Source organism: Lentzea sp. NPDC051208 (genome assembly GCF_040682435.1).
In the GTDB taxonomy this organism is placed as follows: Bacteria; Actinomycetota; Actinomycetes; order Mycobacteriales; family Pseudonocardiaceae; genus Lentzea; species Lentzea kristufekii.
This window is the reverse complement of sequence record NZ_JBFBAW010000030.1, coordinates 1-57,671: the sequence shown is the minus strand read 5'-3', so window position 1 is coordinate 57,671 and position 57,671 is coordinate 1. Positions and strand designations below refer to the sequence as shown.

Annotated in this window: 39 protein-coding genes (1 of these 39 running past the window's edge); 17 read left to right on the top strand and 22 right to left on the bottom strand. The window is 68.6% G+C overall.

What is annotated here, in order from left to right:
- Positions 1 to 66: the 5' portion of a TetR family transcriptional regulator gene (locus AB0M48_RS42195; RefSeq protein ID WP_363853924.1), read on the bottom strand. 459 nt of this gene lie to the left of the window's left edge; 66 of the gene's 525 nt are visible here — the first part of the coding sequence; the start codon lies at positions 64 to 66; its stop codon lies beyond the left edge, outside the window.
- Positions 67 to 202: 136 nt separating this feature from the next.
- On the opposite strand from AB0M48_RS42195, the gene AB0M48_RS42190 reads away from it, so the two are divergent.
- The 3 genes from AB0M48_RS42190 (at position 203) to AB0M48_RS42180 (ending at position 3,916) form a co-directional block, all read left to right on the top strand.
- Positions 203 to 1,018, top strand: coding sequence for an oxidoreductase (locus AB0M48_RS42190; protein WP_363853921.1), 816 nt, complete (start codon positions 203 to 205; stop codon positions 1,016 to 1,018).
- Between the two features lie 58 nt (positions 1,019 to 1,076).
- Entirely contained in the window at positions 1,077 to 1,967 is an 891-nt protein-coding gene (locus AB0M48_RS42185) for a helix-turn-helix domain-containing protein (RefSeq protein WP_363853918.1), read from the top strand.
- A 176-nt stretch (positions 1,968 to 2,143) separates the two neighbouring features.
- On the top strand, positions 2,144 to 3,916 hold the full coding sequence (locus tag AB0M48_RS42180) for an alpha/beta hydrolase (protein ID WP_363853915.1): 1,773 nt from the start codon (positions 2,144 to 2,146) through the stop codon (positions 3,914 to 3,916).
- Positions 3,917 to 4,006: 90 nt separating this feature from the next.
- On the opposite strand, the gene AB0M48_RS42175 is transcribed toward AB0M48_RS42180, so the two are convergent.
- Positions 4,007 to 4,702, bottom strand: a complete 696-nt coding sequence (locus AB0M48_RS42175) for a protein phosphatase 2C domain-containing protein (protein ID WP_363853912.1) — start codon at positions 4,700 to 4,702, stop codon at positions 4,007 to 4,009.
- Positions 4,703 to 4,754: 52 nt separating this feature from the next.
- On the opposite strand from AB0M48_RS42175, the gene AB0M48_RS42170 reads away from it, so the two are divergent.
- Positions 4,755 to 6,137 (top strand): N-6 DNA methylase, encoded by a 1,383-nt coding sequence (locus AB0M48_RS42170; RefSeq protein WP_363853909.1) that lies wholly within the window; start codon positions 4,755 to 4,757, stop codon positions 6,135 to 6,137.
- Between the two features lie 107 nt (positions 6,138 to 6,244).
- Entirely contained in the window at positions 6,245 to 7,192 is a 948-nt protein-coding gene (locus AB0M48_RS42165) for a serine/threonine-protein kinase (RefSeq protein WP_363853907.1), read from the top strand.
- Here AB0M48_RS42165 and AB0M48_RS42160 read toward each other — a convergent pair.
- Positions 7,098 to 7,958, bottom strand: coding sequence for an AlkA N-terminal domain-containing protein (locus AB0M48_RS42160; RefSeq protein ID WP_363853905.1), 861 nt, complete (start codon positions 7,956 to 7,958; stop codon positions 7,098 to 7,100). The two genes, AB0M48_RS42165 and AB0M48_RS42160, sit on opposite strands and share 95 nt — an antisense overlap.
- 142 nt (positions 7,959 to 8,100) lie before the next feature.
- The gene (locus AB0M48_RS42155) at positions 8,101 to 8,814 is read right to left on the bottom strand and encodes a response regulator transcription factor (RefSeq protein WP_319988517.1); all 714 of its coding nucleotides are present in this window, start codon (positions 8,812 to 8,814) and stop codon (positions 8,101 to 8,103) included.
- 204 nt (positions 8,815 to 9,018) lie between these two features.
- Here AB0M48_RS42155 and AB0M48_RS42150 point away from each other — a divergent pair, with 204 nt between their 5' ends.
- On the top strand, positions 9,019 to 11,427 hold the full coding sequence (locus tag AB0M48_RS42150) for a tetratricopeptide repeat protein (protein ID WP_363853902.1): 2,409 nt from the start codon (positions 9,019 to 9,021) through the stop codon (positions 11,425 to 11,427).
- Here the strand turns inward: AB0M48_RS42150 and AB0M48_RS42145 are convergent.
- Genes AB0M48_RS42145 through AB0M48_RS42135 form a run of 3 tightly spaced genes read right to left on the bottom strand, consistent with a single transcriptional unit; the run spans position 11,417 to position 13,153 of the window.
- On the bottom strand, positions 11,417 to 12,082 hold the full coding sequence (locus AB0M48_RS42145; protein ID WP_363853900.1) for an HAD family phosphatase: 666 nt from the start codon (positions 12,080 to 12,082) through the stop codon (positions 11,417 to 11,419). The two genes, AB0M48_RS42150 and AB0M48_RS42145, sit on opposite strands and share 11 nt — an antisense overlap.
- 43 nt (positions 12,083 to 12,125) lie before the next feature.
- Positions 12,126 to 12,305 carry a DUF397 domain-containing protein gene (locus AB0M48_RS42140; RefSeq protein WP_363853970.1) on the bottom strand — a complete coding sequence of 60 codons (180 nt, stop codon included), beginning with the start codon at positions 12,303 to 12,305 and terminating at the stop codon, positions 12,126 to 12,128.
- A gap of 17 nt (positions 12,306 to 12,322) precedes the next feature.
- A complete protein-coding gene (locus AB0M48_RS42135) occupies positions 12,323 to 13,153 on the bottom strand; it encodes a helix-turn-helix transcriptional regulator (protein ID WP_363853897.1) in 831 nt (276 codons plus the stop codon).
- Between the two features lie 236 nt (positions 13,154 to 13,389).
- Here AB0M48_RS42135 and AB0M48_RS42130 point away from each other — a divergent pair, with 236 nt between their 5' ends.
- Positions 13,390 to 14,997, top strand: a complete 1,608-nt coding sequence (locus AB0M48_RS42130; RefSeq protein WP_363853894.1) for a glycosyl hydrolase family 18 protein — start codon at positions 13,390 to 13,392, stop codon at positions 14,995 to 14,997.
- 62 nt (positions 14,998 to 15,059) lie between these two features.
- Here the strand turns inward: AB0M48_RS42130 and AB0M48_RS42125 are convergent, their stop codons facing one another.
- The 6 genes from AB0M48_RS42125 to AB0M48_RS42100 all read right to left on the bottom strand — a co-directional run bounded on the left by AB0M48_RS42125 (position 15,060) and on the right by AB0M48_RS42100 (position 23,290).
- Positions 15,060 to 16,124 carry a serine hydrolase domain-containing protein gene (locus AB0M48_RS42125; protein ID WP_363853891.1) on the bottom strand — a complete coding sequence of 355 codons (1,065 nt, stop codon included), beginning with the start codon at positions 16,122 to 16,124 and terminating at the stop codon, positions 15,060 to 15,062.
- A 2-nt stretch (positions 16,125 to 16,126) separates the two neighbouring features.
- Positions 16,127 to 17,218 (bottom strand): serine hydrolase domain-containing protein, encoded by a 1,092-nt coding sequence (locus AB0M48_RS42120; protein ID WP_363853888.1) that lies wholly within the window; start codon positions 17,216 to 17,218, stop codon positions 16,127 to 16,129.
- A gap of 81 nt (positions 17,219 to 17,299) precedes the next feature.
- On the bottom strand, positions 17,300 to 18,373 hold the full coding sequence (locus tag AB0M48_RS42115; RefSeq protein ID WP_363853885.1) for a serine hydrolase domain-containing protein: 1,074 nt from the start codon (positions 18,371 to 18,373) through the stop codon (positions 17,300 to 17,302).
- 80 nt (positions 18,374 to 18,453) lie between these two features.
- On the bottom strand, positions 18,454 to 19,536 hold the full coding sequence (locus AB0M48_RS42110) for a serine hydrolase domain-containing protein (protein WP_363853882.1): 1,083 nt from the start codon (positions 19,534 to 19,536) through the stop codon (positions 18,454 to 18,456).
- A gap of 14 nt (positions 19,537 to 19,550) precedes the next feature.
- Positions 19,551 to 20,828: a M14 family zinc carboxypeptidase gene (locus tag AB0M48_RS42105; RefSeq protein WP_363853879.1), complete on the bottom strand. Its 1,278-nt coding sequence runs from the start codon at positions 20,826 to 20,828 to the stop codon at positions 19,551 to 19,553.
- A gap of 290 nt (positions 20,829 to 21,118) precedes the next feature.
- Positions 21,119 to 23,290 (bottom strand): ATP-dependent RecD-like DNA helicase, encoded by a 2,172-nt coding sequence (locus AB0M48_RS42100; protein ID WP_363853876.1) that lies wholly within the window; start codon positions 23,288 to 23,290, stop codon positions 21,119 to 21,121.
- 83 nt (positions 23,291 to 23,373) lie between these two features.
- On the opposite strand from AB0M48_RS42100, the gene AB0M48_RS42095 reads away from it, so the two are divergent.
- The 5 genes from AB0M48_RS42095 (at position 23,374) to AB0M48_RS42075 (ending at position 31,956) form a co-directional block, all read left to right on the top strand.
- Positions 23,374 to 24,063, top strand: coding sequence for a response regulator transcription factor (locus AB0M48_RS42095; protein ID WP_363853874.1), 690 nt, complete (start codon positions 23,374 to 23,376; stop codon positions 24,061 to 24,063).
- Between the two features lie 23 nt (positions 24,064 to 24,086).
- A complete protein-coding gene (locus AB0M48_RS42090) occupies positions 24,087 to 25,058 on the top strand; it encodes a HAMP domain-containing sensor histidine kinase (RefSeq protein ID WP_363853968.1) in 972 nt (323 codons plus the stop codon).
- 79 nt (positions 25,059 to 25,137) lie between these two features.
- Entirely contained in the window at positions 25,138 to 26,922 is a 1,785-nt protein-coding gene (locus AB0M48_RS42085; protein ID WP_363853872.1) for a DUF4153 domain-containing protein, read from the top strand.
- Positions 26,923 to 27,022: 100 nt separating this feature from the next.
- On the top strand, positions 27,023 to 30,760 hold the full coding sequence (locus AB0M48_RS42080) for a Pls/PosA family non-ribosomal peptide synthetase (protein ID WP_363853869.1): 3,738 nt from the start codon (positions 27,023 to 27,025) through the stop codon (positions 30,758 to 30,760).
- Positions 30,757 to 31,956, top strand: coding sequence for a M1 family metallopeptidase (locus AB0M48_RS42075; RefSeq protein ID WP_363853866.1), 1,200 nt, complete (start codon positions 30,757 to 30,759; stop codon positions 31,954 to 31,956). Before AB0M48_RS42080 ends, AB0M48_RS42075 begins: the two co-directional genes overlap by 4 nt.
- Here the strand turns inward: AB0M48_RS42075 and AB0M48_RS42070 are convergent.
- From AB0M48_RS42070 to AB0M48_RS42045, 6 genes are all read right to left on the bottom strand, one after another.
- Positions 31,931 to 32,575, bottom strand: a complete 645-nt coding sequence (locus tag AB0M48_RS42070; RefSeq protein WP_363853863.1) for an NUDIX hydrolase — start codon at positions 32,573 to 32,575, stop codon at positions 31,931 to 31,933. The genes AB0M48_RS42075 and AB0M48_RS42070 overlap by 26 nt on opposite strands.
- Positions 32,526 to 33,743 carry an adenylosuccinate synthetase gene (locus AB0M48_RS42065; RefSeq protein ID WP_363853860.1) on the bottom strand — a complete coding sequence of 406 codons (1,218 nt, stop codon included), beginning with the start codon at positions 33,741 to 33,743 and terminating at the stop codon, positions 32,526 to 32,528. The genes AB0M48_RS42070 and AB0M48_RS42065 overlap by 50 nt, the downstream gene beginning before the upstream one ends.
- Positions 33,743 to 34,723, bottom strand: a complete 981-nt coding sequence (locus AB0M48_RS42060) for a hypothetical protein (RefSeq protein WP_363853857.1) — start codon at positions 34,721 to 34,723, stop codon at positions 33,743 to 33,745. Before AB0M48_RS42060 ends, AB0M48_RS42065 begins: the two co-directional genes overlap by 1 nt.
- A gap of 2 nt (positions 34,724 to 34,725) precedes the next feature.
- Complete coding sequence (locus AB0M48_RS42055; protein WP_363853854.1) at positions 34,726 to 35,730, bottom strand: adenylate cyclase; 1,005 nt, start codon at positions 35,728 to 35,730, stop codon at positions 34,726 to 34,728.
- Positions 35,731 to 35,858: 128 nt separating this feature from the next.
- Entirely contained in the window at positions 35,859 to 36,194 is a 336-nt protein-coding gene (locus AB0M48_RS42050) for a hypothetical protein (RefSeq protein ID WP_363853851.1), read from the bottom strand.
- Positions 36,195 to 36,201: 7 nt separating this feature from the next.
- Complete coding sequence (locus AB0M48_RS42045; RefSeq protein WP_363853848.1) at positions 36,202 to 42,813, bottom strand: RHS repeat-associated core domain-containing protein; 6,612 nt, start codon at positions 42,811 to 42,813, stop codon at positions 36,202 to 36,204.
- A 293-nt stretch (positions 42,814 to 43,106) separates the two neighbouring features.
- On the opposite strand from AB0M48_RS42045, the gene AB0M48_RS42040 reads away from it, so the two are divergent.
- From AB0M48_RS42040 to AB0M48_RS42030, 3 genes are all read left to right on the top strand, one after another.
- Positions 43,107 to 48,530, top strand: a complete 5,424-nt coding sequence (locus AB0M48_RS42040; protein ID WP_363853845.1) for a LamG-like jellyroll fold domain-containing protein — start codon at positions 43,107 to 43,109, stop codon at positions 48,528 to 48,530.
- A 115-nt stretch (positions 48,531 to 48,645) separates the two neighbouring features.
- Positions 48,646 to 49,728 carry a mechanosensitive ion channel domain-containing protein gene (locus AB0M48_RS42035; protein WP_363853843.1) on the top strand — a complete coding sequence of 361 codons (1,083 nt, stop codon included), beginning with the start codon at positions 48,646 to 48,648 and terminating at the stop codon, positions 49,726 to 49,728.
- Positions 49,729 to 49,878: 150 nt separating this feature from the next.
- Complete coding sequence (locus AB0M48_RS42030; RefSeq protein ID WP_363853840.1) at positions 49,879 to 50,154, top strand: hypothetical protein; 276 nt, start codon at positions 49,879 to 49,881, stop codon at positions 50,152 to 50,154.
- Between the two features lie 51 nt (positions 50,155 to 50,205).
- Here AB0M48_RS42030 and AB0M48_RS42025 read toward each other — a convergent pair whose 3' ends face one another.
- Positions 50,206 to 53,436 (bottom strand): S8 family serine peptidase, encoded by a 3,231-nt coding sequence (locus tag AB0M48_RS42025; RefSeq protein WP_363853838.1) that lies wholly within the window; start codon positions 53,434 to 53,436, stop codon positions 50,206 to 50,208.
- 254 nt (positions 53,437 to 53,690) lie between these two features.
- Positions 53,691 to 54,230, bottom strand: coding sequence for a hypothetical protein (locus tag AB0M48_RS42020; protein WP_363853835.1), 540 nt, complete (start codon positions 54,228 to 54,230; stop codon positions 53,691 to 53,693).
- A 217-nt stretch (positions 54,231 to 54,447) separates the two neighbouring features.
- On the opposite strand from AB0M48_RS42020, the gene AB0M48_RS42015 reads away from it, so the two are divergent.
- Both AB0M48_RS42015 and AB0M48_RS42010 read left to right on the top strand, forming a co-directional pair.
- Positions 54,448 to 56,154: a tetratricopeptide repeat protein gene (locus AB0M48_RS42015; protein ID WP_363853832.1), complete on the top strand. Its 1,707-nt coding sequence runs from the start codon at positions 54,448 to 54,450 to the stop codon at positions 56,152 to 56,154.
- A gap of 27 nt (positions 56,155 to 56,181) precedes the next feature.
- Positions 56,182 to 56,868: a hypothetical protein gene (locus AB0M48_RS42010; RefSeq protein ID WP_363853829.1), complete on the top strand. Its 687-nt coding sequence runs from the start codon at positions 56,182 to 56,184 to the stop codon at positions 56,866 to 56,868.
- Here the strand turns inward: AB0M48_RS42010 and AB0M48_RS42005 are convergent.
- On the bottom strand, positions 56,852 to 57,295 hold the full coding sequence (locus AB0M48_RS42005; protein WP_363853826.1) for a DUF6098 family protein: 444 nt from the start codon (positions 57,293 to 57,295) through the stop codon (positions 56,852 to 56,854). The genes AB0M48_RS42010 and AB0M48_RS42005 overlap by 17 nt on opposite strands.
- Positions 57,296 to 57,671: the final 376 nt, after the last annotated feature.

Below are 57,671 nucleotides of genomic sequence, written 5' to 3'. Positions count from 1 at the left end.
GTACTGCGCGAACTCGTCCATCGCCGCTTCGAGGAGCTTGGCCTTGGTCGCTTCCTTGTCCCTCACCACACCCCCCATCTTAACCAACCGGTTGGTTCTGGCAACTAACCGGTTGGTTGACAGAGTTGCGCCGGTCTGGTTGCCTAGATCTAGCAACCAAACAGTTGGTTAGTTCAACCAACCGGTCAGTCAGGAGAGCGCCATGAAGGTCGCACTGGTCACGGGTGCCTCGTCGGGGATCGGCGAGTCCACGGCGGTCGAGCTGCACAAAGCCGGCTACACGGTGTACGCGGCGGCGCGGCGGGTGCAGCGGATGGAAGGGCTCGCCGCGCAGGGCATCCGGGTGCTGGAGATGGACGTGACGCGGGACGAGTCGATGGTCGAGGGCGTCAAGAAGGTCATCGCGGAGACCGGGCGGATCGACGTGCTCGTCAACAACGCCGGGTACGGGTCGTACGGCGCGGTCGAGGACGTGCCGCTGGGCGAGGCGCGGTACCAGTTCGAGGTGAACGTGTTCGGGCTGGCGCGACTGGTCCAGCTGGTGTTGCCGCACATGCGCGAGGCCGGGCGCGGCCGGATCGTCAACGTCTCGTCGATCGGCGGACGGATCTACGAGCCGCTCGGGGCCTGGTACCACTCGACGAAGTTCGCGGTCGAAGGGCTCAGCGACTCGCTGCGGCTGGAACTGAAGCCGTTCGGGATCGACGTCGTCGTCATCCAGCCCGGCGGCATCAAGACCGAGTGGGGCGGGATCGCGGTCGAGAACCTCGAGAAGACCTCCGGTGGCGGCGCCTACGCGGCGCAGGTCAAGCAGTTGTCCGGGTTCTTCGCGCAGATGGATCGCGCGAGTGAGCCGAAGGTGATTGCGGACGTCATCGTGAAGGCGGCCCAGGCGCGGCGGCCGCGGACCAGGTACGCGGCGGGGTTCGGGGCGCGGCCCATCCTGTTCGCGCGCAGGGTGCTGTCCGACCGGGCGTTCGACGCGCTGTTCCTCGGGGCGCTGCGCCGGTTCGCCTAAGGCCTGTTGCACCCATCTGGCCAGGTACCTTCGGTTCAGAACCACCGAGGGGAGTCGTGTGCACGAGGGGCTGTCGCCGGAGGCCGAGAAGCTCTACCTGGCGATGCTGCGCGGAGACGTCACCGAGCCCGGCCCGGCGCACGAGGAGCTCGAACGACTCGGGCTGATCAGGAACAACGACGTGCGCCCGCCTCGTTCGGCACTGGCCGCGATCGCGTCGGGGCACGAGGCCGCGGCCGTGCGGGCCAGGGAGACCGCCGAACTCCTGGCCGCCGCCTATGCCGAGCGCGGCGCGAAAGAGGTCGACTTCGTCGAGGTCCTCAAGGACGCGGACGAGGTGATCAGCGCGTTCGAGGAGATGCAGAGCCAGGCCAAGTCGGAGATCCGGGCGCTCGATCCCGGTTCGTACCTGAGCCCGCAGCCCGAGGCGAGTCCCGCACAACCCCCGGCGCTCGCCCGCGGTGTCGCCTATCGGGTCGTGTACGAGTCGGCGTTGTTGCAGAGCGAGCGCGGGTTCGCGTCCGTGCAGGAGAGCATCGCGGTGGGCGAGCAGGCGCGGACGTTCCCCGGCGTGCCGCTGAAACTCGTGATCGCCGACTCGGACCGGGCGTTGATCGCGGTGCCGACCGTGACGGGCGGGAACGTGGTCGCGCTTCTCATTCACCCGTCCGTGCTACTGAGCGCGTTGAGCGAGCTGTTCGAGGCGTTCTGGCGAATGGCGGTGTCGATCACCCCCAGCGGCCAGGAGGACAGCCAGCAGGAGCCGACCACGGCCACCCGGAGGCTGATGGCACTGCTCAGCGCCGGCCTGACGGACGAGTCGATCGCGCGCGAGCTCGGCGTCAGCGAACGCACGGTGCACCGCAGGGTGAGCCGGTTGCAGCAGTTGCTGGGGGCGCAGACCCGGTTCCAGCTCGGCGTCCAGGCGTCACGGCGAGGTTGGCTCTAGTCACCTAAAGTCACAGCGCTGACGATCTTCATCACTCTGCGAACACGATCGGTGACGGTTTCCAGACATGGCGACTTTCTGCCATCACCCAAGAGTGTTAAACGCAGTTTTTTCCCTTCTCCTCTGTTGCAAGCGCGGTCTTACCCAGGCCGTGCGGGGGCAGGAAGGGATCTACCGTGAGGAAGTACTTCAGAGGCGGCATCGCCGCGGTCACAGGGGCGCTGATCGCGACGAGCATCGTGCTCGCGCCGACGGCGAGCGCGGCCGCCGAGCAGGACCCGGACACCCAGGCACTCGCGGGTGCCCTCGCCACGCAGGAGGTGACCTGGGAGGAGTGCACCTTCCCCGGCGTGGCAGAGGAGACCGTCAAGAGGTTCAAGACCGTCAAGGGTCTCGCCTGCGCGACCATCCAGGTCCCGCGCGACTGGCACAACCCGGCCGACGGCAACACGATCGGCATCCGCGTCTCCAAGACCGAGACCGCGTACAAGGGCACCAGCCGCCAGGGCATCGCGCTGGTCAACCCCGGTGGCCCCGGCGGCTCCGGCCTGCCGTGGGGCGCGGCGATGGCGCTGCGCGCCCCGGTTCTCGCCGGCCAGTACGACTTCATCGGCTTCGACCCGCGCGGTGTCGGCCTCTCCTCGCCGCTCACCTGCAGCTACACCGTCCCGAACAGCACTGACATCAACGTGCTGAACAAGGCGAAGGTCGACGGCTGCCTCGAGAACCCGCTGACCAAGTTCATCACCACCGAGCAGACCGCATACGACATGGACTTCATCCGCGTCGTGCTCGGCGAGAAGAAGATGAGCTACATCGGCTACTCCTACGGCACGTGGCTCGGCACCTGGTACGCCGCCACGTTCCCGAGCAAGGCGCACCGCTTCCTGCTCGACTCGGCCGTCGACGCCTCGCAGACGACGCTCGAGAACACCTGGGACCTGCAGCCGCGCACCCGCGACCGCCAGTTCCAGGAGGCGCTGCTGCCGTACATGGCGCGCAACGACGCCGAGTACGCCCAGGGCACCGACCCGATGGAGATCCGCCGCAACTGGGAGAAGGCCGGCGGCACCCGTGAGTTCCTGGGCCAGCTGTTCGTCGCGTGGTTCGTGATCCCGGCCATGTACGACACGAGCCAGTACCCGACCGCCGCCGCCGCGGTGTCCGCGGTGATCGGCACCCCGGCCGCCACCGGCACCGACGCGGAGAAGGTCGAGCAGCTCGTCTCGAAGATGCTGGCCACCAAGGGCCTCACCGACGAGAACAAGGCGTTCATCGCGAAGGCCAAGGCCAACGCGCTCGCCGCCATCGCCAAGAAGGAACGCGTCGCGGTGAAGTCCACGACGGCCGCCGCCGAGGTCGAGACCTGGGACGCGACGTTCGAGGCGATCCGCTGCCAGGACGGTCAGTGGAACCAGAACCTGCACTACTGGAACTACTGGCTCGCCGACCTGACCGTGAACGCGCCGTTCATCGCGCCGTTCATGAGCACGCCGCTGTGCGCGTACTGGCCGACCAAGAACGCGATGCCGAAGCCGGACAAGAAGACGTTCCCGCGTCTGCTGGTCGCGCAGTCCGAGCTCGACGCCGCCACCGCCTACGAGGGCGGCCTCGCCACGGCGAAGGCGCTGCCGAACGCCAAGCTGATCAGCGTCGACAACGAGGGCTCGCACGGCCTGTTCCCGTACAACACGGACTGCGTCGACGACCCGATCGTCTTCTTCTTCCAGACCGGCGCCACCCCGCGCAAGCAGTTCACCGGCTGCCAGGCGCTCCCGCTGCCCGGTGAGGACAAGACGTTCGAGGTCGGCGGCAAGCTCACCAACGGCAAGGTGAAGATCAAGATGATCACGCCCGCGGTGAAGGAAGCCAACAAGATCGTCAAGGACCTGCTGAGCGGTTCCTCGACGGCCAGTGCCGACGAGTCGGGCATGCCGGCCAACCTGTAACACCCCCTGCAGGACTGCGGTCCCCGGCACGCTGTGCCGGGGACCGTTCCCATCTGCGGGCAGCCGCGGCCAGGACCGCAGCGGGTTTTGCTAGCGCTGCCACCACTTCTTGCGCACCACGTCGATGACGACGCAGGTGATGTTGTCCGGGCCGCCGTTGCCGTTCGCCAGCGCGATCAGCTGCCAGGCCGCTTCTGTCCCGTCCTCTGTGGACAGAAGGACGTCGTGGACGTCGCCGAGGTCGGTGTAGTCGGTCAGGCCGTCGCTGCACAGCAGGTAGCGGTCCTCGACCTTGGCCTGGTGCCACGTGAGGTCCGGGTCGTGCGAGTTGCCGGACTGCAGAGCGCGCAGCACGTAGGCGCGGCGCGGGTGGACCAGTGCCTCCGCGGGCGTCATGCGGCCGGCGTCCACCAGAGCCTGGACCATGGTGTGGTCGTGGGAGATCTGGCGGAGTTCGCCCTCCCTCAGCAGGTACGCGCGGGAGTCGCCGATGTGCGCCAGCTGGAAGGCGAGGCCCTCCCAGCGAATCGCGGTCAGCGTGGTGCCGGCGCCCTGGGGCGTCTCGGCGTCGAGTCTGCGCGCGATCTCGGCCACGGCGGGCCCCAGGTCGCCCTCCCAGCTCGCGAGGACGTTCACCGCGAGCGCGCTGGCCACTTCACCGTGCTCGTGGCCGCCCATGCCGTCCGCCACGGCCTGCAGGTCCTCGCGGACGTAGACCGAATCCTCGTTGTGCTCGCGAACGAGCCCAGGATCGGTCGCCACGGCGATGCGCAGCTCGTGTGTCATGTCTCCAGTAGATCAGTTGTGAAGTGAGTTCACAAGCAATACGGTTGTGAACATGGATGAGACGGTCAACGCCGGTGACATAGCGCGCCTCGCCGATGTGGGGCGGGCGGCCGTGTCGAACTGGCGGCGGCGGTTCGAGGACTTCCCCTCGCCGGTCGGTGGGACGGCCTCCAGTCCGTTGTACCTGTTGCGCGACGTGGAGTCATGGCTTCGGCGCAACGGCAAGCCGTTCCGCGTCTCGCCGGCCGAGCGGTTGTGGACGCAGCTGCGGACCGCCGACGACCTGAAGCTCGGCGAGGCGCTGGCCGCGGTCGAGGCCGACGCGGAGACGTTCGAGTTCCTGCACGAGCGGTACCTGGAGGCCCACTCGCGGCTGTTGAACCCCACTCCGCCCGAGGTCGTCGAGGTCGTCCTGGCCACCACGGACGGGGACACGGTGATCGATCCGGCGTGCGGCACGGGGAGTCTGCTGAAGGCGTCAAAGGCGCGGAACAAGATCGGGCAGGAGCTCGATCCCGTGTCCGCGGTCATCGCGCGGCGCCGGATGCCGGCCGCGCAGATCTTCACCGGCGACTCGTTGCGGCACAACGGGGTCCAGGTGAAGGCCGACGCGGTGGTGTGCGATCCGCCGTGGCACGACCGGGCGTGGGGGCACGAGGAACTGGTCGGCGACGCCCGGTGGACCTACGGCCTGCCGCCCCGCGGCGAACCGGAGCTGGCCTGGTTGCAGCACTCGCTGTCGCTCGCGAAACCCGGCGGGCTGGTGGCGGTGCTGCTGCCGTCCGCGGCGGCGTCGAGGAGGCCGGGCAAGCGGATCCGCGGCAACCTGCTGCGCGCCGGGGCGCTGCGCGCGGTGATGACCGTGCAGCCTGGGCGCGATCTGTGGCTGCTGCGCAACCCGATCGGCCGCGCGCCCGAACACATCGCCCTCCTGGAGGCACCGGGCCCGCTCGACCCCAACACGAGGGTCATCGACCTGCTCGACGACGACGTCGACCTCAGTCCGTCCCGCCGCAGCGGCACCGACGCGTCCGCCTACCTGGCGGCACAGCCGACGTTCGGCCTGCCGCCGTTGCCCGAGTTGCGGCACCAGGACGCTCCCCCGATGACCACCATCGGCGAGCTGGTCCGCGCGGCCCCCGGCAAGCACGTCGTCACGTCCCCCACTGGCGCGACCTACGAGATCGATCCGCGCAAGGTCGACCCGGACTTCCTCGAAGGCGTGCTGCGCGCCGCGTTCGCCAGGACGCCGACCGGCTCGACCCGCCTCGACGTGCGCCGGACCCAGGTGCCGTCGCTGCCGCTGGCGGGACAACAGCGGTACGGACAGGCATTCGCGCAGCTCAAGGCACTGGAAGCAGGCCTGGACGAGGCCGCCGCGCTGGTTCGTTTGGGCTACACTGGACTTCTGAGCGGACAGGTCGCGCCGGCGTGATTCCGGCGGATTCACCCGATCGGGATGTCCTGAAACGCTGTTACGGTCGCCTCGCGTACGAGGAAGCGCGGGGTCGGCGAACAGGTGAAGGCAGTTAGGCTCCCGGGGTGCTGATCGCCGACCGCTATGAGATCGACGACCTGCCGCTGGGGCGGGGTGGCATGGGCGCCGTGCACAAGGGCCGGGACCTGCGCCTGGATCGGCGCGTCGCGGTCAAGCTGCTGCGGCTGCCCGGCAGCGACGACGAGGTGGCGCAGCGGTTCGCGCGCGAAGCGAGGATCGTCGCCCGGCTGGAGCACCCCGGAGTGCCCGTCCTGTACGACTTCGGGACGTTCGAGCAGCGCCTCTTCCAGGTCATGCAGTTCGTCGACGGCGTGACGGTCGCGGACCTGGTCGGCGAGTTCGGCCCGCTGCCCGAAGCTTGGGCCGCGAACATCGCCGCGCAGACCGCCGCGGTCCTGGCCGCGGCGCACGAACGCGGCATCTGCCACCGCGATCTCAAGCCCACCAACCTGATGCTGTGCCCGGACGGGGCGGTGAAGGTCCTGGACTTCGGCCTGGCGCTGCTGCGGGAGAGCGACGTCGCCCCGTTCAGCCGGGCCGGGCAGATCCTCGGCGCGCCCTCGTACATGGCGCCGGAGCAGATCCAGCGCGGCACCGCCGAGCCCCGCAGCGACCTGTACGCGCTGGGGTGCGTGCTGCACGAGATGCTGACGGGCGAACAGCTCTTCACCGGGCCGACGGCCTACGCGGTGTTCGACAAGCACGTCAAGGAGGCGCCGCGGCCCGTCCAGGGCGCGCTCGACCCGTTGGTGCAACGGTTGCTGGCCAAGGAGCCCGACGGGCGGCCGGAAACGGCGCTGGAGGTTTTCGAGGACCTGCAAGGGTTTGCGCAGGACCCGCCGGCGTTGCCCGGTTTCGTGCGGGACGGCTCGACGGCGATGTACTCGAGCGTGCAGGTCAGGCCGGGATTCGGTTCACCTCGTGATCACCGGTCGCCCACAGGTGCTGCACCGCGTACGCCCGCCACGGTCGCCACGCCTCCGAACGCCTGAGCAGCGCCGCGGGCGTCGTCGGCAGGCCCAGGGCCTCCGCGGCCAGGCGGATGCCGAGGTCGGTCGGCAGGAACGCGTCGGGATCGCCCAAAGAGCGCATCAGGATCGACTCGACGGTCCACGGGCCGAAGCCCGGCAGCGACGAAAGCCATTCGCGCGCAACGGCTCGGTCCGCGCCGGGAGACAGGTCCAAACCGGACTCCAGCGCGCCCAGCAACGCGGCCATCGTGCGGCGGCGGGACTCGGGCATCGCCAGCGCCGCAGGGTCGAACGACAGCGGGAACAGGAACAGGTCGCCCACCGGCGTGCCGAAAGCCGCCACGAGGCGTGCGGCGTGCGTGCGCGCGGCCTTCGTCGACACCTGCTGACCCAGCACGGCACGAATAGCGAACTCCGCGCCGTCGACCGTGCGCGGCACACGACGACCAGGGGCAGCCGAAACCAACGGCGCCAAAAGGGGATCCGCGGACAAAGCCGCATCGACCACTAATGGATCGGCGTCGAGGTCAAGTAGAAATCGGCACAGGTCTAGAGCACTAGCCGAATCGCGAGAATCCGACAGTTCCAGCGTGCACTCGACGTGATCCGGGAACGGTCGCAAAGCCGCGATGCCGAAACCGCAAGGAAGCCGCAAGGTGCGCCGGTAGACACCGTTCCGCCACTCCTCCACGCCGGGCACGGCGGTGGCGATGAGGTGGCCGAACAGGTTGTCAGGACACAGAGGTGCTTGAAAGTGCAACTTTTCCGAGAACGTGACCGGCGGCATACCCGCCAGCATGACGCCATTCCAACCGAGACGCTGGCGGGAAAGCGACATCATTCCGGACGGGGCCAACCGGGTGACCTGCTTCGCGGCGCGAAAATCCGTGGCTAGGCTGACCGTCGCGCCGTGGCAAGAGTTGTCGGTTTCAGCATGGAAGGGCGGCGTCGCGTGCGATGAGAGCGGCTTGGACGCGGTTGTCGCACCGAAGTTTCGTCAGCAGTCGGCTGACGTGGGCTTTGATAGCCCCTTCTGAGAGGTACATGAGCCGTGCGATCCGTGCATTCGCCATGCCCTGCGCCAGGTACACCAACACTTCCTGCTCGCGTCGGGTGAGCAGGCTGATGCGGCTGCGTGCGGCGTCACGGCGTTCCGAGTCGGCGCCGGTGAAGTGGTCGATCAACGCACGCGTCGCGGACGGCGAGAGGATCGCCTCTCCGGCGGCGACGGCGCGCACGGCGTTCACCAACGCGTCGGGTTCGCCGTTCTTGAACAGGAATCCCGCCGCGCCGGCGCGCAACGCGGGGAAGAGCATCTCCTCGGTGTGCGGCGTGCACAGCATGATCACCTGCGTGCCCGGCACGTGCCTGCGCACCATCCGCACCGCCGCGAGGCCTTCCATGCCGGGCATGGAAGCGTCCATCAGCAACACCTGCGGGCGTTGGCGCCGCGCGAGTTCGAGCGCTCCACCACCGTCACCGGCCTCGCCGACCACCACGACGTTGCCGGCGCGTTCCAGCACACCGCGGACTCCCGTGCGGATCAGAACCTCGTCGTCGGCGATGCCGACGGTGATCGTGCGCGGTTTGTCCACCAGTTGCAGACCTGCGCTCGCCCACGAGGTGCTCGTCGTCAACGTCATGCGCACTCCCTGTCAGACCGGACCAGTCACCAGTTTGTTCCCGAACGAGGCGTACGGGAAGGCAGGCATAACGAAGAGGTTGCGAACCGTCTCACGCACACGGAGGCGTAACGGGGTGCACATGACGGGTCACCGCACACGACCTGCGAGGACGCCGGACCGAGACAGGAACTTCCTGCCGTTACGGCTTGAGGAGAGGGACCTATGACCAGCAACGGGCGTTGCGCACTATGCGACGGCACGATGCCTCCCGCCACCTCCGAACAACGCAGGTCCTACTGCTCCAACGCATGCCGACAACGGGCGTATCGCCGGCGGGTCACCGTTTCCACGGCGACGCCCGTCACCAGGCAGAACGTGCGCGTGCTCTCGAACCTGCCCGCCGCTCGCGACACGTTCGTCGGCCGCCAGCAGGAGCTGTCGAAGCTCGACCAGCTGTTGCGCAGGCATCGTCTCGTTACGCTCGTCGGCAGTGCGGGTGCGGGCAAGACGAGGCTCGCGCTGGAGGCCGCGGGAAGGTTGCGACGCGGACGAACGGACCGGGTCCTCCTGGTCGCGCTGGGCGAGATCACCGCTTCCCGAGACGTCATGCCCGCCCTCGCTGACGCGCTCGGGGTCACCGTCCAGTCCGACGAACCGTTGCGCGACACCGTGGTCGAGACGCTCGTGAACATGAAAGTGCTCGTGGTCCTCGACAACTGCGAGCACCTCCTCGACACGTGCGCCGAACTCACCGACATGCTGCTCAACCGCTGCCCCGGCGTCCGGGTGCTCGCGACGTCACGCGAAGCCCTGTGGATCACCGGCGAGGTGAGCTTCCACGTCGAGGGTCTGCCCGTCCCCTCCACGGATCGGGACCTGGTCACGACGGCGGCGCCGCGCTCGGAGGCCGTGAAGCTGTTCGTGGACAGGGCTCGTGAGCGCAAGCCCGACTTCCGGCTGAGCCTCGACGACACGGCCGCGGTCGCGCTGTTGTGCGCACGGCTGGAAGGCATGCCGCTCGCGATCGAATTGGCCGCGCGCTGGGTGCAGTTGTTGCCGGTCGCGGCGATCTGCGACCGCATGGACGAGCCGCTGGAGCTGCTGACGCTGGGCTGCCGCAAGTCGCCGTCGCGCCAGAGTTCGCTGCGCGAGGCCATCGACTGGAGCTACCAGCTGCTGCAGCCGGACGAGCAGTTCGCGCTGCGGCGGCTGTCCGTCTTCGACGGCGGCTTCGACCTGGCCGCGGCCAACGAGGTCTGCTCGTCGGAACGCTCCGCGGAGCCCGTCCTGGACGTGCTGTCACGACTGCAGGCCAAGTCGTTGCTGGCGGCCATCCCCGGCACGACGAGGTTCCGCCAGCTGGAGACGATCCGGTTGCACGCCAGGGAGAAGCTGCTGGCCGCCGGTGAGCTGGACATCGCCTACGAGGCGCTGGCCCGCTGGTTCACGGACCTCTCCGACGTGCTGATCACTGCGCCGCTGTCGATGCCCGCGGACGTGCAGCACAAGCTGGACAACCACGTCGACAGCCTGCTCGGCACCGTCGAGTGGGCGGCCGATCGCGCCGACGAACGGTTGCTGCTGCTCACCGCGGCCCTGGCGGACTGCACCGCGCGACGCGGGCTGCTCGGCCAGGCGCGCGTGATGCTGCGGGACGCGCTGCGCCGGCCGTCCACTCGGGACGACTACCGCTGCGTGGCGCTGAACCACGCCGCCCGGTTCGCGGCCGAGCAGGGCGACCACGACGAGGCCGCCGAACTCTCCGCCGAGGCGTCGCGGCTGGTCAGGGACATCGGGCAGCCCGCGCTGGTGATGAGCAGCCGCAGCACGCTGGCGGCGGTCCAGCAGTCGTCCGGCGAGTGGGAGGCCTCGGTCGAGAACAACACCGAGTGCCTGCGCGTCGCGGAGTTGCTCGGCGAGCCCCTCGCGCGTGCGACGGCGTTGGTCGATCTGGCGCGCACGGCGTTGTCGCTGGGCAAGCACGAACGTGCCGAGAAGAGCGTCATGTCCGCGTTGCCCATCTCGCGCGCGTCGGGCGTTCCCGCGCGCATCGCCTCCGCTCTCAACACACGCGGCGCCGTCGCGTTGGTGCAGGGCGATCTGGACGAAGCCACACACGCCTTCCAGGAGGCGTTGCGAATGGACGGTCTCAACCCGTTGACCGCTCCCGACGCCCTGGAAGGTCTCGCCGTGGTCGCCTTGACGCGCGGTCAGGCCGAGCGCGCGCTACGGCTCGAAGCGACCGGACGGGCCATGCGCCGGTCTGTCGGTGTGGTGCCGAATCCGTTCTGGGCGGAGAAGGTCGCTGGGGCCATGCGCACCGCACGGCTGATGCTGCCCGCCGCGCGCGCGGAGGCCGCGGCGACTCCGTTGACCGCCGCCGACACCGAGGCGTTCATCCAGGACGAGGTGTGGCTGGACCGCACCGAGGCGGCGTTCGGCTCGCTCGACGACCACGAGCGGCGGGTGGTCGCGTTGCTGGCGAGCGGGCTCACGAACCAGCAGATCGCGAACCGGCTCAACGTGTCCGTGCGGACCGTGGCCTCCCGGCTGCAGCGGCTGCGGGACAAGCTGGGGCTGCAGAGCCGGGAGGACATCGCGGCCTGGGGTGCGGAGCGCGCTATCGGCTGAGCGCGTAGACCTTCACCCACAGCTGACACATCGCCTTCGTCGCCAGCCTGGCGTCGGCGGCCTGGCCGGCGGCGAGCCTGAGCGCCTCGAAGTCGGTGGTCGTGCCGGGAATGGCGAGGACCGTCATCCCGGCCGCGTGCGCCGAGCGGATGCCCGGCCCGGAGTCCTCGACCGCGAGGCACTGCGCGGGCTCCAGCCCCAGCTTCCGCGCGGCCACCAGGTACGGGTCCGGCGAAGGTTTGCCGTTCGCGACCTCCTCGCCGCTCACGATCACCTGCACGTGCCGCAGGAGCCCGGACGCCGACGCGGCAGCCCGCACGTACCGTCGCGGTGCCGCCGACACCAGCCCGACGGCACCGAGTTCCGCCGCGAGGGCGACGAGTTCAGCGGCGCCCGGCTGAAGCCCGAACGTCCCGCGCGCGATCGCGTCGACCATGCCGTCCACGCACTCCGACATGGCGCGTTCCGGCGTGAGACCGTCGCACCGGTCGGCGAGGTAGGCACCCCAGCTCGTCCTGCCCTGGATCGCGGCCCAGTCGGCGCGGGTCCAGGAGAGGTCGTGGCGGGCCGCGACAGCGCCGATGACCTGGTTCCAGGTCGTCGCGCTGTCCACGAGGGTGTCGTCGAGGTTGAAGACGGTCGCGAGAAGCGTCACGTCGATCATGGTTGGGGCAGGACGCGCCGGGACGCTCGGCGGACTAGCCGGTTTGACCCGATGGTGCGAACTTGCCGCCCTTCACGGAGAGCAGGAACGCGGACCACGAGCCGGGCGCCACAGCAAGGTGGGTGATGGGCGCCTTGGTGTCGCGGATGCCGACGCCAGTCGCTACTTCAACGCAACTCTGCCCCTGTGCGCTGTAGGTGCTCTTACGCCACATGGTCAACGCGACTCCTTCTAGCCCGCTAGCTCTTCGATCCTCCTTCGCGATTCTTCCGCATCCAACGCGATGCGATCGAGCGACTTCAGCACGGTGTCGTGCCCACCAACGGCCTTCACGCCCTCGACGATGAGAGTGGAGTTCTCAGTGTCAAGGAAGACCATGGACTCGTACCTGTCGAACGTCATCAGATCGAACGCACCGCCGAACCCAGGGTGCGCCCCGACCGAGATCGGGACGATCCGAATGGTGATGTAGGGCCGAACCCACATCCTCAACAGGTGGTGAAGCTGCTCCTTGAGCACGTCCGTGCCTCCCACCGGCAGCAACAGTGCCTGCTCATGGACGTAGAAGGTGCAGTCGAGGCGCTGTCTGAACACGTCCTGCATCGCCATTCGAGCGGCAACACGCTGCTCGACTTCCTCACTGGGAACGTTCGCGCTGGCGAGGATCACCGCCCGGATGTAATCCGACACCTGCAAGAGACCGTGAACCAGCAGGGGGTTCCAGCTGATGAACTTCTTGGCCTTCTTCAAGTGCTCGAACCAGGTGCGCGGGAGGATCGGCTGGTGGTCACCGTGGTGCTGCCACCAGTCCTTCGTGTCCGTCTGGCGGTAGATCCGGAGCAGGTGCTCACGTTCTTCCGGCGGTGTGCGGCAGAAGCCGAGAAGGACGGCCAGGTCCACCTCTGAGCAGCCGCCCTTGCCGTTGACGAGGTCGGACAACTTCCCTGGGTCCCAGTCGATCTTCTCGCAGATCTCGCGCGCGGTCATGCCCGTGGCGGACAGCGCGGCTCGTACCGCGTCGCCGAACTCGCGCCCGCGCGCCGTGGAGAAACGCTTTGGCATGGAACGAAGTTAGGGCCGACCGTCCTCTTTGTGCAGTGGCCCAGGCGAAACTCGACCCGAAGGGAGTTCGTCTCGGAACCCCTCCAATGGTTAACCAACTAGACCGGAACTGGACGTCGGATCCCTACTAAACCGTTTTCGAACTGCTCCATTCGAGTGACGGCAGAGGTCTAGACCTTGACCTTCGAGTGGTCTGGACCACATCGTTCTGGCACCCCCTGCGACTGAGGAGACCGATGTCCAAGTCCCGATGGCATCTAGCTGCTCTCTTCGCGGCTGTCGCCGCGATGGTCCTCGGAATCGTCGTCGTCCCCGCTGCTAGCGGTGCCGGTGGCGTTTCCGCCACGTTCTCCAAGGGTTCTGACTGGGGAACGGGCTTCGAGGGCAAGTACACGATCAAGAACAACAGCGCGGCGGCCCTGACCGCGTGGACCGTCGAGTTCACGCTGCCCGCCAACCACAAGGTCACCTCGCTCTGGGACGGCTCGTACACGACGAGCGGCCAGACGGTCACGGTCAAGAACACCTGGAACGGCAGCATCGGTGTCGGCGGGTCGGTGAGCTTCGGCTTCAACGGCTCCTACTCCGGCACGTTCGGTGCGCCGACCAACTGCAAGCTCAACGGTGCCTCGTGCGACGCCGGCGGGGTCGACCCGACGACGACCACCACGACCACGACCACCACCACGACGACCACGACGACGACGACCGGCCCGCCCCCGCCTCCGGGGAAGATCAACCTGGGCTACTTCGCGGAGTGGGGCGTGTACCCGGCGCGCAACTACCAGGTGAAGAACATCGACACCTCGGGTTCGGCATCGAAGCTCACGCACATCAACTACGCGTTCGGCAACGTGACCGGCGGCAAGTGCACCATCGGTGAGGCCTACCCCGCCATCGAGAAGTCGATGACGGCGGCGGAGAGCGTCGACGGCGTCGCTGACACCTGGGACGCGCCGGTGCGCGGCAACTTCAACCAGCTGATGAAGCTCAAGAAGAAGTACCCGCACCTCAAGGTGCTCTACTCGTTCGGTGGCTGGACCTGGTCCGGTGGTTTCGGTGAGGCGTCGAGGAACCTGCAGACGTTCGTCGACTCCTGCTACAACCTGCTCGAGGACCCGCGCTGGGCGAGCCTGTTCGATGGCATCGACATCGACTGGGAGTACCCGAACGCGTGTGGTCTGTCGTGCGACACCAGTGGCTTCGCGGCATACAAGAACATGATGCAGAAGCTGCGCGAGCGGTTCGGCCCGAACTACCTCGTCACCTCGGCGATCACCGCTGACGGCTCCGACGGCGGCAAGATCGACGCGGCTGACTACGGTGGCGCGGCGCCGTTCCAGGACTGGTTCAACGTCATGACGTACGACTACTTCGGTGCGTGGGCGGCCAAGGGCCCGACGGCTCCGCACTCCCCGCTGACGTCGTACACCGGCATCCCGACCGCCGGCTTCAACTCCGAGGCCGCGATCTCGAAGCTGCGCTCCAAGGGCATTCCGGCCAGCAAGCTCCTGCTCGGCATCGGCTTCTACGGCCGCGGCTGGACCGGTGTGACGCAGGCTGCCCCCGGTGGCACGGCGACGGGTCCGGCTCCGGGCACCTTCGAGGCGGGCATCGAGGACTACAAGGTCCTGAAGACCAAGTGCCCCGCCACCGGCACCATCGCCGGCACGGCCTACGCGTTCTGCAACGGCGAGTGGTGGAGCTACGACACCCCGCAGACGATCACCAGCAAGATCCAGTGGGCACGCGGCCAGGGTCTCGGCGGCGCGTTCTTCTGGGAGCTCAACGGTGACACCGCGAACGGTGAGTTGATCACAGCGATGAAGAACGCCCTCGGGTAGTCCTTCTAAACGCCGGGAGGGGAGCTGGGTCAACCCAGCTCCCCTTTTGTTTTGCCCGAAAATCAGCAGAACACCTGGTCCAGCAGCCTGCGGTAGCCGTCGCCAGGGGTACCGCCGTCGGCGGCCTCGGTGAGCGACAGTTCGAGACGTTCGCCGTCCGGCGTGCCGACCATCATCGTCCCGTAGCCGTGGATCTGGCCGTCGTGGCCGTAGACCTTCGTGCCGCAGGGCAACGACGCAACCGCGAGGCCCAGACCGTAACCGGGGCTCACCGCCGACGTCTTCGTCAATTCCTGCTGCTGCGCGGGTTTGAGCAGCTTTCCGGCCAGCAGGGCCGTCAGGAACGTGTCCAGGTCGCGGGTCGTCGAGATCATCTCCCCCGCCGCCCAGCCCCACGACGGGCTGAGCCGCGTGACGTCCACGGGCTTGCCGGAGGCATCGGGGAAGTAACCGTGCGCGTGCGGGCCGGGCACCTCCACCGAGTTCCTGGGCAGCACGGTGTCCTTGAGCCGCAACGGCTTGATGATCCGCTGCTCGACCGCCTGCTGGTACGGCCTGCCGGTGACCTTCTCGATCAGCAGACCCGCCACGACGTAGTTCGCGTTGGAGTAGCTCCACTTCGTGCCGGGCTCGAAGTCCAGCGGCTTGCTCGTGGAGATCGCGAGCAGCTCCTGCGGCGTCCAGGTCTTGAAGCGGATCGCCGGGAACCCGGCCGGGTCGAGCGGCATCGAGTCCGTGTAGTTGTGGAGGCCGCTGGTGTGCTGCAACACCTGCCGGACGGTGATGCGGTCGTCGACCAGGCCGGGCAGGTGACGCGACACCGGCGCGTCCAGGCCGAGCTTCCCCTCCCCCGCGAGCTGCAGCACCACGGTCGACACGAACGGCTTGGTGACGCTGCCGGCGCGGAAGGTTCCGTTGTGCGGCACGGGTTTGCGCGAGCCCAGCTCGGCGACACCGGAGCGGACGGTGTCGCGCCCGTTGATCCGCGCCTGGATGCCCAGTGCGCCACCGGACGTCGTGAGCTGGTCGATGATCTCCTGCACGGCACCCTGCCGGGCCGGTGCCGCCGAAGCGACACCGGCCGTGGCGAGCAGGGTGGCCGCGGTGAGTGCGGCTACGAGTTTCATGATCAGCAGAACACCTCGGTCAGGAGCTTGGTGAAGGCGTCACCGGGGTCGCCCTGGGTGGGACCGCTGGTGGCGTTGAGCTCGAAGCGCTTCTTGCTGTCGGGCGTGGTCATCATCTCCGACGAGTAGCCGGGGATGCCGCCACCGTGACCCCACACCTTGGTGCCGCACGGCAGCGTCTGCACCTGCAGGCCGAGTCCGTACTCGGGGCTCACGGCCGTCGTCCTGCTGATCTCCTGCTGCTGCGCGGGCTTGAGCAGTTTGCCGCTCGACAACGCCGTGACGAACGTGTCCAGGTCGCGCGTCGTGGAGATCATCTCACCGGCCGCCCAGGCGACCGACGGGTTGATGCGGGTGATGTCGGACGGCTTGCCCGCGACGGTCCAGTAGGCGCGGGCGTGCGGGCCGCTGATGCCGGCCTTGTCGCCGGGCACCTCGGTGTCGTTGAGGCGCAACGGCTTCAGGATCCGCTGCTCGACGGCCTTCTCGTACGGCCTGCCGGTGATCTTCTCGATCAGCAGACCGGCGACGACGTAGTTGGTGTTGGAGTAGCTCCACTTCGTGCCGGGCTCGAAGTCGAGCGGCTTGGACGTCGAGAGCGCGAGGAGTTCCTGCGGTGACCAGCTCTTGTAGCGGATCTGCTCGAACTCCTCCGGGCTCAGCGGCAACGCGCCGGTGTAGTTGAAGAGCCCGCTCGTGTGCTGCAGGACCTGGCGGACGGTGATGCGGCCGTCGATCAGGCCGGGCAGGTAGCGGACGACCGGGGCGTCCAGGTCGATCTTGCCCTCGCCGGCGAGTTGCAGCGTCACCGTGGACACGAACGTCTTGGTGATGCTGCCGACGCGGAACCGGCCGTTCTGCGGCACCGGCCTGTCGCTGTTCAGTTCGGCCTTGCCGGAGCCGGCGGTGAAGCGCTGCCGCCCGTCCGTGACTCTGGCCTGCACGCCCAGGGCCGCCCCGCTCCGCGTGATCTGGTCCAGGGCCTGCTGGACGACCGCGCGGTCCACGCTCGACGTGTCCGCCGACGCGACTCCCGCGGTGGTCAGAGTCAGCAGGCTCGCTGCGGTGACTGTGGCTACCAATCGATTCCCCATACCCACACCCTGTCGATGCGGGGCATCAACCCGCATCCACCTTCAGTCGTACGAAGGCCCTAGGGGTTTGGCTGAGAAACATCAACAAAAGACGGCGTTCATGATCTTGTCGAAGCCCTCGCCGGGGTTGCCTTGGTCAGGTCCGGTGGTCGCGCTCATCGTCATGCGCTTGCGCGTGTCCGTGCTGGTGGCCATGGACGACAGGTAGCCGGGCGTGCCGCCGTTGTGGCCCACGACGGTGGTCCCGCAGCCCAGGGTCTCGACCTCCAGGCCCAGGCCGTAGTTCGGGCTGATGGCCGTGGTCTTGAGGAGTTCGCGCTGCTGAGCGGGTTTGAGCAGCTTGCCGTCGATGAGCGCGTCGACGAACGTGTCGAGGTCCTTCGTCGTCGACACGACGTGGCCGGCCACCCATGCGACAGAGGGGTTGAACCGCGTGATGTCGGACGGCTCTCCGTTGTAGCGCCAGTAGCCGTGCGCGTGCGGGCCGCGAATGTTCACGTCGCGGGTCGGCAGGTCGGTGTCGGTCAGCCGGAGCGGTGCGAGGATGCGCCGCTTGACCTCGTGCTCGAAGCTCCTGTCCGTGAGCTTCTCGATCAGCAGGCCGACGACGACGTAGTTCGTGTTGGAGTAGCTGAACCGCGTGCCCGGCTCGAAGTCCAGCGGCCTGCCGGTGGCGATCTGGACGATCTCCGCCGGCGTCCAGTGCCGGTACCGGATCGGCTCGAACACGTCCGGCTCCAGCTGCACGGTCTTGGTGAAGTTGTAGAGGCCGCTGGTGTGCTGGAGCAGGTCGCGGACGGTGATGCGGCTGTCGACCAGGCCCGGCAGGTAGCGCTCGACCGGCGCGTCCAGCACGACCTCGCCCTCACCGGCGAGCTGGAGCACGACGGTGGAGGCGAAGGTCTTCGTGATGCTGCCCGCGCGGAACTTCCCGTTGAGCGGAACGGGCCTGGTCGTGTTCAGCTCCGCCACGCCGGAACGGGCGGTGAACTGCTCCTTCCCGCTGGTGACGCGGATCTGGGTGCCGAGCGTGCCGGCCCTGATCCAGTCGTCCAGGCCTTCCTGGACGATCTTGCGGTCGGTACTCGCGAGCGCGGTGCCCCCGGTGACGAGCAGGCAGGCCGCGGTCAGGGCGACGATGGTCTTGATCCCCATGCCCGCACCCTGCCGCAGCCACGCGTGCGCTCACATCGGACCTGGGTCCGAGACCGCCTGAGGGGTTTCCCTGACGCCGTTCAGCAGAAGATCTCGTTGATCAGCTTGTCGTAGGCGTTCGTCGGGTCGCCCGTGCCGACACCGGCGCTGACGGACATCTCCGCCCGGCGCTTCAGGTCCGGTGTCGAGTAGGCGTAGCTCGCGAAGCCGGGCACGCCGCCGGGGTGGCCGATGATCGTGGTGCCGCACGGGGCCTTCTCCACGAAGACGCCGAGGCCGTAGTCGGTGCTCACCGGGGTCGTCTTCGTCAGTTCGGCCTGCTGGGCGGGCTTGAGCAGCTTGCCGGTGAGCAGTGCGGTGTAGAAGGTGTCGAGGTCCCTGGTGGTCGTGATGACGTCGCCGACCGCCCAGAAGACGGACGGGTTCCAGCGCGTGGTGTCGACCGGCTGCCCGTTCACGATCCCGTACGAGTGGGCGTGCGGGCCGCGGATCTCCGGGTCGTCGCCGGGGAACGTGGTCTCGTGCAGGCGCAGCGGCTTCAGGACGCGCTGGGCGACGACCTGCTCGTACTCCCGGCCGGTGACCTTCTCGATCAGCATGCCGAGGATGACGTAGTTGGTGTTGTTGTACTCCCATTTCGTGCCGGGCTCGAACTGCGGCGGCTTGCTCGTGGAGATCGCGACGAGCTCCTCCGGGCGCCACTGCCTGAACCGGATCTCCTCGAAGCCCTGCGGGTCGAACCGGAGCGCGTTCGTGTAGTTGAAGAGGCCCGCGGTCATCTGGAGCAGCTGGCGGACGGTGATCCGCTCGTCGATCAAACCGGGCAGGTAGCGGTCGACGGGAGCGTCCAGCGAGACCTTGCCCTCGCCTGCGAGCTGCAGCGTGACCGTCGAGGTGAAGGACTTGGTGATGCTGCCCGCGCGGAACCGGCCGTTGAGCGGGACCGGGCGCGGGTGGTTCATCTCAGCGGTGCCGGAACGCGCGGTGAAGCGGTTCCGGCCGTCCGTGACGCGCAGCTGGGTGCCTTGCGCGACACCCGTCGCGACGAGCTCGTCCAGCCCCTCCTGGACGATCCTGCGGTCGACCTGGGTGTCGTCGGCGACGGCGGTTCCGGTGAAGAGCAGGCTGAATGCGGCCAGAGTGGCGAGTAAGCGTGTCCCCATGCCTCCACAATGCTTCAGTACGGCCGTTTTGCTGCGTTCATGGCCGAAACGAGCATGGGACGCACTTTCGGCCAATGCACGTCCTTCTGGCAGGAGAACGGCGGCAGGAAGCCGCCGCACCTGCCGGAGCCGGCGCCGATCTCCCAGACGAAGCTCGGCACACCCAGGTCGTCGTAGACCCAGTCGTCGGTGGCTCCGGAGGCGTTGTAGAGCACCTCGCCCGGCTGGCCCGCCGTGAAGCCGGACAGCGCGGCCATGTCGTTCGCGATCTTGCGCAGGGCGGCGTCGTTGCCCGTCTTCTGCGTGCTCCAGCCCCACGGGAAGAGCACGTAGTCGCCGTAGCTGTGCATGGAGATCACGGCGCCGGTCGTGTCCGCGGAGGCGGCGGCGGTGTCGCCCGGTGCGCGGGTGTCGCGGTAGAGCTTGCGCCACAGCGACTCCAGCGCCTGCACCTCCACCTCGGAGTCGGCGCGCGTGCCGCGGTAGGTCTCGCTGCACTTGTTCGTGGACGAGCCGACCTCGCCCCAGTGCGAGCCCGCGTTGCGGTTGAGGTCGACGCCGCGCGAGCCGGAGGTGCACGTGCCGTTGGCGTTCTTGCGCTGCAGCACGGGCGAGTCGCCGCCGGACTCGACGATCTCGACGCCGTCCGGGTTGGCGATCGGGACGACCCAGACCTCCAGGTCGGCGAGCATCGCGGTGAGGTCGGAGGCGACCAGGTCGTCGATGAACCGCCACGCCATGTCGCCGGTGGTGATCTCGCGGGCGTGCAGCTGGCCCATCACGAACAGGCGCGGTTTCGGCGCGGTGGGCGTCAACGCGCAGTCACCTGGGCTCTTGCGGGTGATGCAGACGGCTTTCAGGTCGTACCCGCCGCTGCCCTGGGTCTTGCGCCAGGAGTCGCCGTAGTCGACGACGGTCGCTAGACCGGGGTGGGCTCGGGCGACCTCGTCGAGGTGGGCGAGATGCGCGGTGATCGTCCGGTACCCGCCGTAGTAGGTCGCGTCTCCGAGCGAGCGCGGCTCCCGCTGGGACGGTGGCATCGCCGTCTCGACGGTGGACTGGTAACCGTCGGAGCGGAGCTTCTGCGCGGTCCGCGGGTCGCCGACGACGAACAGGTCGGCGCCGTCGCGCTGTTCCAGCACGTCGTAACCCAGGCCCAGCAACCGTTGCGCGGAATCACCCAGCGGTGCCGGCACGCGCAGCACGTATGTCGCTTGTGGACCTTCCGCTGGAGCGGGCGCGGGACTGAGCAGGAGAGCGAGGCTGGCGAGCAGGGCGACGGCGGTCCGCATGATGGATGATCATCGGCCGTCCGGCCGATCGCCGCCACTCCGTTCGACCGACCGGATGATTACCGTCCGGTTCTTGGGACGTGGACGACCGCCACTTGGCGGGCTGTGACGAAAATCAATAACATCCTGTCTGGCATCGCAACGGTTGGTGTGCAGAGGCGGGAGAGCAGGCCATGGATCACCTGTACAACGACGATGTCGCCGAGATCTCCTTCCCCTGGCGCGGTTCGCCCGCGGACGACGACGAAGGGCTGGAGCCGACCGTCGTGCGCAGCGTGGACTGACGAAACTCAGAGCGTCTGCGCGGTCCTCAGCCGGTGGGCCAGCGCCGTGTGCCGGCGGCCCGCGCCGACCGTGCGGACGGCCTGGCCGATGGCCCTCTTGCTGCCCACGAGCACCACGAGCTTCTTCGCGCGCGTGACGGCGGTGTAGAGCAGGTTCCGTTGCAGCATCATCCACGCGCTGGTCGTGATCGGGATGACCACGCACGGGTACTCGCTGCCCTGGGAGCGGTGGATGGTCATCGCGTAGGCGTGGCTGAGCTCGTCCAGCTCGGAGAACTCGTAGTCGACCTCCTCGTCCTCGTCGGTGCGGATCGTCAGCTTCTGCTCGACCGGGTCGAGCGCGATGACGACGCCCAGGGTGCCGTTGAAGACGCCGTTGCGGCCCTTGTCGTAGTTGTTGCGGATCTGGGTGACCTTGTCGCCGAGCTTGAACACCCTGCCGCCGAAGCGCTTCTCCGGCAGGTTGTCGCGGGAGGGCGTGAGAGCCTCCTGGAGCACGGTGTTGAGCGCGCCCGCGCCGGCCGGGCCGCGGTGCATCGGGGCCAGGACCTGGATGTCCTTGCGCGGGTCGAGGCGGAACTTGCGCGGGATGCGGTTCGCGACGACGTCAACGGTCAGCGTGGCCGCGTCCTCGGCCTCGTCGGCGCTGAACAGGAAGAAGTCCGGGAGCCCCTGGACAATCGGGTAGTCACCGCTGTTGATGCGGTGGGCGTTCGTGACCACACCGGACTCCTGGGCCTGGCGGAAGATGTGCGTCAGGCGGACGTTCGGGATCGGGCTCCCCTGGGCCAGCACGTCCCTGAGCACCTCCCCCGCGCCGACGCTCGGCAGCTGGTCGACGTCGCCGACCAGGAGGAGGTGTGCGCCGGGCGGGACGGCCTTCACGAGCTTGTTGGCGAGCAACAGGTCCAGCATCGAGGCCTCGTCGACGACGACCAGGTCGGCGTCGAGCGGGTGGTCGCGGTCGTACGCCGCGTCGCCGCCGGGCTTGAGTTCGAGCAGGCGGTGGACGGTGCGGGCCTCGTGGCCGGTCAGCTCGGTGAGGCGCTTCGCGGCGCGTCCGGTCGGGGCGGCCAGGACGATCTTGGCGCGTTTCGCCTGGGCGAGGCGGACGATCGAGCGGACCGTGAAGCTCTTGCCGCAGCCGGGGCCGCCGGTCAGCACCGCGACCTTCTGCGTCAGGGCCAGCTTGACCGCCGCCGCCTGGTGTTCCTCGAGGTCGGTGCCGAGCCAGGCGAGGGCCTTGTCCCAGTCGACGCCCGCGAAGCTCGGCATCCGGTCGGTGTCCGCGTGCAGCAGGCGCTTGAGCTGCGCCGCCATCGAGATCTCGGCGCGGTGGAACGGGACCAGGTAGACGGCGATCTCGTCGTCCGGGAGCTCCTCGCGGACCACGCCCTCTTCCTCGACGAGTTCCGCCAGGCAGTCGATGACCAGGCCGGCGTCGACCTGGAGGATCTTGATGGCGTTCGCGATGAGGGCCTGTTCCGGCAGGTAGCAGTTGCCGTCGGTGGTGGCCTCGGAGAGCGTGAACTGCAGGCCGGCCTTGACGCGTTGCGGGCTGTCGTGCGGGATGCCGACGGCCTTCGCGATCACGTCGGCGGTCTTGAAGCCGATGCCCCAGACGTCGTTCGCGAGGCGGTAGGGCTCTTCCCTGACGACCTCGATGGCCTTGTCCCCGTACTGCTTGTAGACGCGGACGGCGAGGCTCGTGGAGACGCCGACGCCCTGCAGGAAGACCATGACCTCCTTGATGGCCTTCTGCTCCTCCCAGGCGTCCGCGATGAGCTTGGTGCGCTTGGGGCCGAGCTTCGGGACCTCGATGAGGCGTTCCGGGGAGTGCTCGATGACGTCCAGGGCGTCCACGCCGAAGTGGGTGACGATCTTGTCCGCGAGCACCGGGCCGATGCCCTTGATCAGGCCGGAGCCCAGGTAGCGGCGGATGCCCTGGATCGTCGCGGGCAGGATCGTCGTGTAGTCGTCGACGTGGAACTGCTTGCCGTACTGCGGGTGCGAGCCCCAGGTGCCGCGCATGCGGATCGACTCGCCCGGCTGGGCGCCGAGCAGCGCGCCGACGACCGTGACCAGGTCACCGCGGCCGGTGTCGACCTTGGCGACGGTGTAGCCGTTGTCCTCGTTGGCGTAGGTGATCCTCTCCAGGACCGCTTCGAGGACGTTCATGCCGAGAACCTACAACGCGGTCTGCACACGATCTTCACAAGTTGTCCCGGCGTCCTCCACGACATACCCATAAAGTCGCCGTCATGACAGGTCAGCGCAGGGTGCTCGTCGTGGAGGACGACATCACGATCGCCGAGTCCGTGGCCGTGCGGCTGCGGGCCGAGGGGTTCGTCGTGTCGGTGGCCCACGACGGGCCCTCCGGGGTCGCCCAGGCGGCCGCGTTCCTCCCTGACCTGGTCGTTCTCGACGTGATGCTGCCGGGGTTCGACGGGCTCGAGGTGTGCCGGCGGATCCAGGCGTCGCGTTCGGTGCCGGTGCTGATGCTGACCGCGCGGGGGGACGAGACCGATCTGCTGGTCGGGCTCGCCGTGGGGGCGGACGACTACCTGACGAAGCCGTTCTCGATGCGTGAACTGGCGGCACGGGTGCACGTGCTGCTGCGCCGGGTGTCGCGGGCGGCGTCGACGCAGTCGATGGAGCTGGGCGACCTGGTGATCGACCTGGCTTCGCGGCGGGTGTCGCGGTCCGGGGTCGAGGCGCACCTGACGCCGACCGAGTACGACCTGCTGGTGTTCCTGGCCGAGCGGCCGTCCGCCGTGCAGGCCAGGGAGCGGTTGCTGGCGGAGGCGTGCGGGTGGCACGAGGGAGCGTCGTCGCGGACGGTCGACAGCCACGTGAAGGCGCTGCGGCGCAAGCTCGGTGCCGACCTGATCCGGACCGTGCACGGAGTGGGGTACGCGCTGGAGGTCCCCGCCAAGAGGGTGTCTTCGTGAGGCGGTTGCTGGAACTGCTCGACATGCTGCCGCGTCCGCTGGACTCGGTGCGGTCGATCAAGCTGAAGCTCGGCATCGTGATCGTGGTGTCCGGGTGCGTCTCGTTCGCCTACTTCCGCTACGTGACCGGGTGGTTGCCGCCTCGCACGACGCTCATCGCGCTCGTGCTGGGGCTGCTGACCTCGCAGTTGCTGGCGCACGGCATGACCTCGCCGTTGCGGGAGATGACCTCTGCCGCCCGGTCGATGGCCTCCGGGGACTACTCGCGGTCGGTTCGCGCCACGTCGTCGGACGAGGTCGGGCAGCTGGCCGAGGCGTTCACGGTGATGGCCGCCGACCTCGCCGCCGCGGACCAGCAGCGGCGGGAGTTGATCGCGAACGTCTCGCACGAGCTGCGAACGCCGATCTCGGCGTTGCAGGCCGTGCTGGAGAACGTGGTCGACGGGGTGGCGGTGGCCGACGCGGCGACCATGCGGACCGCCCTGGCGCAGACCGAACGGCTCGGGCGGCTGGTCACGGAGCTGCTGGACCTGTCGAAGATCGATGCCGGGGTGCTGTCGCTGAACCGGGAGACGCTGTCCGTCTCGTCCCTGGTCGCCGACGTGGTGGCGGAGGCCGCGGTGGCCGCGCCCTCCGCCTCGTTCTCGATCGACGTCGCCGGGGACCTGACCGTTCTCGCCGATGGCGAGCGGCTGCACCAGGTGCTGGTGAACCTGGTGGACAACGCCGCCCGGCACGGACCCACCGGGGGGTTGGTGTCCGTGTCCGGGTACTCGACGGCTTCGTGCGTGGTGCTGGAGGTCCGGGACGAGGGGCCGGGAATCGCGCCGGCCGACCGGTCGCGGATCTTCGAGAGGTTCACCCGAGGGGAGAGGGCGGGCGGTGGCGGGACCGGGCTCGGGCTCGCCATCGCCCGGTGGGTGGTGGACCTGCACGGCGGGACGATCGCCGTGGTGGATCCCGGATCGTGCATCCGGGTGACTTTGCCCCGCTGACTTTCTGACTGACCTGTTCTGCCCGCACCCGCGATTGCCGGTGTGGCGGTGAAGCGCGCCCTTTCGGGCTTGGAGAGACATGACTGACGACAAGGCCGCCGGGCGGCCGAAGTACCGGAACTTCCGCAAGACCGGCTACCGGCCGGTGCCCGGGAGCGGGAAGCCGGCGGGCTCTGGGGGCTCGCCGGAACCCGAGGAGGCCGCTGAGACCGCGGACGCTCCGAAGACCGCCGAGGCCGCTGCAAGTCCCGAGGTCTCCAGGGTTTCCGAGAGCCCGGAGGGGCCGGAGAACAAGCCCGTCGCGGTCGAGGAGAAGCCCGAGCCCGTCGGGGTGCCCTCGCCTGCTCCAGTCGTCACCGCCACCCTGCCCCCGCCGCACCCGTGGCAGGGCCCGCCCCGCTACCCGGCGGCAGCCATGGCGGCCCCAGGGGTGCCGTTCATGCCCTGGTGGCGGCCACCCACGACCGGTGCGCCCGGCAAGGCCATGGCCGCGGGCCTGGTCGCGGGTCTGGGCGGCGCGTTCCTCGCCGTGCCGAACAACGGCATCGGCTGGTTCCTGGCGGGACTCGTGGGCGTCGGCGCGGTGCTGTTCTACGCGGGCAAGCCGACCGTCGAGCGGGCGTTGTGGCTGGCGGGCGCGCTGGCGTTCCTCGCGATGGGTTTCCTGCGGGCCGCGGAGTGGGTGTTCCCGCTGTCGCTGATGGCGTCGATGCTGTGCGGTTCGATCGCCATGGCCGGCGGCAAGACCGTGCGAGGGCTCGTGTTCGGTGCTCTGGGTGTCGGGCTGGGTGGGCTCCGGTCCATTCCGTGGGTTGCCAAGGGGTTTCGCAGGCGGGGGCCGATCGGGGTCCGGCCGTTCATCTCCGTCGGCGTGGCGCTGGTGCTGCTGCTGATCTTCGGGTCGTTGCTGGCCGGGGCGGACAAGGGGTTCAGCGACTTCCTCGAAGGCCTGGTGCCGGACCTCGAACTCGACACCTACGTGCAGAAGACGTTCTTCGGGGTCGTTGCGGCGCTGGGCGCTTTGGGCGCCTGCTATCTGGTGGCGGCGCCGCCCGAGATCGACGAGGACGCCGAGGTGAAGCCGGGGTCGTTGCGGCTCAAGGACTACGGGTTGCCCGTCGGTGTGCTCGTGTTGCTGTTCACCGGGTTCGTGGGGACGCAGCTCGCGGTTCTGTTCGGCGGCGAGGCCTACGTGATGAAGACGGCGGGCGTGACGTTCGCCGAATACGCGCGGACCGGGTTCTGGCAGTTGCTGTGGGTCGCCGTCCTCACGCTGGGTGTGATCGCCGGTGTCGCGCGGTTCGCCGTGAAGAAGACGAAGCAGGAACAGTTGTGGCTGCGCGTTCTGCTCGGTTCGCTGGCTGTTCTCACACTCGTCATCGTGGCGAGTGCCTTGAGCCGCATGTGGTTCTACCAGCAGGCGTACGGGTGGACGGTGCTGCGGCTGCTCGTGGCGTCGTGCGAGGTGTGGCTGGCGGTCGTGTACCTGATGGTGATCGCGAGCGGGATCTCGTTGCGCGCCAACTGGTTGCCCAAGGCGATCGTGGCCACCGGGGCCGCGTTCTTCCTCGCTGTGGTGACGATGAACCCCGAACGGGTGGTCGCCGACTACAACGTGTCGCGGTTCGAGGCGACGAAGAAGATCGACACGTACTACCTGTCGCAGTTGTCGGAGGACGCGGTGCCCGCGTTGGTCAGGTTGCCGGCACATGAACGCTCGTGTGCCTTGCGGTGGATGAAGAATCGCACCGTCGAGCAGGACTGGCGGGAGTGGAACCTCGCGCGCCACAACGCGAAGGCGTCACTCGAAAGTGTTGCGGTGACTGAGGTCACCTGTGAGGGTAGGTACTCACAAGAGAGGTAGTCCGTTACGTGGCTGTAAAGTTGTACAGCTACCGGTTGCCGAGAGGGTGAGAAGTGACGCTGACGTGACGATCGCGGCTGAACCCGTTGTCCTTCGATCGATGTTCACCGCAGGCGAGGCGCCCACACCGCGCACCCTCCTGGACATCCTGCGCGCGAGTGCCGACGAGCACCCGGACGCGCTGGCCGTCGACGACGGCACCACCGCGCTGACGTACCGCGCACTGATCACAGAAGTACTGGAACTCAAGCAAAAGCTCGCCGCCGAGGGCGTCGGGGTCGGCGACCGGGTCGGCATTCGCGTGCCGTCCGGCACGGTCGACCTCTACGTCTCGATCCTGGCGGCCCTCGCGGCCGGCGCGGCCTACGTGCCCGTCGACTTCGAGGACCCGGACGAGCGGGCCGAGCTCGTCTTCGGTGAGGCGCAGGTGGGTGCCGTGCTCGGCGAGGGCCGTTCCCTCGTGCGGCACGGCACCACGCTCGGCGCGCCCGGCGAACCGGGTCTCGACAACGACGCGTGGATCATCTTCACGTCCGGTTCGACCGGTAAGCCCAAGGGCGTCGCGGTGACGCACCGCAACGCCGCCGCGTTCGTGGACGCCGAGGCGCGCCTGTTCCTGCGGGACGAGCCGATCGGGCCGGACGACCGCGTGCTGGCCGGGCTCTCCGTGGCGTTCGACGCCTCCTGCGAGGAGATGTGGCTCGCGTGGCGCTACGGCGCCTGCCTGGTGCCCGCGCCGCGCTCGCTGGTGCGCACGGGCATGGACCTGGGCCCGTGGCTGGTCGAGCAGGAGATCACCGTCGTCTCCACGGTCCCGACGCTGGCCGCGCTGTGGCCCGTCGAGGCGCTGGACGACGTCCGGTTGCTGATCTTCGGGGGCGAGGCCTGCCCGCCCGAACTGGCCGAGCGGCTCGCCGTCGACGGCCGCGAGGTCTGGAACACCTACGGGCCGACGGAAGCGACGGTCGTGGCCTGTGCCGCGCAGATGACCGGCACCGGTCCCGTGCGCATCGGCCTGCCGCTGGACGGCTGGGAACTCGTCGTCGTGGACGCCCGTGGCGAGGTCGTGCCGATGGGCGAGTCCGGCGAACTGGTGATCGGCGGCGTCGGCCTGGCCCGCTACCTCGACGTCGAGAAGGACGCGCAGAAGTACGCGCCGCTGCCCTCGATGGGCTGGGACCGCGCGTACCGCAGCGGTGACATGGTCCGCGCCGAGCCGGAAGGCCTCGTCTTCCTCGGCCGCGCGGACGAGCAGATCAAGCTCGGCGGCCGCCGCATCGAGCTGGGCGAGGTCGACGCGGCGCTGGCCGCACTGCCCGGTGTCGCCGGTGCCGCCGCTGCCGTGCGCACGACGCGGGGCGGCAACCAGATCCTCGTCGGTTACGTGGTGACCGACGGCGAGTTCGACCAGGACGCGGCCGTCGAACAGCTGCGCGCCGAGCTGCCCGCGGCTCTCGTCCCGCTGATCGCCGTGGTCGAGACGCTGCCGACGCGCACGTCCGGCAAGGTCGACCGCGCCGCGCTGCCGTGGCCGCTCGAGTCGATGGACACCGCCGGAGTGGTGTTCTCCGGCCTCGAGGGCTGGCTCGCGGAGCAGTGGGCCGCGGTGCTCGGTTCCGGGCCCGCTTCCGAGGGCGCGAACTTCTTCGCGTCCGGCGGTAGCTCGCTGGGTGCCGCACAGCTGGTCTCGATGGTCCGCACGCGGTACCCGAGCACGTCGGTGTCGGACGTCTACCAGAACCCGACGCTGTACGAGCTGGCTCGCCGCCTGGAGTCGTACGGCGAGGCGGCCGAGGTGCACGAGGTCGCGCCGACGCCCCGCTGGACCGGCGTCGTCCAGACGCTGCTGATGATCCCCCTGCTGACGATTTCCGGCGCGCGCTGGGTCGTCGCGCTGACGGCCCTGTCGAACGTGCTGGGCTGGACGTCCGTGTCGTGGTGGTGGGTGGCCGCGGGGTTCGCGGTCTTCCTCAGCCCCGCCGGACGCCTCGCGATCGCCGCCGGCGGCGCGCGGTTGCTGCTGCGCGGCGTGAAGCCCGGCGAGTACCCGCGCGGCGGTTCCGTCCACCTGCGACTGTGGACCGCCGAGATGCTGGCGCAGATGTCGCGTGCCACCGAGCTTTCCGGCTCGTGGGTCACGCACTACGCGCGGGCGTTGGGCGCGAAGATCGGCCCCGGTGTCGACCTGCACTCGCTGCCGCCGGTCACGGGCATGCTGAAGGTCGGGCGCGGCGCCGCCGTCGAACCCGAGGTCGACCTGTCCGGCTGGTGGCTCGACGGCGACCGGCTGCGCATCGGCCGCATCCGGATCGGCGCGGGCGCGACGGTCGGTGCGCGCAGCACGCTGTTCCCCGGCGCGCGGATCGGCAAGAAGGCCGAAGTGGCACCCGGTTCGGGTGTCGTCAGGTCCGTGCCGACCGGCCAGCGCTGGTCCGGTGTGCCCGCCACCCGCGAGGGCAAGGCGGCGCGGTCGTTCCCGTCGCGCCGTCCGGAGCGGTCGCGCTTCTGGAACCTCATGTACGGCGTCTCGTCCGGACTGCTGGCCGCCCTGCCGCTGCTGGCGGCGGCCCCGGCCCTGCTCTACGTGCTGCGGCGGCCGGTCACCCTGACGTCGGCGCTCTGGGACGTTCCCGTCGCCTCGGCGATCTGGTTCGGCACGTACGCGCTGCTGATCCTGGTCTCGGTGCGGCTGCTGGGCATCGGCATGCGCGAGGGCCACTACCCCGTGCACAGCCGTGTCGCGTGGGCGGCGTGGACGACCGAGCGGTTGATGAACAACGCGCGCTCGGCCCTGTTCCCGCTGTACGCGTCGCTGTTCACGCCGGTGTGGCTGCGGCTGCTCGGCATGAAGGTCGGCCGCCACGTGGAGGCCTCGACCGTGGTCGCGCTGCCGAAGATGACGCGCGTGGGCGACGGGGCGTTCCTGGCCGACGACACGATGGTCGCGACGTACGAGCTCGGCGGTGGCTGGCTGCGCATCGCCACGGCCCGTGTGGGCAAGCGGGCGTTCCTGGGCAACTCGGGCATGACCGCGCCGGGCCGCAACGTCCCGAAGGGCGGGCTCGTCGGCGTGCTGTCGGCGGCTCCGAAGCGGGCCAAGGCCGGCTCGTCGTACCTGGGCATGCCGCCGATGAAGCTGCCGCGCGCCGCCGAGGTGTCGGACCAGTCGCGCACGTTCGACCCGCCCAAGCACCTGATGTGGGCGCGGGCGCTGGTCGAGCTGTGCCGGTTCGTCCCGGTGATGCTGAACGTCGCGCTGGTCGTGCTGGTGCTCTTCGCCCTGAAGGAGTTCGGGCTCTGGTGGTCCGGCGTCGTGCTGCTGGGTGCCGGTGTGGCCGCGTGCCTGGTGGCCGTCGTCGCCAAGTGGGCGCTCGTGGGCCGCTTCAAGGTGCGTGAGTACCCGCTGTGGTCGGCGTTCGTGTGGCGCAACGAGCTGGCGGACACGTTCGTCGAGGTCCTCGCGGTGCCGTGGCTCATCGGGTTCTCCGGTGGCACGCCGCTGATGAACCTGTGGCTGCGCTCGCTGGGCGCGTCGGTGGGCCGTGGCGCGTGGTGCGAGTCGTACTGGCTGCCCGAGGCCGACCTGGTGTCCCTGGGCGCCGGTGCGACGGTCAACCGCGGCTGTGTCGTGCAGACGCACCTGTTCCACGACCGGATCCTGCGGATGGACCGCGTCGAACTGGGCGCGGGATCTACTTTGGGCCCGCACGGCATCGTGCTGCCCGGGGTGTCCGTGGGCGAGCACACCACGATCGGACCCGCCTCGCTCGTCATGCGCGGAGAGGATGTACCGTCGGGAACCCGTTGGCTGGGCAACCCGATCTCCGCGTGGACATGAGCTTCTCCGTACACCATTACGCACTAGAGCTTGATTACAAGCCGTACTCCGCGCGTCTGTCCGGGCGCGCGGTGTTGCAGGCTTCCTGCACCTCGTTGTCGTCCTTCTCGTTGTCCTTCGGTCCGCTGCGGATCTCGAAGGTGCTGGTGAACGGCAAACCCGCGCGTTACGGGCACGCCGGCGGCGTTTTGAACATCCGTGCCGCCGTGCGAGGGGCTTTCTCGGTCGAGGTCCGCTACTCGGGCACGCCGGTGCCGATCTCGACGCCCGAGTGGGGCGACCTCGGCTGGGACCACCTCACCGACGGCTCGATCGTGGCGTCCCAGCCGATCGGGGCGCCGTCGTGGTTCCCGTGCCTGGACGAGCCGTCCTCGAAGGCCTCCTACCACCTGGAGGTGACGGCACCCTCGCCGTACACGGTGGTGTGCAACGGGGTGCTGGTGGACGGCAAGGTGTCCGGCAGCACGACGCGGTGGACGTACTCGATGGCCGCGCCGATGGCGACCTACCTGGCGACCGTCCAGATCGGACAGTACGTCGAGGCGCTGCCGAATGTGTGGGCGCCCGCCCGGCTGCGGCGGCTCGTGGCGCACGACTTCGGCCGGCAGGACGCGATGATCGAGCTTTTCTCGTCGTTGTTCGGGCCCTACCCGTTCGCGAAGTACTCGGTCGTGGTCACCGACGACGCGCTCGACGTTCCCGTTGAGGCGCAAGGCTTGTCGACGTTCGGGGCCAACCACGTCGACGGCCGTCGTGGTTCGGAACGGCTGGTGGCGCACGAGCTGGCGCACCAGTGGTTCGGCAACTCCGTCGGGATCGCCGCGTGGGAGCACATCTGGCTCAACGAGGGCTTCGCCTGCTACTCGGAGTGGATCTGGTCCGAGGCTTCCGGCGGCCGGTCCGCGGACGCCTGTGCTGCCGCCGCGCGGGATCTGCTGCGCCGGTTGCCGCAGAACCTGGTGATCGGACAGCCGCCGCGCGCGGACTGGTTCGACGACCGGGTCTACAAGCGCGGAGCGTTGACGTTGCACGCGTTGCGCCGCGAGATGGGCGACGACTCGTTCTTCGCGCTGCTGCGGGAGTGGTGCGCACGCAATCGGCACGGCGTGGTGACGACCGAGGACTTCCTCTCGCTGGCCGGACATCGGGAGCTGCTCGCCCGCTGGCTCTTCAAGCCCGAGCTGCCTCTGAGGTGAACCTCCACACCAGCGGCGGACGGCCTCCCTTGGGCAGTGCCGACGCGTGCTGGCTGGTGCGTTCGAGGCCTGGCACGCGGTCCATCGTGCGGCCGAGGTTCGCGGGATAGGGCCGGTCGCCGGTCAGGGACTCGGTCACGTCGAGCGCCTGCGCGGTGGTGAACTCGGGCCCGAGCAGGCCCGATGTGAACGCCACGTCCCGCCAGAGCTTGTCGGCCAGCAACGGCCGGCAGTCGGCGACGATCCGGTCGTGGTCGAACGCCAGCGCGGGCATGCCGTCCAGCCGGCTCCACACGGCCAGGTCGCCGCTCGGGCGGGTGACCGTGGCCCACAGCGCGATCGACAGGGTCGGCCCGCGCGGGTCACGCGACGGTTCGTCGAACGTGGCGAGCTGGCCGGTCGCCGTCAGGGACTGCTCGGCGAGACCCAGCTTGCCGGTGACGGCCCTGGCGGTCGCGTCGCGCAACCGCTCGCCCTTGCCCAGCAGGACACCGGGAAGCGCCAAGTCACCCGCGAACGGCTCCTGTGCGCGCGGTGCCACGCCCACGAGCACAGCGCGTGCGTCCGGATCAAACCGGAGCACGATCACGTCCACCGACACCAGCGTCGACTCGATCATGGCGTGAATTCTCCCGCACCGCGTAGTCGGTCCTGGACGGGCCCGTCCCGGTCACGAGCACCTCGACGTCGAGCAGATCCTCCAGGTACGCCACGGGATCGGGCATCTCCTCCAGCGCCGGAGTCGCGATCTTGAGCCCGCGGGCGTCCAGATGCGTCACAGCCAGCCCGTCGATGCCGCCGCAGCACTCCACGGCGTAGCGCAGCAGGGTGGCGTCCAGGTGCCCGGCCCGCCACGCGCCCTGGAACTCCCCCGTGCCGTTGTGCGCCTCGGGGAACCGGTCCACGACGGCCTGGTCCTCCGTCGGCAGCGGGCCCGCACCGTGCCGCGTCTGGTAGGTCCTGGTCACCCCGAGCACGCGGGCCCGGCGCCCGTTGAGCAGCGCCTTCGCGTTGCGCGGTGTGGTGGTGGACCAGGTCGTGTGCGGGTGGAACCCGTACGTCTCGTCGAGCAGGACGCCCTGTGCGCCCTCGAAGACGAGCCGTCCGGTGTCGGCGAGGCGCCCGGCCTCGTCGCCGGTCGTGATCCGGACGGCGTCCGCGAACGCGGCGTAGAGCCCTGCCAGTTCGCCGACGCCCGGGCCGGCGCCGATCAGCGGCTCGTAGAACCTGGCCAGTGCGTCCAGCTTGCGCCGGAGCACCGCCGGGTTCAGGCAGTCGCCGACGGTCGGGGCGGGACCCGGCTCGCCGAGCACCCGTTGCCCCTCGACCACGTCCCCCTCACTCGCCCCCGCGAGCAGCCCGTACCAGGCGGTCTCGCCGATCCCCTTCCCGCACGACCCGTGCCGGTCGCCGCCCCGTGCCCTCTCCCTGGCCCGGTTGGCGGCGACGTGGAACGGCGTGGTGAGCAGCGCGCCGGCGTCGACCGACATCAGCGAGAGCGGGTTCGCGACGCCGAGCGCCTCCAGTTCGCGCGACTCGGTGGCCAGCGCGATCGGTTCGACGAGCACGTACCGCGACAGCCAGGTCGGCACGCCCGCGAGCGTGCCCGACCCGAACTGGCTGAAGGTGTGGTGCCTGCCGCCGGCGATCACGTTGTGCGCGGCCTGCGCTCCCCCGTTGAACCGCACGACGGCCGACACCGGTCCGTCGGCGCACAACGCGTCGACGACAGCCCCCTTGCCCTCGTCGCCGAACCCCAGCCCGACGACGATCACGTGGTCGTTCATCAGCTCAGCGCCACGTCGTCGGGACCGTCGATGCCGAGCGGTGCGGCGACGACCGGCCGTGCGGCGTTGCCGACGGCGACCAGGGCCTTGCCGACGGCCTTGCTCTCCGCGACCGACCCGATCTCGGCGAGGTCCACCAGCGCCTGGTCGAGGTCGACCACGCGCTCCTCCATGCCGATCGTCGCCGCGATGAGCTCGCACACCGCGCCGGGGTCGTCCAGCTTGAGGAAGTTCTGCCCGAGGATCGCCCGCCAGTGGTCACCGATGCTGTCGTCGTTGTAGTACGACGACTGGTTGGGCAGGATGAAGTAGACGTTCCACTTGAGAGCGAGCTCCCGGTACACCGACACCGGGTCGATGTCCTGCTTCACGTCGTCACCGATGAACCGGCGGATGTGCTTGGCCTCCAGCCGCGGCTTGTTCAGCTCGTCGCCGATGATGAACAGATAGCCCTTCCGCCCGCGCTTCTGCCACGCGTCGGTGACCACGTGCCGCGCGACGAAGTACGCGGCCAGCTCGTAGGACTCGCTCTTCTGCCCGCCGCCGTTGCCTTCGAGGAAGATGTCCCGCAACTGCTCGTCCATGCGGTTGTCCGACTCGAACTGCCCGACCTGCAACGGCACTCGGTCGCTGTCGGCGTCCCCGATCCCGCCGAACATCAGCTGCGGATCGGCGAGATATCCCTTGCGCTGCAACAGCCCGTGCAACTTGCCGAGCTTGCCCTGCATGATCCGCGGCACCGCCCCCATCGACCCCGTCACGTCGAACAGCACCGCGATCGGTGTCGAGTCGGCGTGGTCGGGCGAATCCCGGCACTCGCGGTACGCGACGTTCAGCGGGTCGAGCGCCGGCGCGGCCTTCCAGCTCGACGAGGGTGCCGACTTGATCGAGGCGGTGTAGCCGAAGTCCGCGATCCCCTTGGCCGCGCGGAAGGTCTTCGCCGCCGCGTACGCGTTGTCATCCCACTTGCCGTGTCCCATGGTCATTCTCCTCGTGGCAGAGCGAACGGGCGGAAAACCCTTGGTCCGTACAGTTCTTCGAGCAGGTCGTCGTACTCGCCCAGCAGGTCGGCGGCGTCAGGCCGGCGCGTCGGGAGTTCCTGCAGACATCCTCGGGCGAAGGCGATCTGCCGAAGTTCGTTGTGGCTCAAAAGTTCGATCATCAGCGTGTGTGCCATGTGGACGTCCGTCGCGGCCGTGACCGGTTCTCCAGCCAGGACTTCCGGCGGATAGGCGATGGTCTTGCTGGTCGCGAGGAGCCTCTGACCGGTCTCGACGGCGAACGACCAGCCGGCCAGCACGATGCCGTGCTGTTCCGGGTGCACCAGGACGTTCTCGGCGGTCACGGCCCCGTGCACCAGACCGATCTGGTGTGCACCGGCCAGTGCTTTGAGCAGCCTGCGGTGCATCCACGCGTAGTCGCGCCCGTCCAGGCCCCGCGGGAAGGCGTTCTTGACGTCCGCGAGCGTCACAAACCCGTCCAGCAGCGGGTCGAGCACCGTGAAGGCTCGTGATCCCTTGGCGACATCGCCCGAGGTGTCGAGCAGGCGTGGGTAGAAGGGCCTGAGCCACTGGTTACGGTCGGTGAAGCGTTCCAACTGGCGCAACGCCTGCCATTCGCCGTGCAGCAGCGGGTTCAGCGCCGGGTTGCGCACCACCTTCACGACGTACGGGCCGTCGGCCTCGTACAGGTTGGCGATGCTGCCGACCGCGAACGGCTCCCCGATGCGGTAGACGCCGGTCCTGGTCCTGAGTTCGACGCTCGTGCTGTGCGTCCACTCGTGGTGCAGCCGCGTCAGGTTCGCCGAGGCCGCGTGTGCCCGCGTGTTGGCCGGTCCGACCACGTCGGGGTGCAGCACCGAGGCCAGCGCGTGGTAGCGGCGCCTTGCCTCCTTGCGCTTGGCCGGGTCGGCGGTGCGCGGGCCGAACAACCCCTCTGGTGAGGTGGCGCGTTCGACCAGGCCCAGCGCCTCCGATGTGGTGAACATAGTTTGAGTCTTACAGACTCAAACCGGAAGCGCAACGGTGCCTTGGAAGAGGAGAGCGGTGACGAGCGAGGGCATGTGGCCCTCGCTCGTCACCCCGAACTGCTCACCGAGGTCTCGTCCGACCCGGTCTACCGTTCAGAAGCGCCATCCGCATGAAACGCCTCGAGCAGGTCGATCAGCTTGTCGGTGAGCAGAACTCCTAGCTCGGCCGGCACCTTGTTCGGATCAAAAGTCCCGTCAAGGAATTCTGGGATCGACGTCGATGCAATCAGATACGACCAATGCACTGCCGAGCTACTGCGCCCAACCCAGGTCGCCACATAGTCCTGAAAACCGGAGAGCGGCACCCCGCCGAAGGCCGAGTTGTAGCCCTCGACGAAGCCCACAGCCGATCCGTACCTGTCATCGAACAGATAGATTCGGCGCCGGTTCCGCAGGTGGAAGCACAGCTCAGGCAGATCCATCACTCGATCACTCCACCAGTGCGAAACTGAGGTATTCACCGTACAACCACTGGTCTCTGTATTCTTGGAACGGCATGCCCTTAGAGCCCGTGAATCCATCATAGGCGATGTCGTCCTTGATGACGACGTAGTGGTGATGCCAGGTTCCGTGAGGGTTGTGCTTCGAGGGCCCCAACCTCCCAGTGCCAGACGCGTCTGTGACGTGATAGATGTCGCCGCCGATCAACCCCTTGATCGTCTGTGCACATTCTTTGCAGTTGTTGTTGTCCGGCATCGGCCAGCCGTTGGAGCCGATCCGGCACTCGAAGCCGTCGTTGTGGACGAGTACAGGTGTCCCACCAGCCAGCACGTAGTACGTCGGCACGGTGTCGATAGCCAGGTTGAACGTCCGGAGCTGCGCCGTGTAGTCGCGCACCCACCCGACCACAACCCGGCCGTTGCCAGGCGTGTTGAGCTCGTCGCCGGCCTTCAGATCCGTCGCGTGAACCCAATCGCCTGCTGCAACGCTGTAGAACCTGTGGTGCGCCGTCGCGTTGATCGTCTCGACGCCTTCAGGAGTCAAGATGGTCAGGTCGACGTAGTCCTTGTCTTCGTCCGTGACATGAACGAAAAGGACCTCGTGCTGCTCGGTGTTGTCGCTCTCGGGATCGCTGTTGGCGACCTTGTCGCCGACCTCGATCTCGTCGATCCGCTTCGTCGACCCGTCCGCCATCAACACCAGCGTGTCGCCGGTGAAGCTGTTCGCTCCCGTGCATCCCGCAGTCCGGCTCTTGGTGGTGCTGGGCGAGCGCGGCCCCTTCGTGTCCATCGCCGCGTCGACCTGGGCCTCAGGCCCCTCGTTCATCGCCATCAGCAACCCGACGGCCATGGAAGCGACCGCACAGGGCGCGAACCTGTTGCACACGAACTGGAAGGCGACTTCGAGAATCGCCTTGCCCACCGGGTTCGGGTCCAACAGCCCCATCGCGTCGGCCGCGCTGCAGAAGTCACCATCCGCGGCACTCGCGCGCTGACAGGTCCGCTTCGCCCAGGCCTCGACACCTTCCAGGTAGTCGTTGTTGCCGAAGGTGCCGTAGACGACCCGGCTGTTGAGCTCCTTCAACGTGGGCACGCGGCGGCCGCCGATCATCGGCTGCTTGGTCGTGTCCTCGTTGCGACCTGTGCGGATCTGGTACGAGAGGTCGACTTCCTCCTGCGAGCGGCAGGAACCGGTCGGGTCGTACGAGCAGCCGACGCCGTGGTTGTCGCCGCTGCCCGCGTACTCGCAGCCGTCGCAGAAGAGACCGGTCGGGTCCGCGAACGTCGTGGGGTTGTTGTTCGCGTAGGTGTAGCCGGTCCACGTCTGCGGGGCGGTGAGGTCGAGCAGCGGGTCGACCGAGATGAAGCGGCCGGTCGACGCGTCGTACTTGCGAGCGCCGATGTCGGTCAGGCCCGTCACGGACGACACGGGTTTGTCGAGGAAGCCTCGGCCGTTGGGCCAGGGGCCGCCGGTGATCTCGCCCAGCACGTTGCCGTACGGGTCTGATGCTCGGCGGGTGACGTCGCGTGAGACCGAGTCGACGGTCAGCTGGCCGGTCTGGTGGAGGTCGGACACCTCGAACTTGAAGTTGCCGCCGGCGATGCGCATGCCGACCTTGGTGCCGTTGTGCGCGTAGTAGCGGGTGCCGGTGACGATGCCGGACTCGTGGTTGCGGACGAGGTCCTGGCCCGGCGCGAACAGCGTCGTCTTGTCCGGGTCGCGGCGGATCAGCTGGTTGCCGTCGGCGTCGTAGATGTACGACGTGGTGCCTTCCGGCGCGGTGACGGACTTCAGCCTGCTCGAGTAGTCCCAGTCGAGGGTTTGGACGCCGGTGGGCAGGGTGCGCGTCTTGGTGTTGCCCGAGGCGTCGTAGGTGTACGAGGTGCCGTCGGAGGTGCTCGTCAGCGAGTGCGGACGGGCGGCGCCCGCGGCCGGGTAGTCGTAGGTGGTGGTCTTGTCCGGCTGGCCCGCGGTCAGGCTGTGCGCGACCTGGGTCTTGCGCAGGCCGGTCGGCTCGAAGGTCCAGGAGTGCCAGTACGGCGACAGGGTTCCGAGGGTCAGTTTGGACGGGGCGGTGGCGCAGGCGTCGGTCGACGTCCTCGCCTCGGTGAGGCGTTGCAGCGTGTCGTAGGCGAAGCACTGCGAGCGGACGCCGCGGTCACCCTGGTTGTTGATCTGCTTGAGCAGGTTGCCCGCGTGGTCGTAGCTGTAGGTGGTCTGGTCGATCAGGGGTGACGGCCCGCCGGAGAGCTTCGTGAGCGCCAGGCGGCGGGTGTGGGCGTCGTAGTCGAAGGACAGATCGGTGGCCGCGTTGTTGGCGCCCAGCACGTACTTCAGCGGTTCACCGAACGGCGTGTAGGTGGACGCGGAGACGTACGCGTTGTAGCCCTCGGTCTTCTCCGGCAGTCCGTACTTGGTGTACGACGTGGCGATCGCGACTCCGGGAAGTCCGCCCTTCGCCGGCAGCGTCAAGGTTTTCGGCAGGCCGGTCGTCGTGTAGGCGGTCTTCGTCGTGTAGGTGCCGGCCAGGCCGTGTTCCGACGCCGGAACACGCAGGATCAGGTCGGTCACGTTGCCCGCGCCGTCGTAGGCGCTGGGGCCGGAGTCGAAGTTGCCGTTCGCGGTGTACCGGGTGTTGTAGAAGGGAAGGCCGACGCCGTTGGTGGCACCGTCGTAACGCCACTGCGCGAGCATCGCGCCGGTCTTCGAGTCGGCGCGCTCGACCGTCCTGCGGCCGAGTTCGTCGTACTCGTAGAACAACATCTGCCCGGCGGCGTTGCGGGTCGACTCGATCTGGCCGAGCGCGTCGTAGGTGGTGCTCACCGTGCCCGCGTCGGGATCGGTCTGGCTGACGACGCGGCCACGCAGGTCGTGGTTGAACGACCACTCGTTGCCGGCCGTGTCCTTGATCTGGTCCAGCAGGCCGTTGGCGGTGTACCGGCGCGTGGTCGCCTGGAACGCGCCGCCGGAGACGACGGACCCGTTGACCGCGGGTGCGGTCGTGTACTGACGGGTTTCCACGACCCGGCCGCGGGCGTCGTTGATCTGTTCGTTGATCACACCACCGGTCGGCGGGAACGTCGTGGTGCGATCGCCGCCGTAGACGGTCTTGGTCTGCTTGATCGCGGTGAGTCCCTTGTAGGACGTGGCCTGCACGGCGCGACCGGAACCGTCGAACTGAGTGACCGTGCGGTTGTCCACGGACGCTTCCGCGACGTCGACCAGCGTTGTGCCCGGGGCTCCCGCGACGAGGAAGCCGTTGTTGCTCGACACCGCCCAGCCGTGCGAGTCGTAGAACGTCTCGCTGATCACGCGGTTGGCCGACCCGTCGAGCGCTTCCGACTGCGTTTGACGCGACTGACCGAACGCGTCGAACAGGCTGACCGCGGTCACGTAGTTCTTGCTGGTGCCGTTGTCGACGAGCGCCTTCGACGTCACCGCGAGCGGCCCGTCGGCGCGCAGCACGTACTCGTACTTCACCGACGGATCGCTGATGCTCCTGGCCTGTCCCGGTTTCCACAACGCGGTCAGCCGGCCGAGTGCGTCGTAGGTCGCCTCCGTGACGCGGTTGCCCACGTCGGTGGTCTTGACGGTGGCGCTGCGCGACGGCTCGAACTCGACGGTGCTGGTCTGATTCTTCGCGTTGACGGAGACGATCTTCGACAGTCGTCCGCCGTCAGCCGGGGTGTAGCTGGTGAGGGTGGTGCGGTTGGACGCGTCGACGGTCTTGTTGGGCCGGCCCGACGAGTCGTAGGAGATGGTGCCGCTCGGCTGGAAGGTGAGCGAGCCGTCGGGCGCGCGCACCGCCTCGGCGGTGCTGGTCGGGTTGCCCACGCCGGGGATCGCGCCGAGCGTGGCCGAGCCGTCGAAGTAGGTGCGGACCAGCTTGGTGACCGGTGAAGGCGCCACGCCCTCCGCCGGACAGGCCTGCTGCGACTGGACGACCTCGTAGATCCGATCGCGGATGCCGAGCGCGAGGTTTTCCGCGAACCTGCTCGTCGTGCAGAGGTCCGGGAGGCCGTCGGCGGAGTCGGTCTTCGCGACCACACGGCCGAGGGCGTCGTGGCGGTTGACCGTCGAGGCCTTCTTCTCCCCGCCCCCGGCGAGATAGGTGACGGACGCGGTACCGGCGACCTCGACCACGTTGGCGGTCAACGGGTCCAGGCCCGGGCGAGCCCGGCTGGCCGTGGGCGAGCCGACCACCGTCTGGGTGGAGAAGCTCGACGACAGGCGCGTACCGCCGTCGCCGTCGAAGACCTCTTCCTCCCGAACGGTGCCGGCGAAGAGGTTGTTGTCCACAACGGACTGTCCGCGCGAGTCGGTGATGGTGCCGCCCATGCCGCGGTAGAACGTCGACCGGGTCAGGGTCTCCTTCTCCGGGCCGTCGCCGTCACCCTTGAGGACCTCGGTCTTCTCATAGCCGCGGAACTGGCCGTAGGTGCGGTGTTCGGGCTTGACGAGCTCGTTGTCGTCGAAGTGCCACGCGGGCGTGCCCAGGTAGCGGTACGTCGTGATCTGCTGCGGGGACACCGGCCGCGGCGGGTCGTCACCGACCTTGTTGCTGTCCTCGACGACGACCTTGCGCACCACGTACTTGTGGAAGAGGTCGAGCACGGGGTCGCTGTTGAGCGGCATCGTCCAGTACACCGGGTAGCAGAGCCGGTCGTTCTGGGCGAAGTTCGTCGGATAGCTGGACGAGGTGCAGTCCGGGTCGCTGTAGGTGACGTTGATCCGGCCGCCGGTGTCCGTGTTGACCTTCGTGAGACGCCAGTGGAAGTAAGCACCGGTCGAGTTGTAGCCCTCGACGCGGTTCGCGAGCGCCTGGCTCTCGAACGTGATCGGCGGCATGGCGATCGACGCGCCGTCCGGGTGGTACCCGGTGCGCTTGATCGAGTCGAGCCGCAGTTCCTTGTCCGCCAGCTCGGGATAGGTCTGCCCCAGCTCGAACACGTCCACCGGCTTCGTCGAGCCGCCGACCGTGTACTGGGTGGTGATCTTGCTCAGCCGCTGGGTGGAGAAGAACGACGGGGCGTGGTTCTCACACGTAGCACCTGGCTTGCAGATCTGGTCCTGGGGCAGGTCCGGCCAGTACTTGGCCTTGGACTCGTCGAGCTGCGCCAGGTCGCAGTTGTAGCCGTCGGCCGGGACGCACCGGGCAGCCGGGGTGAACACGATCTGGTTCGGTGCGGGCGTGGTGTAGATGGAGCCGCCGACCTTGCGCAGGCCGTAGTCGATGCGGCTCAGCGTGCCGCCACGGGTGTACTCAACGCCCGTGTTCTTGCCGTTGGCGCCGTAGAAGTTGGTTTCGGGCGTGTAGTAGTACGAGGTGACGTTGCCGTGCGGGTCCTCGACGAAGTCGAGCATCCAGCGCCAGCCGCGCTTGCACCACGAGTCGGCGAAAGTGGCGCGGTAGCAGCTGTCTCCGGCCTTCGGGTAGTAGACCGGCACGCCCCAGGCGGACTTGGTCTCCTCCTGGCCGTTGTAGCCGTCACCCCTGTTGCGGCCGAAGTAGTAGCTCACACCGTCGGTCGTGGTGACCTTCCAGTGCTCGCCCTCGGCAAGGCCGTTGGCGGCCCCCTGCACGAGTTCCACCTTGGCGCCGTGGTCACCCGAAGTGCGCCAGACACCGGTGTTGTCGTCGCGCACGAGCTGGTTGGACTGACCACCCAGGTTCATCGTGACGATCTGACCCTGCCAGCAGTTGTCCGCGGTCTGCTGGGCCTGCGGGAGCGTCTTGTCCTCGCTGCACGGCTTGTAGGAACGCTCGATGAAACCCGGGGTGTAGTCCCAGCCTTGACCGATCCACGACGCCTGACCGTTCGTCGCGGAAGTCCGTCCATCCACACTGGACGAGCTGTAGGCGAGCGAGAGCTTCGGGGCGACCTTGCCCGAGGCAGGGGCCGGGACGTCGACCGGGTAGGACCAGCTGAAGGAACCGGTGCCGGGAGAGACGGACCAGTTGCCGGACGGGCCGAGGGAGCTCGCCTTGAACGTGCCCTGCGGGCCGGACTGGTCCGCCACCGCCGCGAGCAGCACCGGTTCGGCGGGGATGTCGGCGGTGACCGTGCGCTTGGCGCGGTCGTTGTGCGACGGGATTCGTTCCTGCACCCGGCACTCCGGGCGTTCCGGAGTGGTCAGCGCGCAGGCGGGCATCGTGGCCAGGCCCAGGCGTGAACCGAAGGAACCGCCGATGGCCTTGTCGAACTCCCCGTAGGCGAGACCCACTGAGAGTGTGTCTCCGTCCTCGGCCTCGCCGGTCGGGCGGACTTCGAGGACCACACCGGAGACGCCGGCCTTGCGGCTCCGCTCCTGGTCGATCACCGTCGCCGCGACGACCTGCGGCTTCCCGGTCTTCTTCGCGACGGTGACCTGGGTCTTCGCGACCTGGCGGGGGCTGCTCGTGGCCAGCACGGTGCCACGGGCTCCCGACGGCCAGCGCGCGTCGCGCAGCTCGCCGTTCTCCGGCACCGGCGGCTCTTCTCGTTGTGCCACAGGAAGGTCGACGTGATCGAGGACGCGCGCGGAAGCGGTGCCCGTCTCCTGCGTCGACGACCTGGTCACGGTGATGGCCACGGCGGTCGAGGACAGGACGGCGAGCACCGCGAGAAGTGCGATCCTGGTTCGTCTGCGTCTGCGTCTCAGGCCCGAACCGGCCGATTCAGCACGCGCGAAATCTCCGTCTGACACGTACACCCCCCAGCGCACTGGTACCCCGCACGGAGCACCGCGACGGGGACTGTAAGCCAGCGACCGGCGGTTCGGGAAGATGCATTGCAGATGTTGTTCGCCGCGTCACCCGAGTGGCCAACATCCCTCTGGCCTTTGAGGACTCGGCAGAGTTATCGTGCGCCGCGGCCGCATCTCGCGGCCGGTCAGACCTGGGGGTTGTACAAGTGCGTCCAAGATCGATCTCTGCCAGACGGTCCAGAGCCAGGCTCGCCGTCGCCGTGCTGGCCGCGGCAGCGACGGCGTTGAGCCTCACCCAGCCCGCGATGGCGGCGCCCCGGCCCGAGCCCACCGCTCCGCAGCCCGCCGCCGCACCGCAAAGCGAGACGAACGCGGCGACCGAGGCGCAGCGAACCGGTCAGCCGGTGGAGATCTCCGAGAAGACAACCGAGAACTCCGTCGTGCGCGCCAACCCGGACGGCACGATGACCCTCAGCGTCCACAACCAGCCGGTGCGCGTGAAGCGCGACGGGAAGTGGATCGCCGCGGACAACTCGTTGGTGCAGCACGCGGATGGCAAGATCGCACCCAAGGCGTCCACTTCGGACCTGGCGTTCTCCGGCGGCGGCGACGGCCCGCTCGCGACGCTGAAGGACGGCGACAAGTCGGTCTCGCTCAACTGGGACAAGCCCCTGCCCAAACCCGTCATCGACGGTGACTCCGCCACCTACGCCGGCGTCCTTCCCGGCGTCGACCTCAAAGTCAAGGCGAACAACCTCGGCTACTCGCACGTCCTCGTCGTGCACAACGCCGAGGCCGCGGCCAACCCCGAACTGACCCGCATCAAGTACCGCCTCTCCGGCGACGGTGTTCAACTGTCCGAATCGGACGACCTGCTGAAAGCCAGCGACAGCAAGGGGAACGTCGCGTTCGGCGGGTCGTCGCCGATCATGTGGGACTCCTCCAAAGCCGGCAAGCCTGGCTCGGTGCAGGGCATCGACCCCTCCAACGGCAAGATCTCCAAGCTGGACATGACCGCCAAGCCCACCGGCGACGGCGCGACGGAGGTGGAGATCAAGCCCGCCCCCGGCGCACTGACCGGGCCGGACGTGCGGTACCCCGTCTACATCGACCCTCCGCTCTCGAAGAACCGGACGAACTGGATCACGGTCACGAGCGCCGGCTGGCAGACCTGGAACACCGGTGACTGGGCCAAGGTCGGCTACTGCGACAGGTACCGCGACAGCAGCTGCGGTAGCAGCAGCTTCAAGGCCCGGTCCTACTTCGACTTCCCCGTGAGCGAGCTCAACCACCGCTTCGGCTACGAGGCCACGATCTTCGACGCCGGCTTCTGGGTCACCCAGGCGCACACCGCGATGGGCTGCACCTCGGAGCCGACCGTCGCGATGATCGGTTCCGGCATCAACTCCGGCACGAGGTGGCCTGGCCCCGCCAGCACGACCGACATCGACACGAAGTGGTCCAACGTCGGCGACCAGTGCGGTGGTGCGCGCGAGGTGGAGTTCGAGGTCGAAGGTGTCGCCAGGGACGCCGCCAGGTGGGACTACCAGTGGCTCAACCTCGGTCTGCGCGCTCCCGGCAACGAGGACACGATGGACCACTGGAAGCGGTTCGGCAACAACCCCCGTCTCGACATCAAGTTCTCGTTCCGGCCGCAGAACCCCAAGCCGTACTCGGTCAGCAACTCCGTGATCTGCAACGGTTCGATCCGCACTCCGGACTCGAAGCCCACCGTCTCGTCGACGATGGAGGACAGCAACAACCCGGCGCTCAACCTCCACCTCTTCCACGAGATCATCAACGCGGACGGGACCACCGTCGCCAAGACCGGTGTGCCGCCGGAGATCTCGTCCGGCTCGGTCGGCAGCTTCACGAGCGACAACACGCTCATCGACGGCCTGTACAAGTACAAGTCGTACGGCCGGAACATCTACCCGGGCAACGCCGGGTACTACCTCTGGTCGGACGAGTCGCCGCACACCCACTTCTACGTGCGCGGCACACCGATCACCCAGGTCCCGACGATCAAGAGCGACGACTACGTCGGCGGCTACTGGTCGCGGCCGCAGAACCAGCCGGGCAAGTTCACCTTCAACGCCAACGGCGGCAAGTACATCTCCGGCTTCACCTACACCTTCGCCGGTGCCGGTACCGAGACCGTACCGTCCACAACGGACTGCGACTACAACAGGACGTTCGCCAACGGCGGCTGGGTGGGCACGACCGACGGTTCCGCGACCATCACCGTGCCGTCCACCCTCACGCCCGGCCGGCACACCCTGCACGTGCGCAGCTTCGACGAAGCCCACAAGCTGTCACCGGAGTCGCAGGCGTTCGAGTTCTACGTGTCCCCTTCGTTCGTCACGCCGGCTCCGACGGCGAAGTACGAGTTCGAGAACACCCCTGACGTGTACTCGCCGGAGTCGCAGGGGATGGAGTTCAGCTTCGTCCCGGACGCCGCGGCTTCCGGCGGCAAGTACCTGTCGATGCAGTCGACCACCGACGGCGCGTGGGTGACCTTCGAGTTCCGGGTGCCCGCCAACGGTGACTACGACATCACCGCCGGGCTGATGAACAGCACGACCGCGTGGCCGGACCAGCTCACCTTCGCCCTCGACGGCGCCCCGGTGAGCAAGCCGTTCGTCTCCAACTCCGCGACGCCCAGATACGACAAGCAGAAACTCGCGGGCGTCCAGCTGACCGAAGGATGGCACCGGCTCAAGGTGACCATGAACAAGAAACCCGGCTCGACCGCGACCACGTTCAAGACCGGGTTCGACTTCCTCGAGCTCTCGCCCACCGTCAAGCTCGACGCCGAGGTCATGCCGGTCGTCGCCACCGACAAACCGCTGGACCACATGCCCGACTGCTGCGGTCCCGCCTGGAACAGCAACGCGCAGCGCCGCTTCGACAACGACGAGCTCGGCAAGTCGTTCACCCTGGAGTTCAGCACCCCGATCGAAGCCGACTACGCCGTCGGCCTCGGCATGACCGCGGCGTTCCACTACGGCAACTTCAGCGTGAAGGTCGACGACAGGCCGATCGGCCGGACGGACACGACACCCGTCAACGGCTACGACCCCGCGGCCGCGGCGAAGTTCGTGCCGCTCAACGGTGTGCACCTCACCGCCGGCAAGCACAGGATCACGTTCACGGCGGTCGGGACCGATCCGGCCTCGACCCACGCCCGCTACCGGATCGGCCTCGACTACCTGACGTTCCTGCCCATCAACAACGTCACGACGGCCAGCTTCAGCGACGCCATGAACAACCGGGGCATCGGCAACGACGCCGGTCCGACCGCGGCGCTGGACTACGTCAACTCCGGTCTGTCCACCGAGGCCATGGCCGCCGCCGGGCTCGCCCCCGGATCGGTCCTGTCCGTCAACGGCGCCACGTTCACGATGCCCGCGCGCAACCCGGCCACCGGCAACGACAACGTCGTGGCGATCGGCCAGACCATCCCCTTCCCCGCCACCCAGCAGGTGAAGGCGAACTCGGTGGGGTTGCTGGTGCTCAGCACGGCCGGTGAGACCGCGGCGCGCAACGCCACGATCACCTACACCGACGGCACCACCTCGGATCCGACGATGCCGAAGGTCGGTGACTGGACCGCCGCGCCCCTGCAGACGGACGAGATCGTGCTGCCGTACTGGAAGGTCCTCAGCACCGTCGACCGCACCCGCCGGCCCGTCATCCGGCCGGTGTTCCTGCCCACCGACCCGAACAAGACGCTGAAGTCGATCACCCTGCCGAACTCCGGTGCGGCACTGGCACCCGGCGTCATCTCGACCGCGCTGCACGTCCTGGCGATGGCGCCCAGGCCGGTGGACGCCGGCTGGGTCGGCACCTGGGCGGCACCGGCCGATGGAGCGGTCGTGCCACCGGACGGTTACTGGTTCACCGACCGGACACTGCGGACGGTGCTGAAGCCGACCGTGCGGGGTGCGCAGGTGCGGGTCAAGTTCTCCAACGTGGGCAACGACTCCCCGCTGCAGATCGGCGCGGCCTCGGTGGCGGCGCAGTCCGGCACGGAGGCGGCGACCACCGCGGCGCCGACCGCGCTGAAGTTCTCCGGCAGCGCCTCGGTCACCCTGAACGCGGGCGCGGAAATCTACAGCGACCCGATCGCGATGCCGGGCGGCAACGGCAACCTGGTGGTCAGCACCTACATCCCCACCGGCACCACGCTCGCGCCGGTGCACGGGGGTGCCTCGGCGCCGACCTTCCTGGCCTGGAACAACAACGTCGCCGACACGACCGGTACGCCGTTCACGGCGACGCTGACCGGGAGCTACTTCGTCTCCGCGGTGGACGTGTCCACCACGGACGCCGGCTCCGGCACCGTGGTGGTGCTGGGCGACTCGCTGTCCGCGACCGCACCTCCCGGCTCGGCCCAGCGCGACACCTGGGTCGACCACCTCCCCGGCAAGCTGGGCTCCGTCGGGCAGGTGCTGCCCGGCGGCCTGGTCAACGCGAGCCGAGCGGGTGTGCCGGACGTCGGCAGGTGGAAGCTGGACGACGGCAGCGGCACCGTGGCACGCGACTCCGCGGGGACCGCTCCCGCCACGGCGACCGGCAACGTCGCGTTCTCACCGGACCACAACGGCAGTGTGCTGCTCAGCGGCAGTGGCGCGGCGCTGGCCACCAGCGGCAAGGTCGTCGACACCACGAGGAACTTCAGCGTGTCCGCCTGGGTCAAGACCCGGTCGCTGACCACCGCGCAGACCGCGGTGAGCCAGGAAGGCGCCAACGCCGACGGGTTCGCCCTGCACTACTCGCCGACGAAGCGACGCTGGATCTTCACGTTGCGCGGCTCGGACAGCACGACGAGTCCGTGGGTGCGGGACATGCCCTCGTGGGACGAGGCGACGACGGACTGGACGCATCTCACCGGCACCTTCGACGCGGAGACGCGCACGGCCAAGTTGTACGTCAACGGCAAGCTGCAGGGCGCGATCTACGACGTGATCCCCTTCGCCGCCAACGGGAAGTTCGTGATCGGCCGGTCGCTGTCCGGCGCGTCCAACCACGTGAACTGGTTCAACGGCAACGTCTCCGACGTGCGGGCGCACCAGCGGGTGCTGACGGTCAACGACGCTCTCCTGAGCTACCAGCAGCCCGACTTCGCACCGTTCCCCAACACCGGTGTGCTGCTCGGACCCGACTACAAGACCGAGATCGAGCGGTCCGTGCTCAGCGCGGCCAACGCCCGGACGGCACTCGTCGCACTGGGCAGCGCGGAAATCCTCCGAGGCGTGCCCGCCGACCAGGTCCGCGCCTCGCTCACGGACCTGATCAACACCCGCACCGGCCTGAAGAAACAGCTCAGGCAGGACGGCACGGCGCTGCACGTGGTGCTCACGACGATCCCGCCGCTCGGCCTCGCGGTCGGCGACCAGCGGGAAGTGCAGCGGCAACAGCTCAACGCGGACATGCTGACGAACTACCGGAACTACGACGCGGACCACATCGTCGACTTCGACGCGGCGGTGCGCGACCCCGGTGACGCGAGCAAGGTGGCGGCGCAGTACCTCACGAACGGGGTGCCCAACGACGCCTACCACGGACGGCTGGCCGAGTACCTGGCCGAGGCGGTGAACGACTTCCCTCCGAGGGCAGAACTCTGACCTGGTAAGAGGAACGGGCGGGCAGCTGAGGCTGTCCGCCCGTTTTCGTGAGGTGCCTCATGGTGTTCCCCTTCCCAGACGCCGGGTACCCCCTCTCGATAAGGGAGGAGGCACAGTGCTTTTCGTCGTCATGGGCTGCTCAGTGGCCTTCGCACTACTCGCGGTGGAGGTGATCCACCGGCTGGTCCGCCGCTTCACCCTCAGCGGCCGGATGTACCGGCCCGGTCAGGTGTTCGGCGCGTTGCTGGCCGCTCAGATAAGCCTGAGCGCGTACCCGGTCGACGCCCCGGTCACGTTGCACGTGCTGGGAATCGCGTTGATCCTGGCTGGAGCGTGGCTGCTGGCCGCGCTGATCAGCACCCTTGTGGACGTTTCGCTGTCGCGGATTCGCACTGACGTCACGGACAACCGGCACGCGCGGCGGGTGCACACGCAGGTCACGCTGGTGCGGCGGTTGGTTCTGGTGGTCATCGGTGTGCTGGCGATCGGCGCGATCCTGATGACTTTTCCCGGGGCTCGGGCAGTGGGGTCCACCGTGCTGGCCTCTGCCGCGGTCATCGGTGCGGTGGCGGCGTTCTCCGCGCAGTCGTTGCTGGGCAACCTGATCTCGGGGCTGCAGATCGCGTTCAGCGACGCGGTGCGCCTCGACGACGTCGTGGTGGTCGAAGGCGAGTGGGGGCGGGTCGAGGACGTCACGCTGACGTACGTGGTGCTGCACCTGTGGGACGACCGGCGAATGGTGCTGCCGACCTCGTACTTCCTCAAGACGCCGTTCGAGAACTGGACGCGCACGCAGTCGGCGCTGCTCGGGACCGTGGAGCTCGATCTCGACTGGACGGTGCCCGTCGAGGCGATGCGGCAGGAGATGCGGTCCATGCTGGAAGGCAGCGACCTGTGGGACGGACGGGTGTCGGTTCTGCAGGTCACGCAGGCCACGCAGGGGTTCGTGCGGTTGCGTGCGCTGGTGAGCGCCGCTGATGCCGGAAAGCTCTGGGACCTGCGGTGCCTGACGCGCGAGCACCTGGTCGACTGGGTGCAGCGCTACCACGGTGGCGCCTTGCCGCAGGTCAGGACGAAGACCGTGACCGGGGTCAAGAAGGCTCAGCCCGCCGGTGACCAGCACACGGACGCTCGGGTGTTCGGCGAGAGCCTCGACGGGGCGCTGCGGGAGCAAGCGTTTGCGGGCCCCAAGGGGTAGACCGGCCGGAAAAAAGGATGCAACCGCCGGCGGAGCCCGTCCCGTCCTCTCCACATGAGAAGACCGCTCGCCGTCGCGTTCTGCGCGCTGGCTCTCGGCAGTTGTGGTACGAACGGGTCTCCAGCCGTGCCCTTGGCGGAGGTGCCGATCGTGTCCTCAGCAAAACCGGACAAGCTCCGGGTCGAGCAGGCGAAGCGCGACGGCCACCTCACAGTGCCACTGATGATCTCCGTGCAGCCGGGACGCGACGAGGAGGTCGAGCAGGCACTGGAGAAGCTGGGCGCGACCGTCGAGTCGCGGGATCCCAGAATCGGCTACCTGCGCGCCGAGATGCCGGTCGACAAGGTGGAAGACGCGCATCTGATCAAGGGCGTGTCCAAGGTGGACTTGGACGAGCCGCTCGGCAACAAGCTGCCCGAACCGTAGAAAGCCCCAGAATCTCGTGGATTCTGGGGCTTTCCGCGTACTACCGAGCTGTTAGCTGACCGACTGGACGATCACGGCGCCGCCACCGACGACGGTGTTGTCCGCCGTGCGCACCTCGAGCTCACCGCGCAGCACGCGGCCGGCTGCGGGCTGGCCCAGCGGCGTGATGACGCCCGTGGCGTTCCACGACGCACCGGCGGCGCGGTCGGCGTTGCTGTCCGTGACGGACAGCGTGCCGAGACCGGCCGAGGTGAAGACGTCGAAGTAGTCGAACGCCGTGGTGCCCGCGGGCACCGCGTAGCCGTCCACCAGGGCGACCCAGTTGCCGGCGGCCGGGTTGGTGATGGTCACCGACTCCTCGGAGTCCGCGTCCGCCGACTGACCGGCGAGCACGCAGCTGCCCGACGTGCAGTTGTAGACGGACAGGTCGAGGTCAGCGCCCTGGTCGGCGGGGTTGCCGATCGTGACGGTGAGCTTCGACGCGCCGGCCGTGACGGCGATCGGGTACTGCTGGGACTCCAGGTTCGCGATCGTCGGACGTGCCGTCTTGGCACTGCCGACAGCGCCCGCCGCGAGCCGGCCGTTGAAGCTGGCCTGCGTGTTCGTGACGGTGTAGGAGCGCTCGATCGGGGTGCCCACCGTGCCGGACGCGATGGTGTCCGGGTTCGGGCTGATCGTCGTGCCGAGCACGGACGCGGTCACCGAGTACGGCGCCACGTCGGCGTCGGAGGTGCGACGCGCCTCGATCACGATCTCCCACACGCCGGCCATCGGGCTGGCCACCGTGCGGCTGGTCGGCGTGCCACCGGCACAACCGGCGCCCGCGTCCGGGTTGTAGCAGTTGGTCGAGCTGGTGACGTCGAGCGGCACACCCTGCGGGGTGAAGCGCAGGAAGCGGACCTGGCCCTTGCCCGCCTCGGCGCCACCGGCGTTCATGTCGACCTTCAGCGCGGTCGTGCCCTTGGGCACGTTCACGAAGAGGCTGGTCGACTGGTTGCGCGCGATCGTGCCGGACTTGGTGACCGAGAACTTGTTGGCGGCGTTGAAGTTCTCCGCCGCGAACACGGTGTTCAGGGTCTGCGCGTCGACGCCGGGGGTCTCCGGGTTGTCGAGCTGCAGGACGGCGCTGTGCACACCCGCGGTCTTGGCCTTGACCTTGACGGCGAACTGGACCGGCTTGTTCAGCGGCAGGTCGACCTTCTTCGGCGCCGTGAACGTGCCGTCGTTGCCCTTCCAGGAAACGTTGTACGTCTCGTCGTCGTGACCCGTGGTGCGCGTCAGCGTGTAGGTGCGGGTGTACTCCTGGCCCGCGGTCACGCCTTCACGGTCGTGGATGCCGACACCGACGTTCGGGGTGGCCAGCAGTCCGCTGAGGACGGTGTTGACCGCGACGGACGTGGTGACCTGGTCCGGCACGGAGTGCTTGTCCAGCAGCGTCCACGCGGCGTTGGTGTTGAACAGACCCGCGCCCTGCTCGTAGGCACCGAGGGTGCTCACGAAGTTCGCGCTGCGCTGGATCGCGTAGCGCAGCTCGGCGCTGGTGGGCCGCTGGCCGTCGTGCGTGGCCTTGAACGCGCTCACGAGCAGCGCGGCGGCACCGGTCGCCTGCGGGGCGGCCATCGAGGTGCCGTTGAACTGCGAGTAGCCGGGCGGGAGGGCGTAGGTGCCCGCCACCGGGCCGCCGGCCTGCCAGCGCGGCGTGGTGGAGATCGCCGAGCCGGGCGCGACGATGTTCGGCTTGAAGCCGCCGTCCTCACGCGGGCCGCGCGACGAGAAGCCGTGCAGGCTCTGCTTCTGCGCGGTCTTCGAGCCGTAGTTGGAGAGCCAGGTCTCCTTGGTGATGTAGGAGCCGACGCTCACCGCGTCCGTGGCGACCGACGGGTCACCGACGGTGTTGGCGCCCGCGCCCGAGTTGCCCGCCGAGATGAACAGCTGGACGTTGTACTCGTTGATCGTGCGGTTGTAGAGCTCCGCACGGGCGTTGTTGCCGTCGTTGAGGGCCGGGAGGCCACCGATGGAGATGTTCACGACGTCGGCGCCGTTGCGCGCGGCGTAGAGGACACCGTCGATGAGACCGGAGCTCGTGCAGGACGGCGTGGTGAGGCAGGCCTTGATGGCCATCAGCTTCGCACCGGGCGCCGCACCGGCCATCTTGCCGTCGAACATCTTGTACGCCGAGGTGATGCCGGCGACGTGAGTTCCGTGCGCGGCCGAGATGCCCAGGTTGACGAACGGCGTGCCCGCGTTGTCGTAGATCGAGCGGTCGGTCTGCACGACGAACGCGATGCGGTCGACGACGGCGGTCGCGGGGTTGTCGGTACCGAAGTAACCGACGTCCTGCTTGACCTTGTAGTCGATCATGCGCTTGTTGTTGGTGAAGTTGCCGTCACCGTCGGTGTCGACGAAGACTTCCTTCGTCGTGATGTCCTGGATGACACCGAAGGCGTCCGCGCGGTCGCCGTCGCGGTTGATGTCACCGCCGGTCTCGCTGTTGGCGAGGTTCAGGTCGCCCGCGGTCTCGCTGAAGAGGCCGAACGAGTAGGGGCCACCGGTCGCCGGCGCGGTCCACTCGCGGCCGCCCTCGGTGAACTTGCCGACGCGACCGGTCTTGGTCATGGTGACCCAGGTGCCGTCGCCGGAGTTCGTGGCGTTCGCGTTGTACCAGTCGATGATCTTGCGCTCACCGGTGCTGGTCGTCTGCAGGGCGGGCGTGTCCAGGTCGATGCCCGAGTCGATCACGGCGATCGTGGTGCCGCGGCCGTCCCACTTCGGGTGCGCGAGAGCGAACTGCGCCGCCTGCGTGTCCTGCGTCGGCATGTACGGGTTGACGCGCGGGGTCTTCGAGTCCGGCGCCTTCTGCGGAGCGGGCTGCTCCATGCCCTCGGGACGCGGGTTGTCGAGGGCGACGAGGCCGTCGACGTCCACGGTGCTGACCGAGGCCAGCTTGGCGGCCTTGGCCGCGTTCTCCCGCGGGATGGTCACCTTGACGTAGTCGACGTCCTTCTCGGTCTTCTGGACCGTGGCGCCGAGCGCCTTGAGGTCGTTGACCGCGGCGTCGGTCTTGCCGTCCTCGGCGGCGACCAGCAGGTCGACGGTCGGCTTGCCTTCGCGAGCCGCCTGGTCGACGAGCGCCCGGTCCTGCTTGTCCAGCTGCTTGTCAGCGGCCGGCTGCTGCTGCGGTGCGTTCTGCGCGATGGCAGGGGTGGCGGCGAAGCCGAACCCGGTAGTGCCCAACACCGCGGTCAGCAAGACCGTTCCGGTGCGGCGTCTCCAGTTCTTCACGGCGCATGTGCCCTTCGTGGGGTAAAGAGTGCTCCGAAGCACATCTCTTCGCCTCGCGAGGGGCAATCGTCGGATCGGACCAATTCACAGATCCACATTGGACTGTTCAGCGGCTTGAAAGGGCGCGCTTTTAGTGCTGCGCGTTTCTCTTTCACCGTGGAACGAGCAACCGTCCTCCAGTCAAGAGCTGATGGAGGGGAATGTCAAGGCACTGTCAACGGTGAACGGCGTTGGCGTGTAACAGGATCCCGGCATCAGGCGATGGACTGATCGCTATTTCCGCCCATTAGCTCACGCAATCTCGCCCGCAGGCGGCCCACGATCCCCTGCGGGGTGGCGAGCACTTTCGGCTGCGCTCCACACGCCGAACAGCGGGCGCGATGTGCGTCGAGGGCGCGCTGGAGTTCCGTCACGTGCTTCGCGGTCCGTTCGGGCACCGAGTCCTTCTTGACCGAGAGCAGGCTCAGCTCCGTCAGCGCGTGCCGGCCCCGGCGGAGTCGTGCCGTGGGCGCGATGGTGTGGAAGAAGACCAGGTTCCTCTTGCGCGCGGGTTCGATCACCTCGACGTCACACCACTCGACGGTGACCTGCCGGTCGAGCCCGTTCGACGTGATGCCCTCGCTCGTGACCTTGGTGCCCATCTTGAAGGTCCGCCACGCCACCGTGCCGCCCATGAGGAACCACAGGCCGCCGAAGACGTAGCCGTACCAGGGGCCGCCCGTGGCCGCGAGCGGACCGACCGCGGCCACGGCGGCGCCGAGGCCGAACAGGACCCATCTCCACCTGGTGTGCATGTCTCCATCCTGTTTACCCGATTGCCGGGCTTAGCATCGTTCGGTGCGAAACCAGGACGGCGGGATGCCGGTGCGGGCGGAATACCGCGGTTTACCCGCCGTGCCTGCGGATCAGGTGGTCACGGGACTGATTCCGCACGAGCCACCCAACTTTCAAACGCCGGCGACGCTTCAGTTGTTGAGCGAGCCCGTGTGCGTTGTCACGGGGCAGCGTGGGGTGGGCAAGACGCAGCTGGCCGCGGCTTACGCCCGGCAGCGGGTGTCGGACGGGTGGCTGGTGTCCTGGATCGGGGCGGAGACTCCCGGCCAGATCCAGGCCGGGCTGGTGGAGCTGGCCGACCGGCTGGGGTTGTACCGGCCGGAGGACGACGTCGAGGTCACGGCTGCGCGGGTGCGCAACCACCTGCAGACGCGGTCCGGGAACGCCCTGCTCGTGTTCGACAACGTGGTGTCACTGGACGCGATCCGGCCGCACCTGCCGTCCGTCGGACGCTGCCAGGTGGTGATCACCAGCACCAGGCGCGGGTCGCAGATCGGTAACGAGGTGCCGGTGGACGTCCTGACGTCGGAGGACGCGTCGCGATTCCTGCGCGAGGCCACCGGGCTCGACGCAGACGCTGCCGAACTCGCCGCCGAGCTCGGGTACCTGCCGCTGGCGCTCGCGCAGGCAGCGGCGCGGATCAGGGCCGCGCGATGGGACTTCGCGAAGTACCTGGAGAACTTCCGGGAGTTCCCGGCGGAGAAGTACCTCGTCCGGCGCGACGGTGACCCGTACCCACTCGGTGCCGCGACCGCGATCCTGATGGCGCTGGAACCGTTCCAGGACAGCCAGCTCGTGCAGGTGCTATCGGTGCTGTCGCCGGACGGCGTGTCGAGACAGGTGCTGGGCGAGTCCGCCGACGACGAGCTGGTACAGCTGCACGAGGCGTCGCTGGTGGAGTTCGCCGGAGACTCGTCCGTGCTCATGCACCGGCTGGTGCAACGGGTGGTCCGTGATCTGGGGAGAGGCGTGGGCCTCGCCGCGACTCTGCTCCTCAACCGGACCGGGCTCGTCGACGAAGCCTGGAAGAACCGCCACTTCGGCCACGAGCTCGCGCGGCAGATCGAAGCGTTGTGGACGAACACCGATCAGGCCGCACCCGCGCACGTGGTCAAGCCGGTGATCCTCCTGCGGCTGTGGGAAGCGGGCTTTCTGGGGAGGATCGCGGACCTCTCCCGCGCCGATGCGCTCGCGAAGGAGGTGTACGCGGACAGCGTCGCGCGACTCGGAGATGATCAGGAGTTCCTCCTGCAGGCCCGCCGCGTCGCCTCGGTCAGCACGACCCAGCCGGAAGACTTCCTGGCTCAGCTGCGGATCGACCTCGTCACACGACACGAGAAGCTCGGTGCGAAACACCCGGCCACGCTGTCTGCGGCGAATTTCCTCAGCCAGTACTGCATGAAGACCGGGCGGGCGGACGAAGCTGTCGCCGTGCTCGAACGTGCTTTGGAACCGTGGCAGGGACAGCCGTTCGACACCAATGACCTGCTCACGGCGATGGACAACCTCGGGTTCGCGTACACGCTCGCAGGACGACCGGAAAAGGCGGTCGTGGCGCTTGAACAATCTCTTGCCGCGCGGGCAGGAACGCTCGAAACGCTGTCCGTGCTCAGCGACGCGTACGGGGCGCTGGGTCGTTTCGACGACGCTCGAAAGGTGTGCGAGCAGGTGTGGGACGGGCATCGGCGCACCATCGGCCCTGACCACCCGCTCACCCTGTTCACCGGCTGCAAGCTTGGGGCTGCCCTCGCCTGCTGCGGGGAAAACGATCAGGCGCGAAGCCTGTTGCTGGACGTGGAGGCCATCGGCACGGAGGTGCTCGGGCCGGATCACCCGGTCGTGACCACAGCTCGCTCGATGCTCCAGAGCATTCAGCAGGACTGACGGCCGGTCAGGCGCTACCTTGCGCCCATGGACCTGAAGCCGGTCGCCGACGAGCTCTACGGCCTGCCTCCGAAGGACTTCACCGCGGCCCGCAACGCCGCGGCCAAGCAGGCCGGGGACAAGGACCTGGCCAAGGCCATCCAGGAGCTCCGCAAGCCCACCGTGGGCGCCTGGGCGGTCAACAAGCTCGTCCGGGACGCCCCTGAGGGCCTGGAGGAGGCGCTGGGCCTCTCCACGGCGCAGCTGACCATGCGCGAGCTGGGCCGCAAGCGCAAAGAGCTCATGGAGACGCTGGTCTACCGCACGCTGGAGCTGACCGGGCCGCTCGCGGACGACGCCGTCACGCAGGTGCGCAACACGCTGACGGCCGCGATGGCCGACCCCGAGTCCGCCGAGCAGGTGCGCGCCGGGCACCTGACCAAGCCGCTGGAGTACTCCGGGTTCGGGTTCGCGCTCCCCACGCCCGAGCCGGCTCAGGACGGCGAGGACGCGCTGGCCCGCAAGCGGCGGGAGCGGCAGGAACGCAAGCGGGCCGAGGCCCAGCAGGCGCTGGACGAGGCCGAGCAGGCCCTCGGCGAGGCTCAGGCCGACCAGCTGGCGGCGCAGCGCGCGTTCGACCGGGCGGCGGAGCGGCTCGAGGACGCGAAGCGGGTCACGGGCGCCGCGGAGAAGGCCCGCAAGGCCGCCGAACGCAAGCTCAACGACCTGAGCTAGAGCGGTCGAGCGGTCCCCACTCGTCGGAGTGCTGGGAGTCGACCAGCGCCGAGCACTCCTCCAGTGCGCTGTCCGCCACCCAGGCGAGCGGCTCCTGGCAGCGGACCAGAGGTTCGTTGTCCGGGCCGCGGCCCACCTCGGTGCCCCGCAGCACCCACGCGCGGACGTCGGATCCGCGCAGGTCGCGCAGGTGGCGGTAGTCGAAGAGGCGGCGGGCCACCCACAGCTCGCGGGAGCGGTCGTCCCACCACGGTTCGACCCGCAACGGGCTCGCGGACAGGCCTGGGAGCTCCACGCCGGTCAGCGAGTCGCGCGACGTCGAGGCGGCGTCGGCTTCCGGGCCCTTGGACCAGCGCAGGTAGACGTCCTCGCCGATGTAGTCGGTGAGCTCGGCGAGGCTCGTGATCGTGGGAAGCCGTGCTGTCACGCCCCGTCACGTACCCGGCCGAAACTGAAGAAAACCTGAAGGCCAGCTGAAGGAATTGAGCCTGGTCACAGTCAAAGGCGACCGGAACACAACGGTCCGGTTGTACGTTCAACAATGTGGTTGGCCGCTGGCGCTCGAGCTGCTCGCCAGGGCGATCCGGCACCCCCAGGCTGGAAAAGCCCTTCCGCAGGCGTCGCGTGCTCGCGCCGCGGTCAACCCGCCGTCGACCGGCACTCCGGTAACCCCCCTCACCGGTAGTGACGGTCGACGGCACCCAGAAGTGCGGTGATCGCCGACCTCACCGGAAACAACCGGTGATGGCGGGGTGTACGTGGGGGGCGGCGTCGGCGTCGTCGTCGGAGGCTGCGTCCACGAC

Bases quoted from the DNA above. Each gene is read 5' to 3' on its own strand.
- AB0M48_RS42020 (WP_363853835.1), bottom strand. From the start codon at position 54,230: ATGCACACCAGGTGGAGATGGGTCCTGTTCGGCCTCGGCGCCGCCGTG.
- AB0M48_RS42105 (WP_363853879.1), bottom strand. From the start codon at position 20,828: ATGCGGACCGCCGTCGCCCTGCTCGCCAGCCTCGCTCTCCTGCTCAGT.
- AB0M48_RS42095 (WP_363853874.1), top strand. From the start codon at position 23,374: ATGACAGGTCAGCGCAGGGTGCTCGTCGTGGAGGACGACATCACGATC.
- AB0M48_RS42050 (WP_363853851.1), bottom strand. From the start codon at position 36,194: ATGGATCTGCCTGAGCTGTGCTTCCACCTGCGGAACCGGCGCCGAATC.
- AB0M48_RS42115 (WP_363853885.1), bottom strand. From the start codon at position 18,373: ATGGGGATCAAGACCATCGTCGCCCTGACCGCGGCCTGCCTGCTCGTC.
- AB0M48_RS42100 (WP_363853876.1), bottom strand. From the start codon at position 23,290: ATGAACGTCCTCGAAGCGGTCCTGGAGAGGATCACCTACGCCAACGAG.
- AB0M48_RS42070 (WP_363853863.1), bottom strand. From the start codon at position 32,575: ATGATCGAGTCGACGCTGGTGTCGGTGGACGTGATCGTGCTCCGGTTT.
- AB0M48_RS42060 (WP_363853857.1), bottom strand. From the start codon at position 34,723: ATGGGACACGGCAAGTGGGATGACAACGCGTACGCGGCGGCGAAGACC.
- AB0M48_RS42125 (WP_363853891.1), bottom strand. From the start codon at position 16,124: ATGAAACTCGTAGCCGCACTCACCGCGGCCACCCTGCTCGCCACGGCC.
- AB0M48_RS42150 (WP_363853902.1), top strand. From the start codon at position 9,019: ATGACCAGCAACGGGCGTTGCGCACTATGCGACGGCACGATGCCTCCC.
- AB0M48_RS42010 (WP_363853829.1), top strand. From the start codon at position 56,182: ATGGACCTGAAGCCGGTCGCCGACGAGCTCTACGGCCTGCCTCCGAAG.
- AB0M48_RS42160 (WP_363853905.1), bottom strand. From the start codon at position 7,958: ATGCCGCCGGTCACGTTCTCGGAAAAGTTGCACTTTCAAGCACCTCTG.
- AB0M48_RS42055 (WP_363853854.1), bottom strand. From the start codon at position 35,730: ATGTTCACCACATCGGAGGCGCTGGGCCTGGTCGAACGCGCCACCTCA.
- AB0M48_RS42085 (WP_363853872.1), top strand. From the start codon at position 25,138: ATGACTGACGACAAGGCCGCCGGGCGGCCGAAGTACCGGAACTTCCGC.
- AB0M48_RS42155 (WP_319988517.1), bottom strand. From the start codon at position 8,814: ATGACGTTGACGACGAGCACCTCGTGGGCGAGCGCAGGTCTGCAACTG.
- AB0M48_RS42130 (WP_363853894.1), top strand. From the start codon at position 13,390: ATGTCCAAGTCCCGATGGCATCTAGCTGCTCTCTTCGCGGCTGTCGCC.
- AB0M48_RS42170 (WP_363853909.1), top strand. From the start codon at position 4,755: ATGGATGAGACGGTCAACGCCGGTGACATAGCGCGCCTCGCCGATGTG.
- AB0M48_RS42075 (WP_363853866.1), top strand. From the start codon at position 30,757: ATGAGCTTCTCCGTACACCATTACGCACTAGAGCTTGATTACAAGCCG.
- AB0M48_RS42190 (WP_363853921.1), top strand. From the start codon at position 203: ATGAAGGTCGCACTGGTCACGGGTGCCTCGTCGGGGATCGGCGAGTCC.
- AB0M48_RS42175 (WP_363853912.1), bottom strand. From the start codon at position 4,702: ATGACACACGAGCTGCGCATCGCCGTGGCGACCGATCCTGGGCTCGTT.
- AB0M48_RS42090 (WP_363853968.1), top strand. From the start codon at position 24,087: ATGCTGCCGCGTCCGCTGGACTCGGTGCGGTCGATCAAGCTGAAGCTC.
- AB0M48_RS42135 (WP_363853897.1), bottom strand. From the start codon at position 13,153: ATGCCAAAGCGTTTCTCCACGGCGCGCGGGCGCGAGTTCGGCGACGCG.
- AB0M48_RS42120 (WP_363853888.1), bottom strand. From the start codon at position 17,218: ATGGGGAATCGATTGGTAGCCACAGTCACCGCAGCGAGCCTGCTGACT.
- AB0M48_RS42140 (WP_363853970.1), bottom strand. From the start codon at position 12,305: ATGTGGCGTAAGAGCACCTACAGCGCACAGGGGCAGAGTTGCGTTGAA.
- AB0M48_RS42110 (WP_363853882.1), bottom strand. From the start codon at position 19,536: ATGGGGACACGCTTACTCGCCACTCTGGCCGCATTCAGCCTGCTCTTC.
- AB0M48_RS42065 (WP_363853860.1), bottom strand. From the start codon at position 33,743: ATGAACGACCACGTGATCGTCGTCGGGCTGGGGTTCGGCGACGAGGGC.
- AB0M48_RS42080 (WP_363853869.1), top strand. From the start codon at position 27,023: ATGTTCACCGCAGGCGAGGCGCCCACACCGCGCACCCTCCTGGACATC.